A 55,418-nucleotide genomic window follows, 5' to 3' on the forward strand; every position below is an offset into this window, starting at 1 on the left:
TCCTGGCTGGGATGCCGGCGATGTCGGTGGCCGCGCAGGATCCGTCTCGCGCGGCGGCGATCGAGGTAGGTGACGGACACCAGCTGAGCGGTGAGTTCTCGATCGTCGGCAAGATCGAGGCGACCTCGCTCGGCTTCCGAACGGATGCGGTGGCGATGTCGGTCTCTGCCGGGCGAGAGCCCTTGCCCGCCGGGGTCCCCGTGACGGTTCTGATGTCCGAGCATCCCGACGGGGCCGAGATCGGCGCCGTCGTGCGGATCGAGGGCGCGGCGTTCGCGGCCGATCCCGGAGACCGTGCCGTGCTCGTCGTGCGTGCGGAGCGGGTCGGGCTGGTTCGAGCGCCGGACGGCATCGCGGCCGCATCCGCCTGGCTGCGCGCACGGCTCGGCGCGTCGACGGAAGGGCTGCCCGCACCCGGCGCGGGCCTCATCCCCGGCCTCGCGGTCGGAGACACCGGCGGCGTCGACGCCGAGCTGGAGCAGCAGATGCGCGCCGCATCCCTCACGCACCTCACCGCCGTGTCCGGTGCGAACTGTGCCATCGTGGTCGGGCTCGCCTTCCTCCTCGCGGCCCGGTGCGGTCTCGGTCGCGCGGGGCGCGTGGCCGCCGGACTGTCGGCGCTCGCGGGGTTCGTCGTGCTGGTGACGCCCGAGCCCAGCGTCGTCCGCGCGGCGACGATGTCCGCGATCGCGATGCTCGCGTTGCTGCTCGGACGGCGGGGGAGCGGACTCGCTCTCCTCGCCCTCGCCGTATGCGTGCTGTTGGCTGCCGATCCGTGGCTGGCTCTGTCGCTGGGGTTCGCGCTGTCGGTCGCGGCGACGGGTGCACTGCTCGTGCTGGCGCCGCCACTCGCCCGTGGGCTGGGCAGGTTCCTGCCGGCATCACTCGCTCTCGCGCTGGCCGTGCCTCTGTCGGCGCAGCTCGTGTGCAGCCCTCTCATCGTGCTCGTCAGCCCCGGTGTCGCCGTCTACGGGGTGCCGGCGAACCTTCTCGCAGCACCCGCCGCGCCGGTCGCCACCGTGCTCGGGTTGGCCGCGTGCCTCGCGGGTCCCGTGCCCGTACTGCAAGCGGGGCTGACCGCACTCACGTGGCTGCCGGCGGCGTGGATCGCCGGTATCGCGGGTGCCGTAGACGCGCTACCCGCGCGGACCATTCCGTGGACGGAGGGTCTGCACGGGCTCGTCGGCTTGGTCGTGGTGACGACCGCTGGCACGGTCCTCCTGCTCCCGCCGGGACGAACACGCATCGCTCGCCTCAGCCGCGCACTCTCGGCCGTGATGACCGCAGCCGTTGCGGCGGCACTGGCGGGGATCCTCCTGGTCGATTCCGTCGTCGTTCCGATGACGACGCCGCAGGACTGGAGTATCGCCATGTGCGACGTGGGTCAGGGCGACGCCGTCGTCGTCCGTTCGGCGGGTGCGGTCATGCTCGTCGACACCGGCCCGGAACCCGAGGCGCTCGCGTCCTGTCTCGAGAGGCTCGGGATCGGACGGATCGACCTGCTGGTGCTGACACACTTCGACGCCGACCATGTCGGCGGGCTCGATGGCGTGCCCGACGACGTGGGTCTCCTGCTCCACGGTCCGGCCGACGAGCGCGACACCGCACGAGTCCTCGCGGCCGGCGCGCGGGATGTCGTCGCCGCAGCGGCGGGGATGGGCGGCGCTCTGGGGGCCGCGCGGTGGCGGATCCTGTGGCCGTCTCCGAATGCCGTGACACCGGGCAACGACGCGAGCATCGTCGTGGAGGTCGAGGGCGGCGAGGTGCCGCGCACGCTCATGCTGGGGGACCTCGGTGCCGACGCGCAGCGGGCTCTGCGCGCGAGCGGAGAGCTGAGAGGGCCGTACGACGTCCTCAAGGTCGCGCATCACGGCTCGGCGGATCAGGATGCGGGGCTGCAGCGTCAGATCGCTCCGGCGCTCGCATTGATCGGCGTGGGTGCCGACAACGACTACGGGCACCCGCGGGCGGAGATTCTCGACATCCTGGCAGTTCAGGGCGTGACCGTGGCGCGCACGGATCTGGACGGGCTCATCCTGGTGGGGATGAGCGACGGGCGCACGACACTGTGGCGCGAGCGGGCGGAGGCGGCGTCGGCCGCCCTCGGTAGGCTGGGAGGATGGCAATCCGAAAGTCCACCCCGACGCGCAGTGCGATCCCGCAGCAGTCGTGGCGGACCCCGGAGCCGGCGCCGATCGTGCTGATCTCCGGCCCCGAGGAGGTCTGTGCGGAGCGCGCCACGGCCAGGCTCCGCGACTATCTGCGCGCCGAAGACCCGAGCCTCGAGATCTCCGACATCGACGCCTCCGACTACACGGCCGGAACGATTCTGGCCGTCAGCGCGCCGTCACTGTTCGGCGAGCCGCGACTCGTCCGCATCCGCAGTGTCGAGAAGTGCTCCGACGCGTTCCTCTCGGAAGCCCTGGCCTACCTCGAGAACCCGCAGGAGGGGGCGACGGTCGTGTTGCGTCACACCGGCGCGAGTGTCCGGGGCAAGAAGCTCCTCGAAGCGATCCGTGCCGGATCCGGCGGAGGAGTCGAGGTGGCATGCCCGGCGATCAAACGCGATTCCGACCGCTACGACTTCGCCGCGAGCGAGTTCCGCGAGGCCGGCCGGCGCATCGCGCCCGCTGCACTGCGCGCGCTCGTGGGGGCATTCTCCGACGACCTGACCGAGCTCGCCGCGGCTTGCCAGCAGCTGGTGAACGACGTCGAGGGTGACATCACCGAGCAGATCGTCGAGCGCTACTACGGCGGTCGCGTCGAGACCTCCGCCTTCACCGTGGCCGACACGGCGATCGCCGGCCGCTACGGCGAGGCGCTCCTCGCGCTGCGGCAGGCACTCGACTCTGGCGCCGACCCGGTTCCGATGGTCGCGGCGATCGCGATGAAGCTGCGCACGATGGCGCGCGTCGCCGGGACGCGCGAGCCGTCGCGACAGCTCGCGACCAGACTGGGCATGAAGGATTGGCAGGTCGACCGGGCTCGTCGCGACCTGTCGGGATGGACCCAGGACGCGCTCGGGCTGGCTATCCAGGCCACCGCCCGCGCCGACGCCGAGGTCAAGGGCGCCTCCCGCGATGCCGTGTTCGCGCTCGAACGCCTCGTCACGGTCATCGCCACGCGCGCTCCCTACGCGGCCTGAGTCCTGCCCTCGACAACGACGAAGGCCCGCCGCAACAGCGACGGGCCTTCGAGCAGGAGGCGGCTCAGAGAGCGGAGACCTGCTTCGCGATCGCGGACTTGCGGTTCGCGGCCTGGTTCTTGTGGATGACGCCCTTGCTGACGGCCTTGTCGAGCTTCTTGGTAGCCGTGACGAGCGCCTTCTCGGCGGCGGCCTTGTCGCCGCCGGCGACGGCCTCGCGGGTGCGACGCACCGCGGTCTTCAGCTCGCTCTTGACGGCCTTGTTGCGCTCGTGCGCCTTCTCGTTGGTCTTGTTGCGCTTGATCTGCGACTTGATGTTTGCCACGTGTCGTGAACTTTCGTTTCGGAGTCTGCTCGGAAGTTGCCGGTCAGCGGTAGAGGGGCGCTTCGCGGCGGTCGTGAAGAGCGGGAAAACCCTTCACGCGCAAGCCAAACACCGAGTCTACCAGACCGAGTCCTTCGCGCCCGCCTCGATCGTGGCGACGGCGAGTGCGATGACCGCGTCGAAGACGTCGGGACGCATCGCCGACACGAGGTGGCTCGTGCGGGGGATGACGATGAGTTCCGCGCGGGGCGCGATGCGCTGGAAGAGACGCTCGTTGACGCGCAGCTGATCGTACTGTCCGTTGACGAACCACAGCGGGACGCGGATGCGGGCGAGAGCCGTCAGCACGTCGAGCCGCGCGAGCTGCGCGAGCGCTCCGTCCTGGGCGTCGAGGGCATAACCGCCCGCTCCGAAGTCGGCGCGGGTGTGCTCAGGGAGCGTTCGGGAGAGCACGTACCGGGTCAGCCGCATCCCGCGATCGGGGAGCGCGTCGAAGCCGCGGGCCAACGTTCGGTAGGTGCGCAGTCCCCACCCGCGCGGCACCGCGGTGCAGGATGCGGCGATGAACCCGGCGATCGGCGGGGGATCGGCGCGCCCCGCGTACTCGATGCACAGGAGCCCGCCCATGGAGTGGCCGACCAGCAGAACGGGTCCGCTTTCGGCCGCGACGCGCACGGCACGATCGATCGTCGCGAACGCTTCGTCGAGGGTGAATGGCTCGGCCATGCGTGTGCCGTGACCGGGCAGGTCGATGGCGTTCACGCCGATGCCCGCGGCCGTCAGGCTCTCCCGCTGTGCGCGCCACATCGACGCCGACGTGCGGATCCCGTGCACCAGGACCACCTGCACCGTCATCGCTCCAGCCTAGGCTCGGGCGGGCGGCTGCTCCCCGTAGAATCGACGGAACATGTCACCGCGCGCCCTCAAGCCCCTGCAGCCGTCCGCGACTCCGCCCGAGCTGATCCGCAACTTCTGCATCATCGCCCACATCGACCACGGCAAGTCGACGCTGGCCGACCGGATGCTGCAGATCACCGGCGTCGTCGCCGACCGCGACATGCGCGCGCAGTACCTCGACCGTATGGACATCGAGCGCGAGCGCGGCATCACGATCAAGAGCCAGGCCGTGCGGATGCCGTGGTCGGATGCGAACGGCACGTACGCGCTCAACATGATCGACACCCCGGGTCACGTGGACTTCACCTACGAGGTGAGCCGATCGCTCGCCGCATGCGAGGGTGCAATCCTGCTGGTGGATGCGGCGCAGGGCATCGAGGCGCAGACGCTCGCCAACCTGTACCTCGCGCTCGAGAACGACCTCACGATCATCCCTGTCCTCAACAAGATCGACCTGCCGGCGGCGGATCCCGAGAAGTACGCCGCCGAGCTCGCGGGACTCATCGGCGGCGATCCCGAGGACGTGCTCCGCGTCAGTGGCAAGACGGGCATGGGCGTCGAGGCCCTGCTGGATCGGATCGTCGAGCGGATCCCCGCACCCGTGGGGGACCCCTCGGCTCCGGCGCGCGCGATGATCTTTGACTCGGTCTACGACGCCTACCGCGGCGTGGTGACGTACGTCCGGATGGTCGACGGCAAGCTCGAGCCGCGCGAGCGGATCCAGATGATGTCGACGAAGGCCACTCACGAACTGCTCGAGATCGGCGTCTCCAGCCCCGAACCGGTTCCCACCAAGGGCCTGGGCGTCGGCGAGGTCGGATACCTGATCACGGGTGTGAAGGACGTGCGGCAGTCGAAGGTCGGCGACACGATCACGAACCACCGCAAGCCCGCCACCGACGCTCTTCCCGGTTACACGGACCCCAAGCCCATGGTCTTCTCGGGCATCTACCCGATCGACGGCAGCGACTACGCCGAGCTGCGCGAGGCGCTCGACAAGCTCAAGCTGTCCGATGCGTCGTTGCAGTACGAGCCGGAGACCTCCGTCGCCCTCGGCTTCGGTTTCCGCTGCGGATTCCTGGGGCTCCTGCACCTCGAGATCATCACCGAGCGCCTCTCCCGCGAGTTCGGCCTCGACCTGATCACGACCGCGCCGTCGGTGACGTACGAGGTGATGACGGACACGGGTGAGACGGTCACGGTCACCAACCCGAGCGAGTACCCGGACGGCCGCGTGGCGGAGGTCTCCGAGCCCGTCGTCAAGGTCGGCATTCTGCTGCCCAAGGACTACGTCGGCACCGTCATGGAGCTGTGCCAGTCGCGGCGCGGAACGCTGCTGGGAATGGACTACCTCAGCGAAGACCGCGTGGAGCTGCGCTACAACATGCCGCTCGGCGAGATCGTCTTCGACTTCTTCGATCACCTCAAGAGCCGCACGCAGGGCTACGCGAGCCTGGACTACGAACCCGCCGGTTCGCAAACCGCCGACCTCGTGAAGGTCGACATCCTGCTGCAGGGGGAGAAGGTCGACGCGTTCAGCTCGATCGTGCACCGCGAGAAGGCGTACGCGTACGGCACGATGATGACCGAGCGGCTGCGCAAGCTCATCCCTCGTCAGCAGTTCGAGGTTCCGATCCAGGCTGCCATCGGCGCGCGGATCATCGCGCGCGAGAACATCCGCGCGATCCGCAAGGACGTGCTCGCCAAGTGCTACGGCGGTGACATCACGCGCAAGCGCAAGCTCCTCGAGAAGCAGAAAGAGGGCAAGAAGCGCATGAAGATGGTCGGACGCGTCGAGGTGCCCCAGGAGGCGTTCATCGCCGCGCTGTCGGGTGACGTCGAGACGAAGAAGTAGGGGATTCACATTCGGATCGTGCATCCAGGCCGGCTCGGTACGCTGGAGACCATGCGCCGTGGGACCTTCCGGGACGAGACCGTCGACTACGCCGCCGTCGGGGCGACGCAGGCTCCCGACCTCCTCCAGTACCCGCCGGAGAAGAGCATCCCGGCGCAGGAGTCGTGGAAGCTCGGCAGCGGTGAGGAACGATTCCGCTCTGCGGGCGACGCGCTGCTGTCGTGGCGGGCCCTTCGCGACGGCGGCATCTCGATCGCCGAGGTGCGCCCCGCATCCGACCCGAGCTACTCGGGTGTGTCGTTCGACGACGAGGGTCAGCCGATCGCGCCCAGCCGCCTCGATGCCGACCAGCGCTTCGATGCCGACGGAACGCCGTACGTGGCCGCCGGTTCGTCGGTGCACGTGCGCGGACGCGTCGGCGGCTACCGCGTCGACGCCGAGCTGCGCGTGATCTTCGTGGTCGAGGAGAAGCGTCGTATCGGGTTCGCGCTGGGCACGGTGCGTGACTCGGTGGTGAGCGGTGAGGAGTCGTTCATGATCGAGTGGCGTGGCGACGACGAGGTCTGGTTCACCGTGCGCGCGTTCGACCGCCCGGTGTCGCCGCTGTACCGTCTTCTCCCCGCCCTCGTCCGCCGCCGCCGCCGAGAGCTCTTCGGTCGGTACCTGCGCGCGATCTCGCCCATGTACACGACCCCCGCCTGATGGCCCCATCCGTTCTTCCCGACGGCGACCTCGCGCCCGCCGACGGAGCCCTTCCCGAGGGCACGGTGGTGGATCCCGGCACTGATTTCGGTGTCTACATCCACGTGCCCTATTGCCGTGTGCGCTGCGGTTACTGCGACTTCAATACCTATACGGCCGAGGAACTGCGCGGACACCGACGAGACGACTACCCGGACGACCTCGGCCGCGAGATCGCGTTGGCGACCCGGGTGCTGGCCGATGCACCGCGACCGGCGCAGACGGTGTTCTTCGGCGGCGGCACGCCGACGCTGCTGTCGTCGACGGCGCTGGGTGGGATGCTGCACGCCGTGCGCGAGGGGTTCGGCATCGCCGAGGGCGCCGAGATCACGGTCGAGGCCAACCCCGACTCGGTGACAGACGCGTCCCTCGCGGAACTGGCCCAGGCGGGCGTGACCCGCGTCTCGATCGGCATGCAATCGAGCGTCCCGCACGTGCTCGCCGCGCTCGACCGCACGCATGATCCCGCCAACGTGGCCGCAGCCGTCGCAGGGGCGCGGGCGGCGGGTCTCGATGTGAGCGTCGATCTGATCTACGGCGCGCCGGGGGAGTCTCTGTCCGACTGGCGTGCGTCGGTGGATGCGGCGCTGGCGCTGGAGCCGGATCATCTCTCCGCCTACGCGCTCATCATCGAGGACGGGACGAAGCTCGCCCGCCGCATCCGCTCCGGTGAGGTCCCCGCGCCCGATGACGACCTGCAGGCCGAGATGTACGAGCTCGTCGACGACGCGATGGCGGATGCGGGCTACGACTGGTACGAGGTATCCAATTGGGCGCGCGGCACAGACCACCGCTCACGCCACAACCTCGCCTACTGGCGCGGAACAGACTGGTGGGGGTTCGGTCCGGGCGCGCACAGCCACGTCGCCGGCGTGCGCTGGTGGAACGTGAAGCACCCGGCCGCGTACGCGCAGCGGCTCTCGCTGGGGTCGTCTCCGGCGGCGGCCAGGGAGGTCCCCGACCGAGAGGCCCGTACGCTCGAGCGCATCCTGCTGGAGTCCCGCATCCGTGAGGGGCTGCCGATCGAGGTCGTCCCGACCGACCGACGCAGCGCCGTGGCCGGGCTGATCGCCGACGGCCTGGTGGAGGGGGCGGCCGCACTGCGCGGTCGGATCGTGCTCACGCGTCGTGGCCGGCTCCTCGCCGACGCGGTGGTGCGGGCTCTGACCGACTGAGTCAGCGGGCCAGCGCCGCGAGCACCTGCGCGCGCGGCAGCGGCACGTCCTCGGTCTCGGTGTCGTAGCGGCGCACGAGCGCATCGTCGCGGAACGCCGGCCAGCCGGGATCGCCGGTTTCGGCGAAACGGATCCAGTCGGCGTGCATGCGCGTGGCCAACCCCTGCGGAGCCGCCGTCCCGGCCATCGTGATCGCGCCCTCGTCGCCCAGCGCGTCGAAGACGAAGCCGAGTTCGAGAGCGTGCGCGGCGCGAAGATCGCGCACCGGACTCGCCCAGGCGAATTCGTAGACGAAGGTGGGTGCGCGGCGCGCACGCGCGACCTCGATGGCCGGTTGTCGCACCGCCAGATCCGTCAGGACCTGTCCGATGATCTCTCCCGGAGAGGCGTCGGGAAATGCCGCTCGGTACGCGCGCCACACGCCGCGAGGGAGACGCTTCGCGAGCGCGAGAAGCGCGTAGGTGCCGCGCGAGAGCTTCGCGAAAGCGGCAGGTGTGTCCCAGAGTCGGTACTCGTCGGTGTTCGTGCCGATGATGACCGGGACGTCGGCGTCGACGAGCGCGCGGCGAGGGTTCTCCGGCAACGTCGTCGGATCGATGCTCGCGTTGAAGCCGGGGGCGGCCTTGATGAGTGTCGAGTTCGCCGTCAGCTCATCCCTGGCCGCGACGAGCCGCTGCGGCGAGATCTCGCGGAAGGCCTCCGCGGTGGCGGGGATGCCGAGCCGCCGGGCGATGTCGCGCGCGGGACGGGCGGCGCGCTCGGGCGTCGCAGCGTCGAGGGGTCCCGACTCGATGATGCCTCCCGCGAGGAGCGGGCGCAGGTCCTCGCGGGCCAGGAGCGCGGCGACCACGGCCCCGCCGGCGGACTCGCCGAAGATCGTGATCCGCGACGGATCGCCGCCGAAGCGCGCGATGTTGCGATGCGTCCACCGCAGCGCCTCGGCGGCATCGGCGAGCCCGATGTTGCGCGGCGCATCGGACAGGACCGAGAACCCCTCGGTCCCCAGCCGGTAGTTCGCCGAGACGAAGACGACGCCATCGCGCGCGAACGGGCTGCCGTCGTACGTGCTGATCGCCGCCGTGCCGCGCTCGAGCGCTCCACCGTGGAACCAGAGCATGACCGCGGCGCCGTCCGCGTTCTCGGGTCGCCACACGTTGACGGTCAGGATGTCGTCCCCGGGGATGATCGTCGAGGGGAGGAGCTTGCCGATCTCGCCCGGGTAGGGCGACTGAGGCGATGTGGGACCGAACGCCGTGCCCTCGCGCACACCGTCCCACGCCGCTGCCGGCTCGGGGAGGGCGAATCGCCGCGCGCCGACCGGCGGTTCGGCATAGGGGATGCCGAGGTAGCGCTCGATCCCCTCGGAGCGGGTCCCGGAAACGGCTCCGGTCTCGGTGTGGACGACAGGATGCGGCATAGGACCTCCTCTCGCGAGTCTACGGGTGCCTTCCGGAGACTCACGGCTCGAGCGCGCTAGAATTGGCACTCCCAGACCTCGAGTGCCAGGAGGGAGTGCGCATGGTCAGCGATCGGGGACTCGACGTGCTTCGAGCGATCGTCCAGGACTACGTCGAGACGCGTGAACCCGTCGGCAGCAAGTCGATCGTCGAACGTCACTCGTTCGGCGTGTCCGCGGCGACGATCCGCAACGACATGGCGCTGCTCGAGGACGAGGAGCTCATCACCGCACCGCACACCTCGTCCGGCCGGGTGCCGACCGACAAGGGCTACCGCGTCTTCGTGAACCACCTCGCCGAGCTGCGCCCGCTCACGAGCGCCCAGCGCTCGGCGATCACGGCGTTCCTCGGGGCCCCGGCGGACTTGGACGACATGCTCGGACGGACGGTCCGCGCTCTGACCCAGCTCACCGGGCAGGTCGCGCTCGTGCAGTACCCGTCGTTCGAGCGTGCGAGCATCACGCACGTCGAGCTCGTCCACCTCGGCGGTTCGCGTCTGGTCGTCGTGCTCGTCACCGACACCGGTCGGGTGTCGCAGCGACTGATGGCGGCGCCCGAGCCGCTCGAGGAGACGGATGTGGCGACGCTCCGCGCGCAGGTGTCGGTCCTCGTGACCGGGCGACCGGTGCGCGAGGGGACGCAGCGCGTCGCCCAGGCTCTCGCCGAGACGCTGACCGACAGCCGCGCCGATCGCGCCCTCGGGGCGCTCCTGCGTACGGTCGGCGAGGAGCTCGACGAGTTCCGCCAGGATCGGCTCGTGATGGCGGGAACGGCCAACCTCGCTCGTGCGGAGGGCGACTTCCGCGGCAGCATCTACCCGCTGTTGGAAGCGATCGAGGAGCAGGTCACCCTGCTCCGTCTGATGGGGGAGATGGTGGCCGACGCGCAGGGGCTCGCAGCATCCATCGGACGCGAGAACGAGGCGTTCGGACTCGTCGAGGCTTCCGTGGTGGCCAGTGATTACGACACGACCGGAGGGCAGGCGCGCGTGGGCGTGCTCGGCCCCACTCGGATGGACTACTCCAGCAACCTCGCGGCCGTCCGCGCCGTGGCTCACTACCTGAGCCGTCTGCTGGAAGAAGACGAACGCGCGCGCTGAGCGCGAGACGATTCCGCGTCACGCGGACGGGAAGGCTGAAGTGGCAGACCACTACGAAGTACTCGGGGTGCCCCGCGACGCATCGCAGGACGACATCAAGAAGGCGTACCGCAAGCTCGCGCGTCAGCTGCATCCCGATGTGAACCCCGGCGAGGATGCGGCGGAGCGGTTCAAGCTCGTCACGCACGCCTACGACGTGCTGAGCGACAGCGAGCAGCGTCGTCGGTACGACATGGGCGGCGACAGCGGTGGATTCGGCGGCGCCCAGGGCTTCGGCGGGTTCAGCGACATCTTCGACACATTCTTCGGCGGCGGAAGCGGGGCGGGGCGCGTGCGTCCGCGCTCGCGCACCGAGCGAGGCCAGGACGCCCTCGTGCGCGTGACGCTCGAGCTGCGGGAAGTGATCTTCGGGGCTCATCGCGACATCGAGGTGGACACCGCCGTGCTGTGCGAGACGTGCGAGGGCGGGTGTTGCCAGCCGGGTACGTCGCCCGTCACATGCGACATCTGTCACGGCAGCGGCCACGTGCAGCGCACGGTCCGCAGCCTTCTCGGCAACGTCGTCACGAATCAGCCGTGCGCCACGTGTCAGGGCTACGGCACGACGATCCCGTATCCCTGCGCGACCTGCCAGGGCCAGGGGCGGGTACGCGCGCGGCGCACCGTCTCGGTGGACATCCCGGCGGGCGTCGAGACGGGCCTTCGGCTGCAGCTTCCCGGCTCCGGCGAGGTGGGCCCCGCGGGCGGCCCCCATGGCGACCTGTACCTGGAGATCACGGTGGCCGCCGACGAGGTCTTCAGCCGCGACGGCGACGATCTGCTCGCAACCCTCGACGTCTCGATGCCCGACGCGATCCTCGGAACAACCACGCGGATCGAGGCGTTGGACGGGCCCGTCGACCTGGAGCTGCGCGCCGGGGTCCAGGCCGGCGACGTGCTGACGATCAAGGGACGCGGCATCACGCCGTTGCGCGGCAACCAGCGCGGCGACCTCAAGATCGGCGTCCACGTGGTCACCCCGACCCGTCTGGACCACAAGGAGCGGGCTCTCATCGAGGAGTTCGCCAAGAAGACCAAGGCGCCTGCTCCCCGCCTGTCCGAGTTCCAGCAGGGCCTGTTCGCCAAGCTCCGCGACCGCTTCCGCAACGGGTGATCCGGTGGCGCTGCACTTCCTCCTCGACGACGCCTCCGACGCGCAGCCCGGCCGCACGGTCATGCTGACCGGAGCCGAGGCGCACCACGCCGCCACGGTGCGGCGCGTGCGCGTCGGCGAGGAGGTCACGATCGGTGACGGACGAGGCGTCTGGGCGACCGGAACGTGCGTCAGCGTCGCGCCGCGCGAAGTGGCGGTCGAGATCGGTCGGCGCGAGGACGTCCCGGCCCCGGCGCCGCGCCTTGTCCTCGTCCAAGCGCTGGCGAAGGGCGACCGCGACGAGATGGCGGTGCAGGCGGCGACGGAGCTCGGCGTCGCCGAGGTCGTGCCGTGGCAGGCCGCCCGCAGCGTCTCGCGCTGGGATGCCGTCAAGGCGGTCAAGGGCCGCGCCCGCTGGACGCAGATCGTCCGCGAAGCGGCCAAGCAGGCGCACCGCGCGTGGGTGCCGGACGTGAGTGAGGTGCGCACGAGCGCGCAGATCGCACAGCGCGCCGCGGTCGCCCCGACGCTCGTGCTGGAGCCCGGCGCATCCGAATCGCTCAGCACCAGGATGCGGGAGCTGCGCGACGCGCCTGAGATCCTGCTGGTCGTGGGGCCCGAGGGCGGGATCGATGCTGCGGAGCTCGAGACGTTCGCCGCAGCGGGCGCGCACCCGGTCCGGCTCGGCGCCGGAGTGCTCCGCACCTCCACCGCGGGACCCGCCGCCCTGGCCGCCATCGAAGCTCTCCTGGGTCGGTGGTGAACGCGCGCGCATAGACTGGAGGAATGAGCGAGCCGACCGTGTTCACCCGCATCCTGCAGGGCGAGATCCCCGCGGAGATCCTCGCCGAGACCGAGCGCGTCTTCGTCATCCGTGACATCGCGCCGCAGGCTGCGGTCCATCTCCTGGTGATCCCGAAGACCCCTGAGTACCGCGATGTCGTGTCGCTCGCGGCGCACGCGCCCGATCTGCTCGCCGAGATGGTCGAGGTCGCAGGCAAGGCAGCTGCGGAGCACGCGGACGGCGACTTCCGCCTCGTCTTCAACTCCGGCGCCGGCGCCGGTCAGACCGTCTTCCACGTACATGCGCACGTTCTCGCCGGCAACCTGTCGGAGGGGAGTGTCGGTGCCTGACCAGCCCCAACCCGAAGCCGTCGAGAAGCTGATGGCAGACGGCATCGCCATGGTGCAGCTTCTCGGACCGCAGGACCGCCTCCTGCGCGTCGTCGAGCGCGAGCATCCGGATGTCGACGTGCACGTGCGCGGGAACGAGATCACCCTCTCCGGATCTGCCGCCGATGTCGCGGCGGCCAAGACGCTCGTGGAGGAGCTGCTGGTGATGACGCGCCGTGGGCAGGACCTGGGTCCCGCCGACGTCGCATCGTCACGCCGCATCCTCGACGCGGACGGCGGGATGCGCCCGTCCGAGGTCATGGGCGAGGCGATCCTGTCGTCACGCGGCAAGGTCATCCGCCCGAAGACGCTGGGGCAGAAGGCCTATGTCGACGCCATCGAGGACAACACGATCGTCTTCGGCATCGGTCCCGCCGGAACCGGCAAGACCTACCTGGCGATGGCCAAGGCCGTCCAGGCGCTGCAGCGCAAAGAGGTCAGCCGCATCATCCTCAGCCGTCCGGCGATCGAGGCGGGCGAGCGTCTCGGGTTCCTCCCCGGCTCGCTGACCGACAAGATCGATCCGTACCTGCGTCCGCTCTACGACGCCCTCAACGAGATGCTCGACCCCGAACTCGTCCCCAAGCTCATGGCCAGCGGGACCATCGAGGTGGCGCCGCTCGCCTACATGCGCGGGCGGACGCTCAACGACTCCTTCGTCGTTCTCGACGAGGCGCAGAACACCACCCCCGAGCAGATGAAGATGTTCCTCACCCGCCTCGGGTTCGGAACACGCATGGTCGTCACCGGCGATATCACGCAGATCGACCTGCCGCAGGGCGCCTCCGGCCTGCGCCTCGTGACGCGGGTGCTCAAGGACATCGACAACATCCACTTCTCGTACCTCACCAGCGACGACGTGGTGCGCCACACCCTCGTCGGCAAGATCGTCGACGCCTACACCGAGTTCGACGAGCGACGTCTCGCGTCCCGGCGCGAACGGGATGAGGCCAGCGAGCTCGCCAATCGCGCCCAGCGGCGCGGCGGTGCGCGAGACCACCTTCCGAAGCGAGGACGCTCATGACGATCGAGATCACCAACGAGTCCGGCATCGACGTCGACGAAACTGTGCTGCTGCGACTCATGGAGAACAACTTCTCCGAGCTGCACATCAGCCCGGATGCGGACGTGGCGATCCTCTTGGTCGACGAGGGCGCCATGGAGGCGCTTCACGTGCAGTGGATGGACGAGCCGGGGCCGACCGACGTGCTGAGCTTCCCGATGGACGAGCTGCGGCCCGGTTCCGAAGAGGCCCCGACGCCTCCCGGTCTCCTGGGCGACATCGTCCTGTGCCCGCAGGTCGCCGAGACCCAGGCACGCGAGGCGAAGCCGCCGCATCCGATGCAGGACGAGCTGATCATGCTCACCACGCACGGGCTGCTGCACCTGCTCGGCTTCGATCACGCCGAGCCGGATGACGCGGCCGAGATGTTCGGTCTGCAGCGCGATCTCATCGTCGCCTTCACCCTCGCCGAGCGGCGCAGGGCGCGAGGATGACCGCTGCTCTGCTGTTGACCGCGGCCGTTCTGCTCATCGCGTTCGGCGCTCTCATGGCCGCGATCGACGCGGCGTTCGGTGTCACCTCGCGTCAGGACCTCGTCGATCTCTCGGGGTCCGGGCGCAACGCCGTACCGCTCGGTCGCATCAGCGCCGACCCGGAGGCGCACGCCAACGCGGTGGCCTTCATCCGTGTGCTGGCGGAGACAGGTGCCGCGGTGCTCGTGACCGCCGCGTTCGACCAGCTGTTCGACAACGTCTGGTGGGCGATCCTCGCGGCCGTCGTGCTCATGACGGGCCTCTCTTTCGTGGCTGTCGGCGTCAGCCCCCGCTCGGTGGGCCGCCGTCACGCAGAGGGCCTGCTGCGTGGAGCCGCGCCCGTCATCCGGGGCGTGCGCATCCTTCTCGGCCCGCTCGCGCACGGCCTTGTTGCGTTGAGCAGCCGGGTGACTCCCGGCGGTGCGCGCGGAGCCTCGTTCGACACCGAGGAGCAGCTCCTCAGCATGGTCGACGAAGCGGCCATGCACGACCTCATCGAGGAGGACGACCGCGAGCTCATCCACTCGGTCTTCGAGTTCACGGGCACCTACGTGCGCGCGGTCATGGTGCCGCGCACCGACCTCGTCACACTCGCTGAGGATGACACGGCGCGAGAGGCGCTACGGATCTTCCTGGACACCGGCGTCTCCCGCATCCCCGTCCTCACCGCCGACGGCGAGGACGTCAGCGGCATCCTCTACCTCAAGGACCTCGTGCGCCGCGCCTTCCGCGACGAGCAGGACTGGGGTGCGCAGTCGGTGGCACAGCTGGCCCGCGTCCCGGTCTTCGTCCCCGAGTCGATGCGCGTCGAGCCGCTGCTGCAGCAGATGCAGCGCGACGCGGTGCACGTGTGCATGGTCGTCGACGAGTACGGCGGCATCGCGGGCCTCGTGACCCTCGAGGACGTCATCGAGGAGCTCGTGGGCGAGATCGCCGACGAGTACGACGCGCCGGCGACCGAGGTCGTCGAGCTCGGTCCCGATCGCTATCGTGTGAGCGCCCGTCTCGGTCTGGATGCGGTCGGCGAGCTGTTCGGCCTCGAGCTCGACGACGACGAGGTCGACTCCATCGGCGGGCTCCTGGGCAAGGTGCTGGGCCGGGTTCCGCAACCCGGCGCGAGTGTCACGTACGAAGGGCTCAACCTCACAGGCGGGGCCTCGCGAGGTCGCGGGCGCGGTCTCGCGACGGTCCTGGTCGAGCGCGCCCCGGAACCGCAGACGGACACCCGGACGGGCTCGATCCCCGTGCCGGTGAAGGGAGAACGATGACCGACGAGCACCGCAGCGGCTTCGTGACATTCGTGGGTCGCCCGAACGTCGGTAAGTCGACGCTCACTAACGCGCTCGTGGGCGAGAAGATCGCCATCACGAGCGAGAAGCCGCAGACGACGCGTCGCGCCATCCGCGGCATCGTCAACCGGCCCGCCGGTCAGCTCGTCGTCGTCGACACGCCCGGACTGCACCGCCCCCGCACCCTGCTCGGCCAGCGCCTGAACGATCTGGTCGAGGACGTGCTCGGCGACGTCGACGTGATCGCGTTCTGCGCGCCCGCGACCGAGAAGGTCGGGCCCGGCGACCGCCGCATCGCGGAGTCGCTGAACGGCTACCCCCGGGCACGGAAGGTCGCCGTGGTCACGAAGACGGATGCCGCATCCCGCGAGCAGATCACCGAACGGCTCATCGAGGTGGATTCTCTCCGCGAGGATTGGGACGCCGTCATCCCGCTCTCGGCGTTGACGGGGGAGCAGCTGGGGGTTCTCTCCGACGAGTTGCTCGCCCTCATGCCCACCGGTCCTGCGCTGTATGACGCGGACGTGGTGACGGATGAGACCACGGAGGACCGGATCGCCGAGATCATCCGCGAGGCCGCCCTGGGTGATGCGCGCGAGGAGCTCCCGCACTCCATCGCGGTGGTCGTTCAAGACATCGCCGAGCGCGAGGACTCCGATCTCACCGATGTGTTCGCCGACATCGTCGTCGAACGCGACAGCCAGAAGGCGATCATCATCGGACGCAAGGGTCAGCGTCTGCGTGACGTCGGCGCCGCCGCACGAGCCGGGATCGAGCAGCTCCTCGGGCGCCGGGTATACCTGTCGCTTCACGTGCGCGTCGCCAAGGAATGGCAGCGCGACCCGAAGCAGCTCGGTCGCCTGGGCTTCTGAGGCGCCGGGTGTAAGCTGTCCGCATGCGCGCGGCCGTGCTTCTCCTTAGTCGCCGCGACGAGACCTCGATCTAGGGCCCTTCTCGTCGCGGAGCTCGTCGACGGCCCGCATCATCCGACGAGGAAAGCAGCCATGGAGAACACTCAGAAGCCGTCCGGCATGCCGACGCACAAGTATCGTCCGTTCCACGAGCAGATCCGCGTGGACCTGCCCGATCGCACCTGGCCTGCGAAGCGCATCACCGAGGCTCCGCGCTGGTGCGCGGTCGACCTGCGCGACGGCAACCAGGCGCTCATCGACCCGATGAGCCCCGAGCGCAAGCGTGTCATGTTCGACCTGCTCGTGCGCATGGGCTACAAGGAGATCGAAGTCGGCTTCCCGAGCGCGAGCCAGACCGACTTCGACTTCGTGCGGGAGCTGATCGAGAAGAACCTCATCCCCGAAGACGTCACCATCCAGGTGCTGACGCAGGCGCGACAGCACCTGATCGAGCGCACCTACGAGGCGATCGCCGGCGCCAAGCAGGCGATCGTGCATCTGTACAACTCCACGAGCGTGCTGCAGCGCGAGGTCGTTTTCCGCACCGACAAGCAGGGCATCATCGACATCGCGCTCGAGGGCGCGCGGCTGTGCCGCGAGTACGAGAAGCGCATCCCCGAGACGGCGGTGTACTACGAGTACTCGCCCGAGAGCTACACGGGCACCGAGCTCGAGTTCGCGGCCGAGATCTGCAACGCCGTGCTCGAGATTCTGGAGCCGACGCCCGAGCGCAAGGTCATCATCAACCTGCCCGCCACGGTCGAGATGGCCACCCCGAACGTCTATGCCGACTCGATCGAGTGGATGGGGCGCAACCTCAACCACCGCGAGAACGTCATCATCTCGCTGCATCCGCACAACGACCGCGGTACGGCCGTCGCCGCGGCGGAGCTGGGCTACATGGCCGGTGCCGACCGCATCGAGGGCTGCCTGTTCGGCAATGGGGAGCGCACGGGCAACGTCGACCTGGTCGCCCTGGGCATCAACCTCTTCACGCAGGGCATCGACCCGCAGATCGACTTCAGCGACATCGATCAGATCAAGCGCACGGCCGAGTACTGCAACCAGCTGCCGGTTCCCGAGCGTAGCCCCTGGGCCGGCGACCTCGTCTTCACGGCTTTCAGCGGCTCGCACCAGGACGCCATCAAGAAGGGCTTCGAGGCGATGGCTGCCGAGGCCGCGTCGCGCGGTGTCTCGGTCGATGAGATCGAGTGGGCTGTGCCGTACCTCCCCATCGACCCGAAGGATCTGGGGCGCTCCTACGAAGCGGTCATCCGCGTGAACTCGCAGTCGGGCAAGGGCGGGGTGGCATACCTGCTCAAGACCGACCACGCGCTGGATCTGCCCCGCAAGCTCCAGATCGAGTTCTCGGGTGTCGTGCAGGCCAAGACCGACGCCGAGGGCGGAGAGGTCACGAGCGACCAGATCTGGTCGGTGTTCTCGGACGAGTACCTGCCGTCCGAGTCCGACGACGCACGGTGGGGCCGTTTCGAGCTGCTCGGCACGCGCACCTCGAGCGAGATGACCGGCGACGTCGAGCTGAACGTGCGGCTGCGCGACGGTGACACGGTCGAAGACGCTGTCGGCAACGGCAACGGACCTATCGCGGCCTTCCTCGAGGTGCTGCGTTCCCGCGGCTTCGACATCTCGCTGTACGACTACGTCGAGCACACGATGAGCGCAGGCGGCGACGCGCAGGCGGCGGCCTACGTCGAGCTGCAGGTCGACGGCGAGCGCCTGTGGGGCGTCGGCATCGACGGCGACATCTCGACGGCGAGCCTCAAGGCGGTCGTCTCGAGCGTGAACCGGGCGATCCGCACCCGCGAGCGCGAGCTGGTCGCCAGCGCCTGATCCCGCATCCCCACGACCGCGAGACTGCATTCCCCGCACGAGATCACGGGTAATACCCGTGATCTCGTGGAGAAAGTGCAGTCTCGCGGTGGTTACTCGGGCTCGGCGGCGGGGCGCACGATCGGGATCGCGGCGGTCTCCACCGCGACCTTGCGGCGGTACAGCATCCGCTGCTCCGGGAGAGACAGGTCGAAGATCACGGCGAGGATGCGGATGATGGTCGTCACCGCGATGCCGACGATCGCCGCGACGACGAGGTTGACGCCGAACGCGTCGAGCGTCGCGAGCACGACACAGCCGGCGGCAGCGGCCACGGCGTAGAGCGATCCCACGTGCATGATGGCCACCGGCAGGCCCATGATGACGTCACGAAGCACTCCGCCGCCCACAGCGGCACAGACGCCGACGAAGACGGCGGGCACGACCGGGAGCCCCAGGGCGAGGGCCTTGCTCGTGCCGAAGGCGCCGAAGAGCCCGATGACGAGAGCATCGAGCGAGACGATGACCCGGTTCAGACGCTGGAACAGGCCCGCCAGCAGCATGCCGATGAGGGATGCGGCCATGGCCGTGAGCAGGTACCAGTCGCTCTGCAGGGTGGCGGGAGCGACCCCGAGCAGGAGGTCGCGGATCAGACCCCCGCCCATACCGAACAGGATGCCGATGATGGCGACGCCGAGCAGGTCGAGGCGGCGCTGTCCGCGGAAGCCGGATGCGAAGAGCGCACCCTGGACTCCTCCGAGGGCGACGGCGGTGAGATCGGCCCAGAGAGGGATCACGAAGAGCGGCTCGGTCACGCATCCATTGTCTCTGCTCCGCGGGATAATCGAGTGTGCCCACCTATCGCGACGAAGTCGTGGTCCTGCGCACCCACAAGCTGGGTGAGGCGGATCGGATCGTCACCATGCTCGGGCGGCGCACCGGCAAGATCCGCGCCGTGGCAAAGGGCGTGCGCCGCACGTCGTCCCGGCTGGGCGCGAGGCTGGAACCGTTCATGGTCGCCGACGTTCAGCTGTACGCGGGTCGCTCGCTCGACATCGTCCAGCAGGCAGAGTCGCTGGGCACCTACGGTGCCGACATCGCCGGTGATTACGACAGCTACACCGCCGCAAGCGCGATGGCTGAGACGGCCGACCGGCTCGGCGACGCGGAGGCGTCCGCATCGCACTATCTGCTGCTGGTGGGCGGCCTACGCGCTCTCGCTCGCGCCGATCATGCGCCGCGCAGCATCCTCGATTCCTACCTCCTGCGCGCTCTCGCCCTCTCGGGGTGGGCACCCGGTCTCGACGACTGCGCCCGGTGCGGTGCGCCGGGCCCGCATAACGCGTTCGTCGCACAGGCCGGAGGCATGGTGTGCCCCGCCTGCGCGCCCGCGGGATCCGCGCGCGTCGACATCGAGACCACGGGCCATCTCCGTGCGCTGCTGACCGGTGACTGGGCCTGCGTGGACGCCGCGACCGAGCGCACGCACGCTTCCGCCTCCGGGCTCGTCGCCGCATACGCGCAGTGGCACCTCGAGCGCAGCATCCGATCCCTGTCCCATGTGGAAAGAGCCCGATGAGTCCGAAGCCCTACACGCACCGGGATGCGGTGCCGTATCGACCCGTCGATTGGACTGGTGAGTACCCGCCCGCCTACCAGCGCGGCACGGTTCCCCGTCACGTGGCGATCGTGATGGACGGCAACGGACGGTGGGCGAACGCCCGCGGACTCACGCGCGTCGAGGGGCACAAGGCGGGTGAGGCGGCGCTCCTGGATGTGGTCGCCGGCGCGATTCAGGCCGGCGTGACCCATCTGTCGGTCTACGCGTTCTCGACGGAGAACTGGAGTCGTTCGCCCGACGAGGTGCGATTCCTGATGGGCTTCAACCGCGACGTGCTGCACCGTCGCCGTGACCAGCTCAACGAGTGGGGCGTGCGGGTGCGGTGGGCCGGACGCAAACCGCGGCTGTGGGGCTCGGTGATCAAGGAGCTCCAGTACGCCGAAGAGCTCACGCGCGACAACACGGTGCTGACTCTGACCATGTGCGTGAACTACGGCGGTCGAGTCGAGCTGGTCGACGCGATGCGATCCATCGCGGACGATGTCGCCGCGGGGCGTCTGCGACCTTCGGCCGTCACGGAGAAGCTCGTGCAGCGTCGGCTCTACCAGCCGGATATGCCGGACGTGGACCTGTTCGTCCGCTCCAGCGGCGAGCAGCGGACCTCGAACTTCCTGCTGTGGGAGTCCGCCTACGCCGAGTTCGTGTTCCTCGACACCCTCTGGCCTGACTTCGGCCGCCGTGATCTGTGGCGGGCGATCGACCTGTACCTGGGCCGGGATCGCCGCTTCGGCGGGGCGGTCGACGCGCCGCGGGCGTGACGCGGGCTCAGCCGATGCCGAGCTCCGCGTCCGTCTTCGGATAGGAGCGCTGCAACCACGCGCCGAATCCCTTGCGGGCGAGGCAGGCGGTGTTGTCGGCGCAGGCGATCACCGGGTCCTCCTTCGCGTAGATGCGGTACGTGTCGACCTTGTGGGTGAGGACCTCGCCGCTGAGATTGACGGGCAGATTCTGCGACGGATACCCCACGAAGTATCTGATGGCGTCGGCCGGATAGCCGACACTCTGCGCCGCCGCCCGCACGATCGCTCCCGTCGCGCCGTGGTCGGGATGATCCCCCTGCGTCAAGGGAGAGTTCGCGGGGACATGGGTGAACAGCCGGGTGGGCGCCCAGGCCGTGATCGCCTCGGCGACGGTCTGCTGCAACACGGCCGCGCTGAGCGGCGGGCCGCCGTCGATGGGAGCCAGCGCAGGGATCGCGCCGGACTCGAGCTGCGGGATGCTCCCGTGGCCGGTGGCGACGAATCCGCCCGCGTCAAGACCGCCGTCAGGGAGGCGCAGGAACGCGACGCTGAGTTTGGGGTCGCCCTGCCGGCAGAAGATCGTGACATGCGCGCCGGACAGCGTGGTCACGCTGGTCTCGTCCCAGAATGCCTGCGCGCCGCGCATGGTGTTGTACGCCCGGAGGATACCGAGCTCGCGCGAACGCGAGTAGTTCGTTCCCTTGCCGGCGTCGCCGGCGGTGAGATAGAGCGTGCGGACGCATTCGCCGTTGCTCACGGCCTCTTGTAGCGACGGGTTCGCGAAGATCAGGTCGTCGTCCTGGTGCGCCCATACCGACATCAGGGTCGTGGTGTCACAGGGAAGCGCCAGCGGAGAGGTCGGTGCGGCAGGGGGCGGCGGCGGAACATCGGGTGTCTGCACCGGCGTGGGCAAGGGTGCCGGGTCCGGTGAGTGGACCAGCGTGGGTGACGAGCTGGGTGTCTGTTCGGCCGCGAACGGGAAGGACGGCGGCAGCTGCGGCAGGATCACGGCCGCCGCGGTGGTCGCGCCCACAGCGAGGATGGCGATGAGCGAGCTCACCCAGACGATGGTGCGGCGACGTCGTCGTGCGTGGCGCGCGTCACGCGCCGGGGTTCGGGTCCCCACGTGCTTTCCCCATGTTGCTCAGGTGCCGGCATACCCCCACGGCAGCCTTCAGCAGTCTCGCACAGCGGGCCTCTTTTGCGCGGTCATTCTTCACACCTTCTCAGCGTTTGTCGCTCCCGGTCGCCGGGGCATCGGAATAGTGCGGGCCGAGCCGCCGTTGCTCCTGTCATGACAGACCCGATTCGTATCGACGTGTGGAGTGACATCGCGTGCCCGTGGTGTTACATCGGTAAGCGCAATCTCGAGGCCGGATTGAAGGCCACCGCGGATGACGAGGACGCCCCGCGGGTGGAAGTGACCTTCCACTCGTACGAGCTCTCGCCCGACACGCCGGTCGATTTCCACGGCAACGAGGTCGACTTCCTGGCGGAGTACAAGGGGATGCCGCACGACCAGGTTCGGCAGATGCTCGATCGTGTCACCGGCGTCGCAGCCGAGGCGGGGCTGGACTACCACTTCGAGAGGCTCCAGCACACGAACACGGTGCTCGCGCATCAGCTGCTGCACTTCGCCAAGGAGCAGGGCCTGCAGCGGGAGATGACGGAGCGCCTGATGGCCGCCTACTTCGTGGAAGGACACCACGTGGGTCGGATCGACGACCTCGTGACGCTGGCGGCCGAGGTGGGTCTGGATGCGGATGCGGCGCGCGAGGCGCTGGAGAGCGACCGGTACCTCGAAGCCGTTGAGGCGGACAAGGCGCAGGCCACGGCGTACGGTATCAACGCCGTGCCGTTCTTCGTCATCGACGAACGCTACGGGGTGAGCGGAGCGCAGCCGCCCGAGGCATTCGCGCAGATCGCCCGCCAGGTGTGGGCGGAGCGACAGGGCGCCGAGACGGCCTGACTCAGGCGGGCAGGTTCCGCTCGATGACCTCGACGATCGCCGGATCGTCAGGCTTGACCGTCGGGCGGAACCGGTGCACGTCTCCGGCAGGGGTGAGCACGAACTTCTCGAAGTTCCAGAGGATCGGGCCGTGCTTGCCCTCTTCGTCCTTCGCGCGCTTCAGCGCCTTGTAGAGGGGAGCGGCGCCGGGACCATTGACCTTCACCTTGTCGTTCACGGGGAACGTCACCCCCCACGTCATCGAGCAGTACTCGAGGATCTCCTCGACGGACCCCGGTTCCTGACCCATGAACTGGTTGCAGGGGAACCCGAGGACGGTGAAGCCTCGCTCGCCGTACGTGCGCTGCAACTCCTCGAGCTGCTCATACTGCGGAGCCAGGCCGCAACGTGAGGCGACGTTGACGATCAGGAGGACGTTCTGTCCGTACTCGGCGAGGGTCTTCTGGGTGCCGTCGGCGGCGGTGAAGGGGATGCTGCGGAGGTCTTCGGCGGTGGTCGCGCTCATGAGCCTTACAGTACGCCGCCGCGCGCCCCGTCGGTCTGGGAGAATGATCTGGTGACCACGACAATCGCCCCCGCGCGCCCCCTGCGGCTCGGCCCCATCGAGGTCGAGGTGCCAGTGGTCCTCGCACCTATGGCGGGCATTACCAACACGGCGTTTCGTCGGTTGTGCCGTGAGTACGGCGCGGGACTCTACGTGAGCGAGATGATCACCTCGCGTGCTCTGGTAGAGCGCAACGACACGACCATGCGCCTTATCCGCCATCACGAATCCGAGACACCGCGCTCGGTGCAGCTCTACGGTGTCGACCCCGCGACCGTGGGAGCCGCCGCGCGGCTGCTCGCGGACGAAGACCGCGCCGATCACATCGATCTGAACTTCGGTTGTCCCGTTCCCAAGGTCACGCGCAAGGGCGGCGGAGCGGCGCTGCCGTGGAAGAGCGGGCTGTTCGGCGACATCGTGCGCGCAGCCGTACAGGGCGCGGGCGACATCCCCGTGACCGTGAAGATGCGCAAAGGCATCGACGACGATCACCTCACCTATCTCGATGCGGCCCGGATCGCGGAGGACGCGGGTGTCGCGGCGATCGCGTTGCACGCGCGCACCGCGTCGCAGTTCTACTCGGGAAACGCCGACTGGGACGCGATCGGAACGCTGAAGCAGACCATTACGAGCGTGCCGGTGCTGGGCAACGGCGACATCTGGTCGGCGGAGGACGCCGTGCGGATGGTCGAGCACACCGGCTGCGACGGCGTCGTGGTGGGGCGCGGCTGCCTCGGGCGTCCGTGGCTCTTCGGCGACCTGGCCCGCGCGTTCGGCGGCGGTGCTGGTACGCAGCCCGTCGATGCGACGCTCGGTTTCGTGGCGGACGCTTTCCGCCGTCACGCGGAGCTGCTCGTGGAGTTCTTCGAGGACGAGGACCGCGGATGCCGGGATATCCGCAAGCACGTGGCGTGGTACTTCAAGGGGTATCCCGTCGGAGGCGACATCCGCGCGCGCCTGGCGACGGCGTCGTCGCTCGAGGAGATCGACGACCTCCTCGGCACGCTGGAGCTCGACGCGCCGTACCCGGGTGAAGCGGCGGAGGGTCAGCGCGGCCGCGCGGGAACGCCGAAGCGCCCTGCGCTTCCCGAGGGATGGCTGGAGAGTCGAGAGCTGGCAACGGATGCTGCCGGCGCGCTGGCGGATGCGGAGCTCGACCACAGTGGCGGCTGAACGATCGGTGACGGGGACGCGCCCCGACGGCTATGAGGCGAGCGATGCCGAACGCTTCTTCGCGGAGCAGCATCGCTCGCAGCGCGACGATTTCGCCCGCGACCGCGCTCGAGTCCTCCACTCCGCCTCGCTGCGACGGCTGGCGGCCAAGACACAGGTGCTCTCTCCCGCGAGCCCGGCCGATTTCGCGCGCAACCGATTGACGCACTCGCTGGAGGTCGCCCAGGTGGGGCGCGAGCTGGCGACCGCCTTGCAGCTCGCACCGGATGTCGTGGACACGGCGTGCCTGAGCCACGACCTCGGTCATCCGCCTTTCGGGCACAACGGAGAGCGTGCGCTCAACGATTGGGCCGAGGACATCGGTGGTTTCGAGGGCAATGCCCAGACGCTGCGCATCCTGACCCGTCTCGAGTCGAAGGTGATCTCGGACGACGGCCACAGCTACGGGCTCAATCTGACGCGCGCCAGCCTCGACGCGACCTGCAAGTACCCGTGGACGATCGACAACCCCGTTCCCGATCCGGGTGGGCGACTGAAGTTCGGTGTCTACCCCGACGACGAACCCGTCTTCCGCTGGATGCGCCAGGGCGCGCCGGGACGGGTGCGCTGCATCGAGGCAGAGGTCATGGACCTCTCCGATGACATCGCCTACTCGGTGCACGACTTCGAGGACGCCGTCATCAACGGATATCTCGACCCCGGCCGCCTCTCGGACCCGCGTCAGCACACGGCGCTGCTGAGCGCCATCCAGACGTGGGTCGGCTACGACTTCACGCGCGACGAGCTCGAGGACGCCCTCTACCGCCTCACCAGCCTGCCGGAGTGGATCGCGTCCTTCGACGGCACGCGCGCGGCGCACGCGCGGCTGAAGAACCTCACCTCCGACCTGATCGGCCGTTTCGCGCGCGCCGCGACCGCGGCGACACGCGAGGCGTACGACGCGCCGGCGTTGACGCGGTACAACGGCCACGTCGTCGTCCCGCGCGTGGTCGAGGCCGAGATGGCGGTGCTCAAAGGCACGATCGGGGCGTTCGTCGTCACGATCGAGGGGCGCAAGGGGCTCTACCGCGAACAGCGTCGTCTGCTGAAGCGACTCGCGACGGCCCTCTGGGAGGCGCCGGAGCATCTTGACGCTCTGCACGCGGAGGATTTCGCCCGAGCGGACAGCGACAGTGCTCGCCGCCGCGTGATCGTCGATCAGGTGGCGAGTCTGACCGACCGTTTCGCACTCGGCTGGCACCACCGGCTGGTGGGGGAGATCGACACCGAGACGCTCGATGTCTGGATGCCGGGAGGGCGAACGATCGCTCGCTCCCTGTACGCCCTTCCCGAGCCCCTCGAGGGTCTCTGATGCCGGGGCGCATCGCGCAGGCCGACGTCGAGGAGGTGAAGGCCCGCACGAACATCGCCGACATCGTGGGGGAGCGCGTTGCGCTCAAGTCCGCGGGCGTCGGCTCACTCAAGGGGCTGTGCCCGTTCCACGACGAGAAGAGTCCCAGCTTCCACGTGCGACCGCAGGTGGGGTTCTATCACTGCTTCGGATGCGGCGAGTCCGGCGACGTGTACACGTTCCTGCGGCGGATGGACCACCTGACGTTCACGGAGGCCGTCGAGCGTCTCGCGGGACGCATCGGCTACACGCTTCACTACGAGGAGGGTGGCGCAGCGCCGGAGACGTCCGGACGCGCCCGTCTCTACGCGGCGAATGCTGCGGCGGCCGAGTTCTTCCGCGCGCAGCTGCTGACTCCCGAGGCCGAGGTCGGACGCCGTTTCCTCGGTGAGCGGGGATTCGATGCGGGCGCCGCCGCGCACTTCGGCGTCGGATTTGCGCCGCCGGGATGGTCCGGGATGCTCGACGCGCTGACGGCGAAGGGCTTCACCAAGGAGGAGTTGCTGACGGCGGGCCTCGTCTCCCAGGGGCAGCGCGGCGTCTACGACCGATTCCGCGGTCGGGTCGTCTGGCCCATCCGCGATGTCACCGGTGAGGTACTCGGCTTCGGTGCGCGACGCCTGCTCGAGGACGACAAAGGGCCGAAGTACCTCAACACGCCCGAGACGCCGATCTATCGCAAGTCGCAGGTGCTCTACGGCATCGACCTCGCGAAGCGCGACATGGCCCGCGGTGAGAAGCGTCGGGTCATCGTCGTCGAGGGCTACACCGACGTCATGGCGTGCCACCTGGCCGGGCTCACCACCGCGGTCGCTACCTGTGGCACGGCGTTCGGCGGCGATCATATGAAGGTGCTGCGCCGCATCATAGGCGACGACGCGGCCGCCGAGATCGTCTTCACCTTCGATCCGGATGCGGCCGGCCAGAAGGCGGCGGTGCGCGCATTCGCCGAGACGCGCACGGCGAACGTGCAGAGCTTCGTGGCCGTGGGGCCGGCGGATCTCGATCCGTGCGATCTGCGGTTGGCCCGCGGTGACGGCGCGGTGCGCGCCCTGATGGACACCAAGATTCCGATGTTCGAGTTCGTCATCGACCAGCGACTCGCCGGGCTCGACCTGCGTACGGTCGAGGGGCGGCTCGCGGGCCTGAACCTCGCTGCCCCGTTGCTGGCGGAGATCCGTGACGAGCCGCTTCGCCGGCGCTATGAGCACGTCCTCGCGCGGCGGCTCGGGGAGGATCTGAAGGACGTCCACCGTGAGGTGGCCCGACAGCGAGCGCGCGCTGCGGGCGCGCCGGAGCCCGCAGCCGCCCCGGCTGCGCAGCCCGACGCCCCACTCCCGCCGGCGGTGCGCGTCACGCTGGCCTCGTTGCCGCGTTCCGCCGATCTGGAGCGCGACGCGGTGATGGGCTTCTTGCAGTACGGGCACCGTCTCGATCCCGCAGAGTTGCGTGCGGCCCTCGACGAGACGTTCCAGCATCCGGCGCTCGAGGCGGTGCGATCGAGCATCGCCGCGGTTCCGGACCACTCTCGTCCGGGATGGGCGGCCGCGGCCGTCGACGCCGTGAGGGAGCCGTACCGCTCGCTGGCCGCCGAACTGCTGACGGGCGAGTTTCCGGCGCGCGACGAAGAGCACGCGGTGATCTCGGCCCGGGACCTGGCCCTGCGGATCCGGTTGCGTGGCATCGACCGGCAGAAGCAGGAGCTGGTGGGAGACATCCAGCGCCTCGCCCCCGATTCACCGGAGGGGCGAGAGGTGCGGTTGCGGCTGCGCGAATTGGATGCCGCGCGACTGCGGCTGACCCTCGATCAGTAGCGATTCGGACGCTCAACGTGCAGGATGACTCCATGGATCAGCCCGCGTTCAGCATCGATTGCAGCGACATCTCGCTCGCTCACGCCGGCAGCGAAGAGCGTGTAATCGATGGGATTTCCTTCCGCCTCGAGCGTGGAGCCGCCCTCATCCTCGTCGGTTCGACGGGTTCGGGAAAGTCGACGCTTGCGGCCGTGCTGGCCGGGCACGCCGACGAGGGCGTCCACGTCGTCGGCGGCGACGCGGTGGTCGAGGGGGTGTCCGTGCGGCATGGCGGCCGCCGCCGTCGCGCCCTCCCGGTCTTCGCGGGATACCTCGGGCAGCAGGACGGCGCCCAGCTGCCGCCCCGACTCACGGTCGCGGAGATCGTGGCGGAACCGGTGACCAGCCGTGCGCGGCGGGTGAATGCTCGTGCACTCGAGTTGCGGGTGGTGACGCTGCTCGACGAGCTCGGTCTGAGCATCGGGGCGGCGTCCAAGTTCCCGTACGAGCTGAGTTCGGGGATGCGCCAACGTGTCGCGATCGCTCGAGCACTCGTGCTCGATCCGCGTCTCGTTGTCGCCGACGAGCCGATGGCGAATCTCGATGTCGAAGGACGGGAGTTGGTGCGAACCGCCTTCGAGAACCGGCGTCGGGAGCGGGGGACGTCGCTGCTGCTCGTGGCCAACGAGGCCGAGACGCTCGCGAGCTTCGATGCCGATGTGCTCGTGATACAGGGCGGTCATGCGGTCGGATTCGGACACGGCGTGAAGAGGATTCAATGGACGCCCTCGTCGTCGGCGGATCGTCGCCTCGTGTCGTCGTGAGCCCGCGGAGTTTGCTACGATAGTCGGGTTGCCTTCGCAAGAGGGACAGCATTCCTCGGTAGCTCAATTGGCAGAGCAATCGGCTGTTAACCGATAGGTTCTTGGTTCGAGTCCAAGCCGGGGAGCGAGAGTACTGCGTTATCTACCGCAGCTCTCACCTGAGACCCGGGCTTCCACCCCGGGTCTTTTTTCATGCCCTGCTTCGCTTCTCGACAGCACCGTGCCCCGTGGCGCAACGAGGTGCCGCGTTCGTCCACAACCGGCTCGGCTCGGTCATAGCCGCTGGATAGGGTGAGGGGGAGGCGCTTCGGGGTGAGGCGTCCGACGCTGCCACCGGAAGGACGCACATGGATATCGCCGCACTCGGAGCAATGGGACTGTTGGCTATCGTCGGCGGAATCGTTCTCGTCGTCCTCCTGGTGATCGTCTTGATCCTGATCCGGGCGTGGTACCGCGTGGCGAAGGCGGACGAAGCACTCGTGATCGTCGGTAAGAAGCAGCGCACCACCAGCGGCGACTCGCGCATCACCGTGATCACCGGTGGCGGCGCGATCGTGAATCCGCTCACCCAGCGCGGCGAGATGATCTCGCTCCGCGCCCGCCAGATCAAGATGGAGCCGACCGCGCAGTCCTCCAACGGCGTCACCGTCAACGTCAGCGGTGTGGCGCTGGTGAAGATCGGTTCCGACCCCGAGTCTGTGCGGCGTGCAGCCGAGCGCTTCGCCTCGCAGGACAAGGCGATCGAGCAGTTCACGACCGAGCAGCTCGAGGGCGCACTGCGCGGGGTCGTGGCAACTCTGACCGTCGAAGAGCTCATGCGCGACCGGCAGCGTCTGTCGGACCAGATCGCCGAGGGCATCAAGAACGATCTGTCGTCACAGGGGCTCATCCTCGACTCGTTCCAGATCCAGGGCATCACCGACCAGAACGGCTACATCTCAGCCCTCGGCGCCACCGAGGTCGAGCGCGTCAAGCGTGAGGCCGAAGTCGCCAGGATCAATGCCGAGCGCGAGATCCGGGCACGTCAGATCGCCACGCAGGAGGCGAACCTGATCGAACAGACGGCGCTTGACAAGAACACCGCCGCGGCGCAGGCCGAGGTCGGTCGCGCGAACGCGGAGGCGGAGCAGGCGGAGGCGCTCGCCCGAGCCGAGCGCCAGCAGGCGGTTCTGCTGCAGGAGGCCGAGAACAAGCAGGCCCGACTCGATGCCGACATCAAGAAGGTGGCCGACGCCAACCTCTACGAGCGCGAGCGTGCGGCCGACGCCGACGCGTACGCGAAGGTCAAGGCCGCTCAGGCGCAGGCGCAGATCGCCGAGCAGGATGCGGCTGCCACGCGACTGCGTGCCGATGCCGACGCCGACGCCGTGCGGGCCGAGGGTGAAGCGCGTGCCGCGGCGATCGAGGCCGAGGCCGAGGCGCTCAGCCGCAACCAGCAGGCGCTGCTCGCGCAGCGCGCACTCGAAGCGCTTGTGCCGATGATGACCGAGTTCGCGAAGGGCTACGACAAGGTCGGCTCCATCACGGTTCTCGGTGGCGAAGGAGCCAGCAGCCATCTCGCGGCGGAGTCCGCGCAGGGCCTGCGCGCCACCTTTGACGCAGTGAAGGTCGCGACCGGCCTCGACCTCGCCGAGATCATCCAGGGCCGTGTCGTGGGTCAGGCGATGGGCGAGCAGCTTCAGGGCGCGACGCCGCAGGTCCAGCACACACCGCCCGCACCGCCGGCGGCCGGGCAGTCGGCAGAAGAAGCCTGAGCCTCAGCCCTCGAGGTCGTCGACGCCCGGGAGCCAGGACGCTCCCGGGCGTCCCCATCCGCGCTTGCGGGCGATCTTCTGCGTCGTCTTCCAGTCCGAGTCACTGAGGCGATCGACGTAGAGGACGCCGTCGAGGTGATCGAACTCGTGCTGCAGGATGCGGGCGCGCCAGCCGTCGACCTCGATGGACACCGGACGGCCTTCGAGGTCGGTTCCCGTCACGCGGACCCGCTCCGAGCGGCGCAGGGGGAAGCGTTCGCCAGGAAAGGAGAGGCAGCCTTCGGACTCTTCGTCCTCGTCCGGATCGCCGGGGATGAGAGGGGTCATCCACAATTCGGGGTTGATGATCTCGCCGCGCCACTCGGCGCCTTCGTCGTCCTGGTACGTGTAGGTGAAGATGCGCAGGCCCACACCGACCTGGGGTGCGGCCAGACCGACGCCGGGTGCCGCATCCATCGTTTCGTACATGTCGGCGACCAGGGTGCGGATCTCATCGGTCACCTCCTCGACGGGGGAGGCGGGGGAGTGGAGGACGGGATCGCCCATGATGCGAATCGGAAGGACAGCCACGTGTCTGAGCCTACCCAGCGCACACCGGAGGTTAGGGTCATAGGGTGCTCCCAGCGGAAGTGATCCTGAACGATGTCGCCAACGACCTCGTCGGCGTCTTCCGTGACCCGGGCATCCTCATCGGCATCCCGATCGCCTTGCTCGGCGCGGTGTTCATGTCGCTCGGCGCGCAGTACCAGCACCGTGGTGTGGTCAAGGTCGAACGGCTCGCGAACGCGTCGGGTGCGAGTGGGCTCAGCGGAGGACAGCTTCTGCAGCTCCTGCGGCGGCCGTCGTGGGTTGCCGGCACGGTGATGCTCGGCTTGGGGATCACCTGTCAGTTGACCGCGCTGGCCTTCGCGCCGCTGATCCTGGTGCAGCCGCTAGGGGCGGTGTCGCTCGTGATCACAACGCTGCTCAATGCGAGGATCTCGGGACATAAGCCGACCAAGGCGTCGGTGCGCTCGATCATCGCATGCGTGGGCGGCATCCTCATCTTCGTCACCATCGCGGCCTTCGTCGCGACGGAGCAGCCCATCTCGCAGTCGGAGCTTCTGACGATCCTCGGGCTGCTCGCGGTCGTCGTCGTCCTGACCGCCCTGGCATGGTGGCTGTGGATGCGCAAGCACGCGCGTCCGCTCTTCTACATCGTCGCCGCGGGGGTCCTCTACGCGTTCGTCGCCACCCTCGCGAAAGTCGTGATCAAGAACATCCAGGAAGGCGACTTCGGCTGGCTCTCGATCCTGTGCATCGTGGGGCTGCTGGTCGCCGTGACGCTCGGTGCCTACTTCGTGCAGACCGCGTACTCGGTGGGGCCGCCTGACCTGGTCATCGCGGGGCTCACCGTCATCGATCCGATCGTGGCGGTCGTCATCGGCCTCGTCATCCTCCAGGAGGCGGCCACCGCCGGCGTCTGGGCGATCGCGGGCTTCGTGGTCGCCGGTCTCATCGCGATCTACGGCGTGTTCTCTCTGACCCGCAACCACCCGCAGGTCATCAGCGACAGTCAGGAGCTGCCTCTGCAGCGAGGCAGCCGCGGAGACACTGCGCCGCCGCGATAAGCTTTCGGCACAGGGGGCGGTGGCCAAGCTGGTCAAGGCAGCGGGCTCATAACCCGACGATCGTGGGTTCAAGTCCCACCCGCCCTACGCGCCTCATCGAGGGTTCAGTTCGGTGACCCGCCCGGATGGGCCGCGTTCCCCGAACCGTGAAGGTGGCCGGTCTGCGGGTCGATCCAGTTTCCGGAGCCGGTCATTCTGTGCCAGCGCTTGTGGAACGCCAGGTCGGTGTGTTCGGCTTCCGCGACGACCGCTCCGCACAGATCGCAGATGTGCAGGATCACGACCTCCTCCGCTGCGGTCCTCACCGTGATCGATCCCGACGGGAATGTGACGCCCATGAGGTTCCCTTCGCTTCGTGACCGACCGGCAGGGTCGGGTTCGAGATTGTCATCACCCTAGAGGACGGGGCGTCGCCGATCGTCGGTGAGTTCCACGGACCGTCTGTATCGCGAACGTATCGAGAACTGCATACGACGCGGTGACGAGCGCATGGATTGACTCTGATTGTGCCGAACGCCTCACAACCCCGCGCTGATGCGGTCATGTCGGCCCCGGAGTTGCGCGTGGACGAGGACGCGATCCGAGCCAACACGCGGTACTTCACCCGTCTCACCTGCGACCGCGTGATGGCGGTGCTGAAAGCAGACGCGTTCGGGCACGGTCCCATCGCGTCCGCGGTGGTCGAGGAGGGTGCGACCTCGCTCGGGGTCGCATCGATCGACGAGGCGCTCGCCCTTCGACGCAGCAGCGTCGACGTCCCGATCCTGAGCTGGCTGAACGCGATGGATGCCGACTTCGCATCGGCTGTGTCGGAGCGTATCGACCTCGGCGTGGCCAGTGTCGAGGCGCTGCATGCCATCACACGCGCTGCGCGCCGCCTCGGCCGCCCGGCCCGTCTGCACCTGCACGTTGACTTGGGTATGAGTCGCGACGGTGCACCCGCATCCGAGTGGCGGAGCCTTTGCGAACTCGCTCGGATGGCTGAGCGCGAGGGGCATGTCCAGGTGATCGGCCTCATGGGTCATATGTCGTGCGCCGACCGTCCGGATGATCCGCAGAACGTCCGCGAGCGGGTTCTCTTCGGAGCCGCGATCCGCAGCGCTCGACACAGGGGCCTTGCGCCCACTGTCTCGCATCTCGCGGCGACGGCGGCCACGATCACAGGCGTCGGCGGCGACCACGATCTGCACCGCATCGGCGCGGGGCTGTACGGAATCGATCCCTCGCAGACGTCGCACGAGCTGCGTTTCGCTCTCTCGCTGCACGCACCGGTCGTGAGCGTGCGTCGGGTCGGTGCGCGGGTGAGCGTCGGCTACGGTGCCCGTTTCACCACCGACCGCCCCACGCACCTGGCTCTGCTCCCTCTGGGATATGCGGACGGATTGCCGCGCGCGGCCTCCCACCGGGCCGAGGTCTTCGTCCGGGGTCGCCGTCGTCCGATCGTCGGCCTGATCTCCATGGACATGGCGGTCATCGACACTGGCGACGACGTGCTGAGCCCGGGGGAGACCGTGACGTTCTTCGGCCCGGGGGACGCGGGAGAGCCCACCGTGTCGGACTGGGCGCGATGGTCGGACACCATCGAACACGAGATCGTCACGCGGATCGGTGCACGCGTGTCACGCGTGCACCGCCGCGCACACGTCGAAGGGAACCGTGAATGACCACACTCCGGCAACGAAGGGTCGCCGTCATCGGCGGCGGAGCGAACGACGAGCACGAGGTGTCGCTCGCGTCGGCTGCCGCGGTGGCGCGAGCGGCGCGAGAGCTGGGTGACGACGTCTGCGAGCTGACCATCGACCGGGGCGGGCAGTGGCGCGCCGCCGACGGATCGCTCACGCCGGCTGATGCCGTACGAGTTCTCGACGGCTGCGACGTCGTGTTCCCGGCCCTGCACGGGGTGAACGGCGAGGACGGTGCGATCGCCGGCCTCCTCACGATGCTGGGCATCCCGTTCGTGGGCTCAGCGGTGCGTGCCGGTGCGTTGGCGATGGACAAGTGGGCGATGAAGCTGGTCGCCGCTGCCCTCGGGGTGGCGACGGCGCCGGGGATCCTGATCGAGGCGGGTGATGCGGTCCCGGTCATTCCCCTTGCTGCGCCCTTCGTGGTGAAGCCGACCTCGGGAGGCTCGAGCAACGGGGTCTCGCTGGTCTCGGATGCGGCGGATCTGGCGGTGGCGATCGAACGGGCCCGCTGCGCCGGGGCCAGCGTGCTGGTGGAGCCTTTCATCACCGGACGGGAGGTGGATATTGCCGTCTTCCGCGGCCGATCGGGCGCATTGCGGGTCGGTGAACCGCTCGAGATCGCCGTCGCCGAGCGCGCCGTGTTCGACCATGCCGCGAAGTACGACGGCAGCGCACCGTTCATCATCCCCGCACGTGTGAGCTCGGACGAGTTGGAGGTGTTGGAGCGGGATGCGGTGCGTCTCTACGACGCACTCGGATGCGCGGGTGCCGCACGCTTCGATTTCTTCGTCACCGGGCGTGGTGTCGTGCTCAACGAGGTCAACACCACTCCGGGGCTGACCGAGCATTCGCAAGTGCCGCGCATGTTCGCCGCCGTCGGGCTCGGCTACACAGCCCTGATCGACCAGTTGCTCGACGCAGCTGTCGCACGGTGAGCGGGCGGCCGGTCGCCCCTATTCGCGAGACGTGCCCCGGTCACGCGGAGCGCGACGCGGGACCGGTCGCGATCAAGTGCTCGGTGTCGACGGACATCGCGAGCATCTGCGCGTCGTGGATGACCTTCTGGTCATACCCCGTGAGCCTCTCGGCATGCTGGCTCAGATGCTCGCGCCAGCTGCCGACGTCGAAGGCCTCCACGAGCACGCCGGGCTGTTCCCGATCCGCGTAGAGCGTCCAGCTCCGTGCCCCGGTGCGACGTCGGCTGTGCTCGACGAGTTCCATCCGAGTCAGGAACTCCGCCCGGTTGTCGTCGTCGACCCGATAGCGCACGAGGACCAGCGTCTGCGCGTTCTCATCGATGTCCGCATCCGAATCGAGCTGGGGCAGGGGGAGCTCACCGCGTCCGCGGGCGATGTGTCCCGTCGCGGCGAGAGGGAGGGCGAGCTGACTCAGCCCGACGAGCACGACGATGACACCCGCGCCGAGGCAGGCCGTGACCGAGCCGGTCCAACCGGCCACGGCGCCGGCGAGCGCGGAGCCCGCCGCCGTCGAACCGAACAGCACCATCTGATAGATCGAGAGTCCGCGCGTGCGCACCCAGGTGGGCAGGAAGGACTGCACGGCGCCGTTGAGCGTTGCGATCACCCCGATCCACCCGGCGCCGCCGACGGCGAGGATGACGACGCTCAGGACGGGCCACGGCGACAGGGCGGTCCCGACCATGCTGGCGCCGAACACGAGGGCGCACAGCAGCACGGTGCGGTTGACGCCGATCGCGTCCCGTAACCGGGGCATCGTGAAAGCGCCCACGATCGAACCCGCACCGACGCCGGCCAGCAGCACGCCGTAGCCCGTCGCATCCAGTCCCAGTCGCTCGGTCGCGAGCAGCGGGAGCAGCGCGTACAGCGCCGAGGCGGGAACGATGAAGAGCCCGAGGCGCAGATAGAGCGCACGGATGATCCCCGCATTGCGGACGTAGCGCACACCCGCTCGCGTGGCATCCAGAAAGGGCTCGAACCCGTGCGGTGACGGGCGATAACCTCGCCACGCCAGCAGAACCACGAGAAAGACGGCGAAGGATGCGGCGTTCAGCGCGAAGACGAACGCCACACCCAGGAGCGAGACCAGGGCGCCTGCGATGGCGGGACCGATCGCGCGGGCGACGTTCACCGAGATCGAGCTCAACGAAGCCGCGTTCGGGATGAAGGGCGTCGGGACGATCTCAGCGGAGATCGCGCCGTATGCGGGCAGCTGCACGGCGGACGCCGCTCCGAGCACGAGGGTCAGCGCGAGCATCAGATAGGGCGACATCTCACCGCTCATCGTGAGAACGACCAGCGCGCCCCCGATGACCACCTGTGTGGCCTGCACCCAGATCAGCAGGGTCCGTCGGTTCAGGAGTTCGCCGATGACGCCGGCGGGTATCCCGAGGAGGAGGACGGGCGCGGCACTCGCCGTCTGGACGAGGGCGATGAGCAGAGGGGAACTGTGCTGTTCGACGAGGAACCACTGCGCCCCGACCGTCTGCATCCAGCTGCCGATGTTGCTGATCAGGGCCGCGATCCACAGGGCACGGAAGGCGGGCACGGTGAGCGGCGCGAGCGCGCCGACGCGCGCGGTCGCCGCGGGGACGGTCGCCGGGTCGGATGCCTCGATCATGTCTCGCCTTTCCTGCGCCCAATGACAGCCGCGCCCTCCCAGCAAAGCGCGTCCTGCCGCCGCGCGGACAGGACAGCTGACGGAAGTCCGCTCGACACGCTCGGCGGCACGTCGACATCCAGAGAGTTACAGACTTGTGATTCTCGGGTGTGCCGGAGATAATGGCCGGGACAACCGCATATCCGCAGCTCGTTCGCCGAGTCAGGTCGTAGGGGAAGACGCACCTGATGATCGGAGAGAGAATGGCTGCACACATGGCGCGCGGAGTGGTCTTCATCCACTCGGCGCCACGAGCGTTGTGTCCCCACCTCGAGTGGGCGGTCGGGCGTGTCCTCGGGCGTGCCGTGAACTTCGAGTGGTCGGATCAGCCGGTGCTGCCCGGCAGCCGGCGCGCCGAGTTCTACTGGGAAGCTCCGAACGGCACCGGTGCGGCCCTCGCGAGCGCGATGCACGGGTGGGAGCATCTGCGCTTCGAAGTGTCCGAAGATCCGAGTGCGCGCAGCGACGGCGGTCGCTGGATGCACACGCCGGACCTCGGGGTGCATTTCGCGCAGACCGATACCGCGGGCAACGTGGTGATCGGAGAAGACCGCATCCGTTACGCGATGGAGATCGCCGCGGGGGATGCGGTGGAACTGCAGCGTGAGCTCACCGTCGCCCTGGGCGGAGCATGGGACGAAGAGCTGGAGCCGTTCCGTCAGGCAGGCGACGAAGCGCCGGTGGTGTGGTTGCACAAGGTCGGCTGACCAAGACCTCGGGCGGCGGGAGCGCTGCTACCGGATGCCGGTCGACCTCGTCCCGGCGCTGGGAAGGCGCACTGCCGCCCGATACGACGAAGGCCCGGAGAGCAACCGCTCTCCGGGCCTTTCGACGTGAGGATCAGACGTTCGAGAACGCGACGACGGCGTTGTGCCCGCCGAAGCCGAACGAGTTGCTGATCGCGAGCTGGTCGCCGGAGCCCAGCGGCTGAGCCGAACCCGACACGCGGAAGGGTACGGCCGGGTCCTGCTCGGTGATGTTGATCGTGGGCGGCGCCTGCCGCTCGCTGATCGCGAGGATCGTGAAGATCGCCTCGAGCGCACCGGTGCCGCCGAGAAGGTGCCCCGTGGACGCCTTCGTCGCCGACACGGGGATCTCGTCGATGCGGTCGCCGAAGACCGCCTTGAGGGCGGTGTACTCGTTGGGGTCGCCCACGGGCGTCGACGTGGCGTGCGCATTGATGTGGGTGACGTCGTCGACCGACGCATCGGCCATCGCGAGCGCAAGCTCCACCGCTCGCGCGGCGCCGGCGCCTTCAGGATCGTTGGCGGTGATGTGGTACGAGTCGGCCGTGACACCGCCGCCGGCGACGTACGCGTAGATCTTCGCACCGCGCGCCCGAGCGTGCTCCTCGGTCTCGAGGATGAGCGCCGCGGCGCCCTCGCCCATGACGAAGCCGTCGCGGTCGATGCTGGTCGGGCGCGATGCGGTGGCGGGGTCGTCGTTGCGCTTGGAGAGCGCCTGCATGGAAGCGAACGATGCGATCGTGATGGGGTGGATGGCAGATTCGGTTCCACCGGCGATGACGACGTCGGCGAGTCCGTCACGGAGGTGCTCGATCGCATTGACGATGGACTCCGTGCTGGAGGCACACGCGCTGGCCACGGTGCGCGCGAACGCGCGGGCGCCGAAGTGCAGCGACAGGTTGCCTGCCGCAGCGTTGGGCATGAGCATCGGAACCGTCATCGGCATGACGCGACGCGGGCCCTTCTCCCGCAGAGTGTCCCACGCATCAAGAAGGGTCCAGACGCCGCCGATGCCGGTGGCGAAGTCGACGCCCAGCCGCTCCGGGGCGACCTCGGGCGCGCCGGCATCCGCCCAGGCTTCTTTGGCCGCGATGAGGGCGAACTGCGAGGACGGGTCGAGACGCTTGGCGATCGGCCGCTCCAGCACCTCTTCCGGGCGGACCTTCGCCTCTGCGGCGAACGTCACCGGGAGGGAGTACTGCTCCACCCAGTCGTGCTCGAGAGTGCGGGTGCCGGACTCTCCGTTCAGCAGGGCGGACCAGCTCTCCGGGGCCGTTCCTCCGAGGGGGGAGGAGGCTCCGATGCCGGTGACGACGATGCGGGCGGTGCTCATGTTCGGTCTCCGAGTCGGGGTGGCGGTGGGGGCTGGACGCCCCCACCGCAGGGGGTCACGCCTGGTTCGAGGTGATGTAGGTGACGGCGTCGCCGACGGTCTTGAGGTTCTTGACCTCGTCGTCGGGGATCGTGACGCCGAACTTCTCCTCGGCGTTGACGACGATCGTCATCATCGAGATGGAGTCGATGTCGAGGTCATCGGTGAAGGACTTCTCGAGCGCGACCTCGTCGGCCGAGATGCCGGTCTCGTCGGTGATGAGCTCGGCGAGTCCGGCGAGGACCTCGTCAGTGGTGAAAGCCATGATGTCTCCTTGTTCGATATGGCTGGGGGCGTTGACCGCGAATCAGTCTAGAGGCGCGGAGTCTCGGCTCACGGGAGCACGACGACCTGTGCGCCGAACACGAGACCCGCACCGAAGCCGATCTGTAGCGCGAGGCCGCCGCTGAGTTCGGGGTGCTCTTCGAGCAGGCGGTGGGTGGCGAGCGGCACCGACGCCGCCGAGGTGTTGCCCGTGGTCTCGATGTCGCGGCCGATGAGGACCGTGTCGGGCAGGCCCAGCTGCTTGGCGAACTCGTCGATGATGCGCATGTTCGCCTGGTGCGGCACGAAGGCGGCGAGATCGGATGCGGTGACGCCGGCCTCCTCGAGGGCCTGGCGTGCGACCTTCACCATCTCCCAGACGGCCCACCGGAACACGGTGGGGCCTTCCTGTCGCAGCGTCGGCCAGGGGGAGGTGCCGTCTCGGAACTCGACGAGAGTGGCGTTCATGCCCACCGCATCCGCCTTCGAGCCGTCGGATCCCCAGATGGTGGGGCCGATCGCGGGGGTGTCGCTCGGGCCGATCACGACCGCGCCGGCGCCGTCACCGAGCAGGAACGAGATCGTCCGGTCGGTGGGGTCGACCACGTCGGAGAGCTTCTCGGCGCCGATCACGACGGCGTAGTGCGCGACGCCCGCGCGGATGAGCGCATCGGCCTGGGCGACGCCGTAGGTGAAGCCGGCGCACGCGGCGTTAGAGTCGTACGCCGCCGCAGGGTTCGCCCCGATCCGGTCGGCGACGACGGCCGACATCGACGGCGTCTGGCGGACGTTGCTGATCGTCGCGACGATGACGAGGTCGATCAGCTCGGGAGAGACACCGGATCGCTCGACCGCCTCCTTCGCGGCGATCGTCGCGAGGTCGGTGGCGCTCGTGGTGGCGTTGGCTCGCACGCGCGTCACGATGCCGGTGCGCTGGCGGATCCACTCGTCGCTCGAGTTGATCGGTTCGATGAGATCGTCGTTGGGAACGGCGTTCTCGCCGCGGGCGGCGCCGTAGGAGAGGATGCGCGTGTACTGCGGACCGGTGGTCTGGCGCAGGGTGGGGGCGGTCATGCGTTGTCCTCCGAGAGCAGTGCGACGGCCGCATCCAGGTCGTCCGGGGTCTTGACGGCGACGGCGGGAACACCGCGCAGCCCGCGCTTGGCGAGACCGGTGAGGGTGCCCGCGGGAGCGAATTCGATGAGGCCGGTGACGCCCGCCGCAGCGAAGGACGCCATGTCGAGGTCCCAGCGCACGGGCGAGGCGACCTGGCCGACCAGCAGGTCGAGAGCACGGGCTCCGTCGGTCACCTCGGAGCCGTCCTTGTTCGTCCAGAGGGTCAGCGTCGGGTCGGATACGGTGAGCTCCGCCGCCGCGGACGCGAGCGTCTCGACCGCCGGCTCCATGTAGCGCGTGTGGAACGCGCCCGCGACCTGCAGGGGGACGACGCGGGTGCCGCGGGGGGCCTCCGCCGCAAGCTCGCTGAGTGCGCCGAGTGCACCGGCGGCCACGATCTGACCGCCGCCGTTGTAGTTGGCGGGGGTGAGATCCAGCTCGGCAAGGCGGGCGAGGACGGCTTCTTCGTCGCCGCCGAGGACGGCGCTCATGCCGGTCTCGGCCTGCGCGGCCGCATCCGCCATCGCGCGCCCGCGCACTCCGACCAGGCGCAGAGCGGAGACGTCGTCGATGACACCGGATGCGGCAAGGGCTGCGACCTCGCCGACCGAGTGCCCGGCGATACCGGCGGGAAGGCCGGCTGCGCGCGCGACGAGCGCGTGCCACGAGATCAGGCTGGCGGCGACGATGAGCGGCTGGGCCACCTTGGTGTCGCGGATCGCATCGGCGTCCCACTCGGTTCCTGCTGCGGCCAGGTCGACCTGGGCCGCCTCGGAGAGCTCGTTGAGCCGGGCGGCCACGCCGTCCAACTCCAGCCAGGGCGAGAGGAATCCGGGGGTTTGGGAACCCTGCCCGGGGAAGAGACCGATGATCACCGTTCTATCCTGCCAATCTCCCCGACCGGGGTATGGATGTCATGCGACAAGAAACGAGGGTTCCTTTGCAGATACCCGCCAATTATCAGCGGGGACGGCGTGTCCCGGCGGCGCGGCGGCGCGTGTTGTCGGTTCCGATGGCACCGAGAACGAGAGCGGTCTGCAGGATGAGAGCCTCACGGGGGCCGGTCGCATCCCAGCCGATGACGTCCGAGACGCGCTTGAGCCGATACCGCACGGTGTTGGGGTGCACGAAGAGTTCGCGCGCCGTCGCCTCGAGCGAGCGTCCGTTGTCGAGGTAGCTCCAGAGCGTCGTGACGAGGTCGGAGCTGTGCGCCTTGAGGGGGCGGTATATGCGTTCGACCAGGGTGTGCTTGGCGAGGGGATCTCCTGCGAGCGCGCGCTCGGGCAGCAGATCGTCGGCCTCGACGGGACGGGGCGCGTTGCGCCAGGCCCGGGCGACCGCGAAGCCGGCGAGGGCGGCGCGGGCGCTCTGCCCCGCGTCGACGAGCGCCGGCACCGTGGGGCCGAGAACGAGGTGACCGGTGCCGAAGCCGGGCTCGAGCCGCCGCGCGATCTCGGGGAAGGGCAGTTCGGACTGCTCGTCCCCGCCCGCGCGATGGTCGGCGTCGGTGCGGCCGATCACGAGGACGAGTCGGGATCCCTGGACCCCGACGAGCACATCGACGCCGAGCTTGCGGGCCATGCGGCGAAGCTGGTCGACGTCGAACTGGGGCGGGGTTGTGCCGACGAGGACGGAGACCTCGCCGTGTCCATGCCATCCCAGAGCGGCGATGCGACTCGGCAGCTCCTCGTCGGCTTCACCGGTGAGGATGGAATCGACCACGAGCGCCTCGAGGCGGGCGTCCCAGAGCCCGCGTGCCTCCGCGGCGCGCGCGTAGACGTCGGCCGCCGTGAAGGCGAGCTCGCGCGAGTAGAGCAGGATCGCCTCGCGGAGGTCCTCACCACGACCGGCCACGCGCTCTTCGGTGACCTCGACGGTCACGCGGATGAGTTGCAGCGTCTGCTGCAGGCTCACCGAACGCAGCAGCTCGCGGGGAGCCGCGGCGAAGATGTCGGCCGCGATCCACGGCGTCGCCGTCGGATCGTCGTACCACTGGATGAACGACGTGATGCCGGCCTGGGCCACGAGGCCCACCGACGACCGCCTGGCCGGCGGCATGTCGGCGTACCAGGGCAGCGTGTCCTCGAGGCGCTTGAGAGTGACCGTGGCCAGATCCCCGGAGATGCGTCGCAACCAGGCGAGTGTCTCCGTCTTGTCCGACGACGACTCCGGGGATCGGCTCATTCTCAGCTCTCGCCGCCGGCGTTGCCGGAGGTTCCGGCGTTCACGTCGTGCAGACGGTACTTCTCGATCGCCTGGCCGATGACGGAGCGGTCGAGACGCCCCTCATCCACCAGGCCCTGCAGAGTGCGCACGACGATCGAAGGACCGTCGATCTTGAAGAAGCGACGCGCGGCCGCGCGGGTGTCCGAGAACCCGAAGCCGTCGGCGCCCAGAGTCAGGTAGCGACCCGGGACCCACTGGCGGATCTGGTCCTGCACGGCGTGCATGAAGTCGCTGACGCCCACGACCGGACCCTGCGCGTCGCGCAGCTTCTCGGTCAGGTACGCGGTGCGCGGCTCCGCATCCGGGTGGAGGAAGTTGTGCTCCTCGGCGGCGAGGCCGTCGTTGCGCAGCTCGGACCAGGAGGTGACCGACCACACGTCGGCGCTCACACCCCAGTCCTCGCTCAGCAGCTTCTGCGCCTCGAGCGCCCACGGCACACCCACGCCGGAGGCGAGGATCTGCGCGCGGTGTCCGTCGCCGGAGCCCTCCGAGATGCGGTGGATGCCGCGCACGATGCCGTCCACGTCGACACCCTCCGGCTCGGCGGGCTGCACGATCGGCTCGTTGTAGACCGTGATGTAGTACATGACGTTCGGGTCGGGGTGGTTGCCGCCGTACATGCGGTCGATGCCCGAGCGCACGATGTGGGCGATCTCGTACCCGTAGGCCGGGTCGTAGGAGACGGTTGCCGGGTTCGTCGATGCGAGCAGATGCGAGTGACCGTCGGCATGCTGCAGTCCCTCACCGGTCAGCGTCGTGCGCCCGGCGGTGGCGCCGATGATGAAGCCGCGGCCCATCTGGTCGCCAACGGCCCACTGGGCGTCGCCGGTGCGCTGGAAGCCGAACATCGAATAGAAGATGTAGACCGGGATGAGCGGCTGACCGTGCGTCGCATACGCGGTGCTCGTCGCGGTGAACGCCGCCATGGCGCCGGCCTCGTTGATGCCGACGTGCATGATCTGGCCCTGCGGGCTCTCCTTGTACGCCAGGAGCAGCTCGCGGTCGACCGAGGTGTAGTTCTGGCCGTTCGGGTTGTAGATCTTCGCGGTCGGGAAGTACGCGTCCATACCGAACGTGCGGGCCTCATCCGGGATGATCGGGACGATCCGCTCGCCGAATCCCTTGACGCGCAGGAGGTCCTTCAGAAGTCGGACGAAGGCCATGGTCGTCGCGATCTCCTGCGTGCCCGAACCCTTCTTGGGCAGGGCATACGCCTTGTCGTCCGGGAGCTCGAGGCCGACGTGCGTGGTGCGGCGCTCGGGCAGGAAGCCGCCGAGCTGGCGACGGCGCTCCACCATGTACCGAATCGTCTCGTCCTGTGCTCCGGGGTTGTAGTACGGAGGCTGGTACGGGTTCTCCTCGAGTTGCGCGTCGGACACGGGGATGTGCATCGCGTCGCGGAAGTGCTTCAGGTCGTCGAGGGTCATCTTCTTCATCTGGTGGGTCGCGTTGCGACCCTCGAAGTGCGGCCCCAGGCCGTAGCCCTTGATGGTGTGCGCGAGGATGACGGTCGGCTGGCCCTTGTGCTCGACGGCCGCCTTGAACGCCGCGTAGACCTTGCGGTAGTCGTGGCCGCCGCGCTTGAGGTTCCAGATCTGATCGTCCGTGTAGTCCTTGACCAGTGCTGCGGCGCGCTCGTCGCGACCGAAGAAGTTCTCGCGGATGTACGCGCCGTTCTCGGCCTTGTACGTCTGGAAGTCGCCGTCGGGGGTGACATTCATGAGGTTGAGCAGAGCGCCCTGGTCGTCGTTGGCGAGGAGCGAATCCCACTCGCGGCCCCAGATGACCTTGATGACGTTCCAGCCCGCACCGCGGAAGAAGCTCTCCAGCTCCTGGATGATCTTGCCGTTACCGCGGACGGGGCCGTCGAGGCGCTGCAGGTTGCAGTTGACGACGAAGGTCAGGTTGTCGAGACCCTCGTTCGCGGCGACCTGGAGCTGACCGCGGCTCTCGACCTCATCCATCTCGCCGTCGCCGAGGAACGCCCAGACATGCGAGTCGGACAGATCCTTCATGCCGCGGTTGGTGAGGTACTTGTTCGTCATCGCCTGGTAGATGGCGTTGATCGGCCCGAGGCCCATTGAGACGGTCGGGAACTGCCAGTACTCGGGCAGCAGGCGCGGGTGCGGGTACGAGGGAAGACCGAGCGGTGCTGCCGACTTCTCCTGGCGGAACCCGTCCAGCTGCTGCTCGCTCAGGCGTCCCTCGAGGAAGGAGCGTGCGTACATGCCGGGGGAGGCGTGGCCCTGGAAGAAGACCTGGTCGCCGCCGTGGGGGTCGTCGAGTCCGCGGAAGAAGTGGTTGAAGCCGACCTCGTAGAGCGCGGCCGAGGAGGCGTACGTCGAGATGTGACCGCCGACGCCGATACCCGGGCGCTGCGCGCGGTGCACGGTCATCGCCGCGTTCCAGCGGATCCATGCGCGGTAGCGGCGTTCGATCTCCTCGTCGCCGGGGAAGTCGGGCTCGTTCTCGGGGGCGATCGTGTTGATGTAGTCGGTGGTGGGAACCATCGGCACACCGAGGTGAAGCTCACGCGAGTCCTGGAGCAGGCTCAGCATGATCTCGCGACCGCGCCCGCGGCCCTTCGCCTGGACGAGCTGCTCCAGCGACTCGCGCCATTCCGCGGTCTCTTCCGGATCGCTGTCGAGGGGGCCCTGCGAGTACGGATCCTGTTGGTTGACAGTCACGAGACGCCTTTCATCACACGGCAGGTCTTGCCGGAAGGAACCATCGGGTTGGTGCGAGCCTTGTCGGCAGTGGACAAATGCACCATCGTCCAGCTTAGCGAGTGTGTAGACGCCCACGGGTGACATCGCGGCACGGGCCGCCCACGCTGCCGCCTAGACTGTTCGAGAAGGGCCTTTAGCTCAGCTGGTAGAGCGCCACGTTTACACCGTGGATGTCGTCGGTTCGATCCCGGCAGGGCCCACCGAGCGAGGGGCCCCGCGCGTCGCGAAGGCGACGTGTGGGGTAGCAAGGGGGAGGCCCACCGAGCGAGGGGCCCCGCGCGTCGGGAAGGCGATATCGCATCTCTCCACATCCTGACAGCGGCGTGATCCGCGGGCGTCGATGCTGGCACTATCGAGGCACAGTGAGAAGGGGGATCACGATGCCGTACGAGCGTGCGAGCGGCGGCGCGACAAGGCCCCGACGTGGGCACCTCGCTCTGGCGGGGGCCGTGCTGTCGCTCGCCATGACGATCACCGCGTGTTCATCGCCCGAGGTGGCACCCGTCGGGCCGGCAGATCTCTCGACGGCGGCGATCCCCGGGGTGGTCGAAACGTTCTTCGGTTATCTCACCGCTGGCGAATCGGGCGCTGCGGTCCGGATGACGGATCTCCCTTTCGACGAATTGGCGACGGACGCGCCGTTCATCGACGACGCCGCGTATCAATCCCTCTCGGACAGGCCGATGCTCAGGGAAGTCGGCGAGCCGCAGGTGTCTGACGACGGCAATCGCGCCGATGTCGACGTGACGTATTCGGTCGGCGAGAGCGAGCGCACGGAGAGCCTTGAGCTCGAGTTCGTGAAGGCGGCGAACGGCGTCCCCGACCACTGGGTGTTCCTCGTCGACACGACGCGTGCGGGATTCGACGCGGCCGATGCCTCCCTGTTGCCCGAAGGCACCCGCTACAGCGTGAACGGCGTCGATGTGACAGCAGCCTTCTCGAACCTCGCCGGTGCGTCGCCGCGCGTGATGGCCTTCGCGGGCACCTACCCGATCGAGGTCGCGGTCGCCGGGGAGGAACCGGCGACGGTCACGGTCACGATCGATGTCGACACTCTGTTCGGCGCGAGCGGGGCCGACGGGAAGTTCCGCGATCTGGCGTCCCAGCTCGGTATGACCCGCTGATTCCGGCCGGCTCGGCGGGCCGTTGGCAGACATCACGGAGCCTCTCGCGGATCAGGTCCACGTTCCGCCTGGGCTGGGGCACGTCTACCGGTCAGGCCGCGAAGGCGGCCGGGGTGGTGCCGAGCGTGCGGCGGAAGTGGCGGGTGAGATGCGCCTGATCGTGGAAGCCGCTGCGGGCCGCTGTGTCCGCCGGAGACACGCCGGCGAGCAGGAGACGCCGCGCACGGTCGATGCGGCGGCCGATGACGTATCGGTGCGGAGGAATGCCGTACGCGCCGGAGAAGACGCGCACGAGGTGGCTGGGGTGCGTGCCGAGCAGACGGGCCGCCTCGTCGATGGTGAACGCGTCTGTGAGGCGGTCGTCAAGAAGGGACCGCAGTCGACGAGCGAGCGGCGCATCAGCGCGTGTCACGATCTCGGTGCCCAGCTGCCGCTGGATCAGATCGCCGAGACGCAGCACCGTGCCTTCCGCGACGAGCGCGTCGCCGGGCGTGCGGAGCGAATGATGGATCTGTTCGAGCACGGCGCGCAGATGGGTCCCGGTGAGTGATGGGCGACGCGCAGACGACCCGATCAGCCCCGCGGGCAGCCAGGACTCCTCGAGGTAGAGCACGCGTTTGCGAAAGGCCGCCCCGCGGGTCTCGGACCGACCGTCGTGCGGGATGTGTGGTGGCAGGATCGTCACGCTCGACGCGTCCGCATGTTGACGTCGACCGTCCAGGTCGTAGACGACCGCACCCGTGTCGATCGACAGCACGGTCCAGGCGTTGTGCGTGTGCGCGGGATAGGCGTGCTCGGCGAACGTCGCGTGCAGGACCTCTTGGACGAGCGGCACGCCGGGACGCCACGCCCTCACCCGCTCCGTCATGCAAGAAACGTACAAGACCCGCCACCGTCGCGGCGCGACGATGAACCGGTGACTTCCGACGACTCCGCATCCATTCTTGTCCGCTTCGATACGAAGGTCGTCGTCGTGCTGCGCGAGGACCTCCTCGCGTGGCAGGAGCTGAACGTCACGGCCTTCCTGATGTCGGGTGTCGCGACGAGCGAACCCGGGCTGACCGGCGAGCCGTATCGAGACGGCGACGGGGTCGAGTACTTACCGATGCTCCGTCAACCTGTGGTGGTGATGTCCGCGGATGCGGCGACGTTGGCGGCGGTGAGGGAACGCGCGTCGCGGCGCGAGGTGCCGCTTGCGATCTACACAGCCGAGCTGTTCGCGTCCGGGCACGACGCGGCGAATCGTGCGGCGGTGGCCGCGGTGCCCACCGCCCAGCTCGACCTGGTCGGCGTCGCCATGCGTGGGCCGAAGAACGTCGTGGACCGCATCGTGAAGGGTGCGCGCATGCACGCCTGAAGTCCAGCGGCTCAGCAGCCGGGGCCTCGCGGATTCTGTGCGCAGGTCTTGTCTACGAGTGCGGTGCGTGCCTCGAGGACGCGTAGCGTCTGCGGCGCGGCGTTCGCTGTGACCGTTCCATTGACGACCCGCGTCGTGATGCCGAAATCGACCACAGCGGCGTAGTCCACGCTCACGGTGATGATGTACTCCCCGGGCGAGCCGTAGGTGTGGCTCGTCGGGGTCGGCGTGAATTGAGCCTGTCCGAGGGTGGTCCACGCGGCGCCGCCCGTCGACGACGTGCCGATCGTGCCGTCGCCGTAGTCGAATCGGAATCCGACCGGAGCGAAGCGCACCGTCACAGGGCGATTGAACAGTGTTCCCGGGACCGTGTGCTCGGATGCTCCCGCGATGACGTTCGTAGGCAGCCCCGCAACGCCGAGACCTGCCGGTTCCGCGGCGAAGGACGGTCGCTGCGGAGTGAATGCCACGAGGTCGGCCACGGTGACAGCGGGAATCTCCTCCGTCGGCTCATCTTGCGGAATGTGCTCGTAGAGGAGGTCCAGGCCGTACGGGTTCTTTGGCTCCGCAGGGGTTGCCCCACCGCCGTCGGTACCGCCCGTGGGAATCCACTCCGATCCGCCGCCAGTTCCCGGCTGGGTCTGCGACCCCTCCACGATGACCGAGGTGCCGTCTGTGCTGGCGCATCCGCCCAGCACTGACGGGGCTCCGGCGCATCCTGGATTCGACGTCGTTAGGAGCAAGCCCATGAGGAGCGAGGTCGCACTGAAGGTCGCACTTACGAGCATCGGCCAGCAATCTCACTAGGACGTATCTCAAGAAGCCTTGCGATCGCGAGGTCGACATCCACCGCGACCGACTGAATATCGGGACGGGACTCAGGGACGATTGAGGATCCATTTGAGTCACGAACGTCCACTTCAGAGACATCGAGACAAACGGCGATCGTCGCGACGTTGTCGCTCCTGCTTAACAGCTCAGCATTGGAGTAAGTGATCTTCCCCGAGATCATGCTGCCCTCAGCGTGCAGTTGCGAATAGCTTTCGCGTTCCGATGCGTTGAGTTCTCCAGCGGTCAGCTCGTACACCGGCTCGAAGGTGGCGGGATCGCTGAGGTCGACCTGATTCAGCGCATCGATGTACGCGCGGTAGGTCGCCTCTGCGGCGGCGAAGGCTTCAGCCTCAGAGGCGAAGCCCGTCGGGGTGGGGGTCGGTTCGGGCGAGGGCGTCGTGCAGCCGGACACGCTCAACGTGACGAACAGGCCGATCATGGCCGCAATCGAGACGTGACGCCGGGACATGTCGCCACGGTAGCGGCGGCCACCGAGTTCCGGCGGGGCTTATCCACAGCCGACTGGCTGCCTGCATCCGGCCGCCGTGGCTGCCGCCTGCGTCCCTCCCCGTCGGAGATTCGCGCCGATGTCGGAGGCTTCGGGTGGAAACCTCCGACGGAACGCAGAATCTCCGACGGGCGCGCGACGGATGCGCACCGCGCCGGCGGGCGCGCATCCCGCGGTGCGGCGAAGAGGGGAGGAGAGGTCAGCCCCAGCGGCGGACAGCCCACTTCTGCAAGACCGCGAGCAGGGAGTCGGTGAGTTTGCCGATGACCGCGAGCAGGATGATGGCGAGCACGATCTGATCGACACGGCCGTTGTTCTGGCCGCGCAGGAGCAGGAACCCGAGTCCCATGGATGCGCCGAGAAGCTCGGCCGCGACGAGGAAGAGCCATGCCTGCACGAGAGCGAGGCGCAGCCCGGAGAAGAGGGCGGGCAGAACCGCGGGCAGCTGCACCGTGAAGAACAGGCGCAGGCCGGTGTAGCCGAACGAGCGACCCATCTCGACCAGCTGCGCGTCGACGTGACGCAGCGCGAGCGAGACCGTCGTGAAGACCGGGAAGAACGCGCCGATGGCGATCAGGATGATCTTCGACTGTTCGCCCACCAAGAACCACACGATGAGCAACGGCACCCAGGCGAGGCTCGGCACGGCGCGGATGGCGCCGAGCGTGGGGGAGAGCAACGTATCCCAGAAGCGGGATAGCCCCACGAGCCCACCGAGCGAAACACCAAGCAAGGCACCGACGCTGAATCCGATGATCACGCGCTGCAGTGAGATGGCGATGAACTGCCACAACTCGCCGCGCTGGGCGAGATCCACGCCCGCGGCGATGACCGCCTCGGGGCTCGGAAGCTTGTATGCCGGCACGATGGGCGCCGCCGGGTTCGTGAGCAGGAACCACAGCGCGACGAGGACGACCGGCACCACCCACCCCAGAAGGGCGCGCACGCTGCGGCGCGACAGCGGTCCGGATGCGGATGCGGTCTGCGACGTGCGCGTAGGGGTGCCGGTCGTGCTCATCGTGGTGAGGTCCTCTCGGATGCGGGCGTCAGCCCTTGGCCTTCTCGGCGAACTCCGGCGCGAAGAGCGTGTCGAGGGCCTTGTCGACGTCGCCCTGCGAGGTCACGTCGCCCAGCGAGACCTGGATCGCGCCGATCGGGGCGAGCACGGTCGCCAGCGCGGAGCCGGGCACCGGATCGACATCGAGGCCCTCGCGCTCGTCGATGACCTTCTGAGCGACGGCGAGATCGATCGAGGCGGCATCGGCGAGGATCTGCGCCGTCTTCTCGGGGTTCTCCAGCGCCCACGCACGCGCACGCTCGTACGCGTCGACGACGACCTGCACGATCTCGGGGTGATCCTTGATGATCGACTCGGTGGCGTTCAGCACGCTGTACGAGTTGAAATCGAGGTTGCGGTAGAGCAGCTTCGCGCCGCTGGCCTCCGCGGACGCCATGATCGGGTCGAGGCCGGCCCATGCCTGCACGGATCCACCCTGGAGCGCAGCCCAGCCGTCGGCGTGGATGAGGTTCTGCACGGTGACGTCGTCGATCGACAGGCCCTCCGCCTCCAGAGCCTGCACGAGGAAGAAGTACGGGTCGGTGCCGAGAGCCGCGGCGACCGACTTGCCCTTCAGATCTGCCACCGAGGCGATGTCGGAGTCGGCGGGCACCACGAGCGCGGACCACTCGGGCTGTGCGACGACATCCACGATCTGCTGGGGCACATCGTTGGATCGGGCGAGGAGCGCGGCGGAGCCCGCCGTCGAACCGAAGTCGATGGCACCGGCACGCAGGGCCTCGTTGGCCTTCGACGAGCCCAGCGACTGCACCCACTCGACGTTGTAGCCGTCGGCCTCGAGCCAGCCCTGATCCTTGATGATGAGGCTGAGCGGGTTGTAGGTCGCCCAGTCGAGCTTGATGGTGACGTCGGATGCGGCGGCGTCGCTGCCCGCGGCAGCGGGAGCATCCTCACCGGCGACGCAGCCCGAAAGGGCGACGGCGGCGACGGCGAAGCCGGCGAAGGCACCGAGGAAACGGCGTGAGCGGGACATGAGAGCCTCTCGATTGCTGTGGAAAGGAAGGGTGCGGAGGGAAGGCGTCAGTGCGCGTGGCGATCGATACCCAGTGCGCCGAGCAGATCGGCCCGGAGCTCGGCGAGTTCGGCTGAGCCGCGGTCGCGCGGGCGGGTTCCGGGAACCGTCACCAGGCGCTGGATGCGAGCACCCGCCGAATCCGGCTCGACTCCGAGCACGATCACCCGATCGGCGACCTGCAGGGCCTCATCGACGTCGTGCGTGACCAGAAGCGTCGTCGTGGGCGCTTCGTCGAGGATCGAGAGCAGGAGATCCTGCATCTTGAGCCTCGTCAGCGCATCGAGAGCGCCGAACGGTTCGTCGAGCAGGAGGACGCCGGGGCGCCGCGCGAGCGCGCGGGCGAGCGAGGTGCGCTGCGCCATCCCGCCGGAGATCTCGCGGGGACGGTGGTTCGCGAAGGCAGTGAGTCCGATGAGCTCGAGCAGGGATCCGATCCGCTGAGAGCGCTCGTCGCGGGAGAGGCCGGGACCGAGCCCGAGGGCGATGTTCTCCGAGACCGATCTCCACGGCAGTAGCCGCGGCTCCTGGAAGCCGATCGCGACGCGGGCGTCGTGCGCAGCGACAGGCCGCCCGTCGATCGATACCGATCCTTCGCTCGCGCGATCAAGGCCGCCCGCGATGCGCAGCAGCGTCGACTTTCCCGAGCCGGAGGCGCCGAGAATGGCAACCAGCTCGCCCGGCTCGACCGTCAGGTCGATCCCGTCGAGCACGACGTGCGCGCCGAAGGTGCGCCCCAGGCCTTCGAACTGCAGTCGGGATGCGGGCGCAGCCGCATCCGGGTGGACGCGGCTCGTGGCGACGGCGGTGCTCATGACGGGCTCCTCGGGGCGGGCGGGGGTCGAGTCCCGAAACTAACGACCCTCGCGGGCCGGAGCACACCGGCCGACACGGGAGGTAACACGTCGTCACCGTCCCGCCGCCGCGGTGCCCGGTGCGCTGGCGTAGGTTGGAGGGGTGAACGCCGCCCACGCTGACCAGTTGCGCCTGTTGGACATCGCCGACATCGACGCCCGCCGTGCGCAGGCCGATCACGCCCGAAGAAATCCGCCGCAGGCCGCGCGGATCGGCGAACTCGTGAAGGCCAAGCAGCAGCTCGCTCAGGAGCTCGCCGCGCGCCAGAACATCGTCGACGACGTCACCGTGGAGCTGCGACGTGTGGAGGGCGATGTGGCACTGGTCGTCGCGCGACGTCAGCGCGATGAGGAATTGCTGCAGAAGACGGCGAGCGCCAAGGATGCCGTCGGTCTCGAGCGCGAGCTCGCGTCCCTCACCCGTCGTCAGGACGAGCTCGAAGAGGCGCAGCTTGAGCTCATGGAGCGCCTGGAAGCCGCGGAAGCGGCCGTCGCCGAGCAGCAGCAGCTCGTGGCCGCGAACAACGACGAGGGATCGCGCCTCTCGGCGGAGGCGAAAGAGACGGTCGAAGCCGCGTCGGCGCTCGAGCAGCAGCTCGGCCGCGATCGCGCTGCCGTCGCCGGTTCCGTTCCGGAGCAGCTCCTCGCACTGTACGAGAAGCTGGCGACCCGCTCGGCGGGGGCGGCACTGTTCCAGGCCCGTACCTGCGGCGGCTGCCACATGATGCTCTCCGGCACCGACCTCGCGGCTCTGAGGCAGGTCGCAGACGACGTTGTGGCGACATGCCCGGAGTGCGGCTGCATCCTCGTGCGCACCGCCGAGTCGGGGTTGTGAGCCGCCGCGGTCGGATGAGATGACCGGCCGCGAAAGTGCGCCGTCGCCTGCGTGGCGCATCGTCGCTGCGGACGGCGTCCGCGAGATGTGCGACGGTGCGGACGACGCGCCCGCACCGACCCGCTGGGTATGGGCCGACACCGGTGTGAGCTACCCCGCCATGCTCGCGGTGGGGGAGCGCGTGGCGAGGGCGTGGGATGTGCGGCTGGCACGCCGCATCCTGCGCCACAGTCCGCTGAGCGCTGCGAGTGTGCCGTGGACCGCAAGTGACCGGTGGGATCTCGCCGCGACCGCGCCCGACGGCGGTGAGACCCTGTTCGCGTTCGACGAGGTGCCCGCCTTCGGGCTCGACGAGGTCGAGGCCGAGTGGCGCGCCCAGCGGGGGGTCATCGCGGCGTCCCGCGATCCGGGGCGATTGACGCTGCTCATCAACGCGGAGTCCGCCGGCGCCCTGGTCGCCGCAGAGATGCACGCAGCAGGGCTGCCCTGGCATCGCGCGACACATGAGCGGATTCTCGTCGACACGCTCGGCCGTCGCCCCGTGGCGGGCGGTGCGCCCGACCGGATGCGCGAAGTGGGTGAACGAGTACGCGCCGCACTCGGTGACGCCTCGCTGTCGCTGGACTCTCCGCCGCGGGTGCTGCGCGCGCTGCATCGGGCCGGATTGACGGTGGGCTCGACGAGCAAGTGGGAGCTCGCTCACCTCGAGCATCCGGTGGTGGAGCCGCTTCTGGAGTACAAGAAGCTCGCGAGGCTCTACACGGCGAATGGCTGGGCGTGGCTGGACGAGTGGGTACGCGATGACCGCTTTCGGCCCGTGTACGTGCCGGCAGGCGTCGTGACCGGTCGATGGGCATCGAGCGGCGGGGGAGCGCTGCAGATTCCCCGTCAGCTGCGTCCGGCCGTGCGCCCCGATCCGGGCTGGGTCATCGTGGATGCAGATGTCGCGCAGCTCGAGCCGCGCGTGCTCGCGGCGATGTCGCGCGACACGCGGATGGCGGAGGGTGCGCGAGGACGGGATCTCTACGAGGGAATCGTGGCGACCGGCGCCGTCGCGACCCGCGAGGAGGCGAAGTACGCGGTTCTCGGGGCGATGTACGGTGCGACGACCGGTGACAGTGGACGCCTCGTACCGCGTCTGCGGAAGACCTTCCCGACCGCGATGGCGCTCGTCGACGATGCGGCGGTCGCCGGTGAGGACGGCCGCGGGGTGGCCACGTGGCTCGGACGCGGCACGCCCGACGCGGAGGCGCCGTGGCTTGCGCTGCAGTCGCGCGCCAGCGAGGCGGATGCGGAACAGGGAGTGCGCGAGGGCGCGCTGCGCGCTGCTCGCGAACGCGGCCGCTTCACGAGGAACTTCGTCGTGCAGGGCACAGCGGCGGAGTGGGCGTTGTGCTGGTTGGCGGAGATCCGGCGGCGTCTGGATGCGTTGCCAACGACATCAGGGGCTCCCGCATCCGCATCCGCACCTACGTTCGCGGACCGTGCCCATCTCGTGTTCTTCCTCCATGACGAGGTCATGGTGCACGCGCCGGAGGAGTTGGCGGATGCGGCCGCGCAGGCCGTGGCCGAGGCCGCCCACGCGGCAGGGCGCCTGCTGTTCGGCACCTTCCCGATCGACTTCCCGCTCGATATCGAGGTCATCCGCCGCGAGCCGGAGGATGCGGCCGACCCCCGGTAGACTCGGAGCGCGAATGGGTCGGCTGGACGGTCGCGTCGCGGGCAACCGCGCCGAGGAACGTCCGGGCTCCGTAGGGCAGGGCGGTGGGTAACACCCACCCGGAGCAATCCGCGAGACAGTGCCACAGAGAGCAGACCGCCCGGGTTTCGGCCCGGGTAAGGGTGAAAGGGTGGTGTAAGAGACCACCGGGGTCGTGGTGACACGACCCGCAAGGTAAACCTCGTCCGGAGCAAGGCCAGACAGGGGATGATGACGCGGCTCGCCGAGTCCCCGGGTAGGCCGCTGGAGCGGCACGGCAACGTGTCGCCGAGAGAGATGACCGTCCACGGGGCGAAAGCCCCCGGACAGAACCCGGCGTACAGGCCGGCCCATTCGCACCCGTCCCGGGTCGTCACACCGCCTGCGATTCGACGTAGATCCGGTCGCGGAGCTCGTCGAGTCGTCGGTTCACGGTGGCGACCTGATCGTCGGTGACGGCGTGGCCGTTGGCCGGGTGAATGACGAGGTCGTTGAAGCTGCCCATCCCGCCGAAGACGCCGCGCACGTCGCTCGGATCGCCGCCCGCGGCGATGCGGTCCGCCGCGCGTGACGCCCACTGGGCCCAGAACGTCTCGCCGACCGAGGCGAGCAGAGCGTGCAGATCTCGCAGCGACTGTTCCAACGGTGTATCGCCCATGCCGTCTCCTTCGAACCCGGTGCGTTTCGTCTCGCCTTCGGCTCGCTCAACGAGCGGGTGGGTTCGCATCCGGTCGTTGAGCGAGCGCAGCGAGTCGAAACGCGCCCCGCTCAGCGAAGACCCGGTCACTGACCGGTGACGGTCTCCTCCAGGTCCGGCTCGACGCCCAGCGAGAGCGCCGCGGCTCCGATGATGCCGGCGTTGTTGCGGTGCACAGCGGGGACGATCGGCGTGCGGAGCTCGAGCAGGTGCAGGAACTTGTCCGCGTGCTTGGACACGCCGCCACCGACGATGAACAGGTCGGGGCTGAACAGGAACTCGACGTGCGAGTAGTACCACTGCAGGCGTTCGGCCCACGCCTCCCAGCTCAGTTCGTCGCGCTCCATTGCAGAGTAGGCGGCGTACGCCTCGGCGTCCTTGCCGTGCTTCGCGCGCTGGAGGTGGCCGAGCTCGCTGTTGGGGATGAGGACGTTGTTGTAGATGACGGCCGAGCCGATGCCCGTACCGAGGGTCGTGAGGATCGTGAGCCCGTCGACGCCCTTCGCGGCGCCGAAACGCATCTCGGCGACGCCGGCCACATCGGCGTCGTTGGCGAAGTGGATGTCGCGGCCGAGGCCCTCCTCGAAGAACTCCTCGGCGGGGAAGTCGATCCACTTGTCCGAGACGTTCGCAGCCGAGAGCGTGCGACCGTTCTTCACGATCGC

General features: G+C 68.9%; 53 protein-coding genes, 3 tRNA genes and 1 other RNA gene (2 of these 57 only partly in view). 34 read left to right on the forward strand and 23 right to left on the reverse strand.

Going from position 1 to position 55,418, the window contains the following annotated elements; all coding sequences use genetic code 11:
• Nucleotides 1-2,204, forward strand: partial view of a ComEC/Rec2 family competence protein gene (locus ACYVJS_RS11625; RefSeq protein WP_460740092.1) — the 3' portion only. The gene continues 199 nt to the left of window position 1, outside the view; the window shows 2,204 of its 2,403 coding nt (coding positions 200-2,403); its start codon lies beyond the left edge, outside the window; the stop codon is at nt 2,202-2,204.
• A complete protein-coding gene (gene holA / locus ACYVJS_RS11630; protein WP_460740093.1) occupies nt 2,120-3,145 on the forward strand; it encodes a DNA polymerase III subunit delta in 1,026 nt (341 codons plus the stop codon). The genes ACYVJS_RS11625 and holA overlap by 85 nt, the downstream gene beginning before the upstream one ends.
• A 64-nt stretch (nt 3,146-3,209) precedes the next feature.
• Here the strand turns inward: holA and rpsT are convergent, their stop codons facing one another.
• Both rpsT and ACYVJS_RS11640 read right to left on the reverse strand, forming a co-directional pair.
• Nucleotides 3,210-3,470 carry a 30S ribosomal protein S20 gene (gene rpsT / locus ACYVJS_RS11635; RefSeq protein ID WP_137416832.1) on the reverse strand — a complete coding sequence of 87 codons (261 nt, stop codon included), beginning with the start codon at nt 3,468-3,470 and terminating at the stop codon, nt 3,210-3,212.
• Between the two features lie 117 nt (nt 3,471-3,587).
• Complete coding sequence (locus ACYVJS_RS11640) at nt 3,588-4,325, reverse strand: alpha/beta fold hydrolase (protein WP_460740094.1); 738 nt, start codon at nt 4,323-4,325, stop codon at nt 3,588-3,590.
• Between the two features lie 52 nt (nt 4,326-4,377).
• Here ACYVJS_RS11640 and lepA point away from each other — a divergent pair, with 52 nt between their 5' ends.
• The 3 genes from lepA to hemW are packed head-to-tail and all read left to right on the forward strand — an operon-like array spanning nt 4,378 to nt 8,138.
• Nucleotides 4,378-6,222, forward strand: coding sequence for a translation elongation factor 4 (gene lepA, locus ACYVJS_RS11645; protein WP_460740095.1), 1,845 nt, complete (start codon nt 4,378-4,380; stop codon nt 6,220-6,222).
• 51 nt (nt 6,223-6,273) lie between these two features.
• Nucleotides 6,274-6,924 (forward strand): DUF1990 family protein, encoded by a 651-nt coding sequence (locus tag ACYVJS_RS11650; RefSeq protein ID WP_243228001.1) that lies wholly within the window; start codon nt 6,274-6,276, stop codon nt 6,922-6,924.
• Nucleotides 6,924-8,138, forward strand: coding sequence for a radical SAM family heme chaperone HemW (gene hemW / locus ACYVJS_RS11655; protein ID WP_460740096.1), 1,215 nt, complete (start codon nt 6,924-6,926; stop codon nt 8,136-8,138). Before ACYVJS_RS11650 ends, hemW begins: the two co-directional genes overlap by 1 nt.
• Nucleotide 8,139: 1 nt before the next feature.
• Here the strand turns inward: hemW and ACYVJS_RS11660 are convergent, their stop codons facing one another.
• On the reverse strand, nt 8,140-9,555 hold the full coding sequence (locus ACYVJS_RS11660) for a carboxylesterase/lipase family protein (protein WP_460740097.1): 1,416 nt from the start codon (nt 9,553-9,555) through the stop codon (nt 8,140-8,142).
• Between the two features lie 101 nt (nt 9,556-9,656).
• Between ACYVJS_RS11660 and hrcA the strand changes: the two genes are divergently transcribed.
• From hrcA to leuA, 9 genes are all read left to right on the forward strand, one after another.
• Nucleotides 9,657-10,694, forward strand: coding sequence for a heat-inducible transcriptional repressor HrcA (gene hrcA / locus ACYVJS_RS11665; protein ID WP_460740098.1), 1,038 nt, complete (start codon nt 9,657-9,659; stop codon nt 10,692-10,694).
• 40 nt (nt 10,695-10,734) lie between these two features.
• Nucleotides 10,735-11,847, forward strand: coding sequence for a molecular chaperone DnaJ (gene dnaJ, locus ACYVJS_RS11670; protein ID WP_460740099.1), 1,113 nt, complete (start codon nt 10,735-10,737; stop codon nt 11,845-11,847).
• A gap of 4 nt (nt 11,848-11,851) precedes the next feature.
• Nucleotides 11,852-12,589, forward strand: a complete 738-nt coding sequence (locus ACYVJS_RS11675) for a 16S rRNA (uracil(1498)-N(3))-methyltransferase (protein ID WP_460740100.1) — start codon at nt 11,852-11,854, stop codon at nt 12,587-12,589.
• Nucleotides 12,590-12,612: 23 nt separating this feature from the next.
• Complete coding sequence (locus ACYVJS_RS11680; RefSeq protein ID WP_460740101.1) at nt 12,613-12,960, forward strand: HIT domain-containing protein; 348 nt, start codon at nt 12,613-12,615, stop codon at nt 12,958-12,960.
• A gap of 31 nt (nt 12,961-12,991) precedes the next feature.
• Nucleotides 12,992-14,023, forward strand: coding sequence for a PhoH family protein (locus ACYVJS_RS11685; protein ID WP_460740809.1), 1,032 nt, complete (start codon nt 12,992-12,994; stop codon nt 14,021-14,023).
• Nucleotides 14,020-14,496, forward strand: a complete 477-nt coding sequence (gene ybeY, locus ACYVJS_RS11690; protein WP_460740102.1) for an rRNA maturation RNase YbeY — start codon at nt 14,020-14,022, stop codon at nt 14,494-14,496. Before ACYVJS_RS11685 ends, ybeY begins: the two co-directional genes overlap by 4 nt.
• Entirely contained in the window at nt 14,493-15,803 is a 1,311-nt protein-coding gene (locus ACYVJS_RS11695; RefSeq protein WP_309731869.1) for a hemolysin family protein, read from the forward strand. Before ybeY ends, ACYVJS_RS11695 begins: the two co-directional genes overlap by 4 nt.
• Nucleotides 15,800-16,696, forward strand: a complete 897-nt coding sequence (era, locus tag ACYVJS_RS11700) for a GTPase Era (protein WP_460740103.1) — start codon at nt 15,800-15,802, stop codon at nt 16,694-16,696. Before ACYVJS_RS11695 ends, era begins: the two co-directional genes overlap by 4 nt.
• A 132-nt stretch (nt 16,697-16,828) precedes the next feature.
• The gene (leuA, locus tag ACYVJS_RS11705; protein ID WP_460740104.1) at nt 16,829-18,586 is read left to right on the forward strand and encodes a 2-isopropylmalate synthase; all 1,758 of its coding nucleotides are present in this window, start codon (nt 16,829-16,831) and stop codon (nt 18,584-18,586) included.
• 92 nt (nt 18,587-18,678) lie between these two features.
• Here leuA and ACYVJS_RS11710 read toward each other — a convergent pair whose 3' ends face one another.
• Nucleotides 18,679-19,380: a trimeric intracellular cation channel family protein gene (locus ACYVJS_RS11710; RefSeq protein ID WP_460740105.1), complete on the reverse strand. Its 702-nt coding sequence runs from the start codon at nt 19,378-19,380 to the stop codon at nt 18,679-18,681.
• A gap of 35 nt (nt 19,381-19,415) precedes the next feature.
• Between ACYVJS_RS11710 and recO the strand changes: the two genes are divergently transcribed.
• Nucleotides 19,416-20,144, forward strand: coding sequence for a DNA repair protein RecO (gene recO, locus ACYVJS_RS11715; protein WP_460740106.1), 729 nt, complete (start codon nt 19,416-19,418; stop codon nt 20,142-20,144).
• Nucleotides 20,141-20,944: an isoprenyl transferase gene (locus ACYVJS_RS11720; protein ID WP_460740107.1), complete on the forward strand. Its 804-nt coding sequence runs from the start codon at nt 20,141-20,143 to the stop codon at nt 20,942-20,944. Before recO ends, ACYVJS_RS11720 begins: the two co-directional genes overlap by 4 nt.
• Before the next feature lie 7 nt (nt 20,945-20,951).
• On the opposite strand, the gene ACYVJS_RS11725 is transcribed toward ACYVJS_RS11720, so the two are convergent.
• Nucleotides 20,952-22,052 carry a PIG-L family deacetylase gene (locus ACYVJS_RS11725; protein WP_460740108.1) on the reverse strand — a complete coding sequence of 367 codons (1,101 nt, stop codon included), beginning with the start codon at nt 22,050-22,052 and terminating at the stop codon, nt 20,952-20,954.
• A gap of 168 nt (nt 22,053-22,220) precedes the next feature.
• Here ACYVJS_RS11725 and ACYVJS_RS11730 point away from each other — a divergent pair, with 168 nt between their 5' ends.
• The gene (locus ACYVJS_RS11730) at nt 22,221-22,895 is read left to right on the forward strand and encodes a DsbA family oxidoreductase (RefSeq protein WP_460740109.1); all 675 of its coding nucleotides are present in this window, start codon (nt 22,221-22,223) and stop codon (nt 22,893-22,895) included.
• A gap of 1 nt (nt 22,896) precedes the next feature.
• On the opposite strand, the gene ACYVJS_RS11735 is transcribed toward ACYVJS_RS11730, so the two are convergent.
• A complete protein-coding gene (locus ACYVJS_RS11735; protein ID WP_460740110.1) occupies nt 22,897-23,400 on the reverse strand; it encodes a glutathione peroxidase in 504 nt (167 codons plus the stop codon).
• 51 nt (nt 23,401-23,451) lie between these two features.
• Between ACYVJS_RS11735 and dusB the strand changes: the two genes are divergently transcribed.
• The 6 genes from dusB to ACYVJS_RS11765 all read left to right on the forward strand — a co-directional run bounded on the left by dusB (nt 23,452) and on the right by ACYVJS_RS11765 (nt 30,373).
• Nucleotides 23,452-24,612, forward strand: a complete 1,161-nt coding sequence (gene dusB, locus ACYVJS_RS11740) for a tRNA dihydrouridine synthase DusB (protein ID WP_460740112.1) — start codon at nt 23,452-23,454, stop codon at nt 24,610-24,612.
• Nucleotides 24,584-25,963, forward strand: coding sequence for a deoxyguanosinetriphosphate triphosphohydrolase (locus ACYVJS_RS11745; RefSeq protein WP_460740810.1), 1,380 nt, complete (start codon nt 24,584-24,586; stop codon nt 25,961-25,963). The genes dusB and ACYVJS_RS11745 overlap by 29 nt, the downstream gene beginning before the upstream one ends.
• The gene (gene dnaG, locus ACYVJS_RS11750; protein ID WP_460740113.1) at nt 25,963-27,816 is read left to right on the forward strand and encodes a DNA primase; all 1,854 of its coding nucleotides are present in this window, start codon (nt 25,963-25,965) and stop codon (nt 27,814-27,816) included. The genes ACYVJS_RS11745 and dnaG overlap by 1 nt, the downstream gene beginning before the upstream one ends.
• A 32-nt stretch (nt 27,817-27,848) precedes the next feature.
• Nucleotides 27,849-28,619 carry an ATP-binding cassette domain-containing protein gene (locus ACYVJS_RS11755; RefSeq protein ID WP_460740114.1) on the forward strand — a complete coding sequence of 257 codons (771 nt, stop codon included), beginning with the start codon at nt 27,849-27,851 and terminating at the stop codon, nt 28,617-28,619.
• A 52-nt stretch (nt 28,620-28,671) separates the two neighbouring features.
• Nucleotides 28,672-28,744 (forward strand) — tRNA-Asn (locus tag ACYVJS_RS11760).
• Between the two features lie 222 nt (nt 28,745-28,966).
• Nucleotides 28,967-30,373: an SPFH domain-containing protein gene (locus tag ACYVJS_RS11765; protein ID WP_460740115.1), complete on the forward strand. Its 1,407-nt coding sequence runs from the start codon at nt 28,967-28,969 to the stop codon at nt 30,371-30,373.
• A 3-nt stretch (nt 30,374-30,376) separates the two neighbouring features.
• On the opposite strand, the gene def is transcribed toward ACYVJS_RS11765, so the two are convergent.
• Nucleotides 30,377-30,943, reverse strand: coding sequence for a peptide deformylase (gene def, locus ACYVJS_RS11770; protein WP_460740116.1), 567 nt, complete (start codon nt 30,941-30,943; stop codon nt 30,377-30,379).
• A 44-nt stretch (nt 30,944-30,987) separates the two neighbouring features.
• On the opposite strand from def, the gene ACYVJS_RS11775 reads away from it, so the two are divergent.
• Both ACYVJS_RS11775 and ACYVJS_RS11780 read left to right on the forward strand, forming a co-directional pair.
• Entirely contained in the window at nt 30,988-31,983 is a 996-nt protein-coding gene (locus ACYVJS_RS11775) for a DMT family transporter (protein WP_344230828.1), read from the forward strand.
• Between the two features lie 13 nt (nt 31,984-31,996).
• Nucleotides 31,997-32,070 (forward strand) — tRNA-Ile (locus ACYVJS_RS11780).
• A gap of 17 nt (nt 32,071-32,087) precedes the next feature.
• On the opposite strand, the gene ACYVJS_RS11785 is transcribed toward ACYVJS_RS11780, so the two are convergent.
• The gene (locus ACYVJS_RS11785; protein ID WP_460740117.1) at nt 32,088-32,321 is read right to left on the reverse strand and encodes a histidine ammonia-lyase; all 234 of its coding nucleotides are present in this window, start codon (nt 32,319-32,321) and stop codon (nt 32,088-32,090) included.
• A gap of 168 nt (nt 32,322-32,489) precedes the next feature.
• Here ACYVJS_RS11785 and alr point away from each other — a divergent pair, with 168 nt between their 5' ends.
• Both alr and ACYVJS_RS11795 read left to right on the forward strand, forming a co-directional pair.
• Complete coding sequence (alr, locus tag ACYVJS_RS11790; RefSeq protein ID WP_460740118.1) at nt 32,490-33,647, forward strand: alanine racemase; 1,158 nt, start codon at nt 32,490-32,492, stop codon at nt 33,645-33,647.
• On the forward strand, nt 33,644-34,603 hold the full coding sequence (locus ACYVJS_RS11795; RefSeq protein ID WP_460740119.1) for a D-alanine--D-alanine ligase family protein: 960 nt from the start codon (nt 33,644-33,646) through the stop codon (nt 34,601-34,603). The genes alr and ACYVJS_RS11795 overlap by 4 nt, the downstream gene beginning before the upstream one ends.
• A gap of 40 nt (nt 34,604-34,643) precedes the next feature.
• On the opposite strand, the gene ACYVJS_RS11800 is transcribed toward ACYVJS_RS11795, so the two are convergent.
• Complete coding sequence (locus ACYVJS_RS11800; RefSeq protein ID WP_460740120.1) at nt 34,644-36,266, reverse strand: MFS transporter; 1,623 nt, start codon at nt 36,264-36,266, stop codon at nt 34,644-34,646.
• A 242-nt stretch (nt 36,267-36,508) separates the two neighbouring features.
• On the opposite strand from ACYVJS_RS11800, the gene ACYVJS_RS11805 reads away from it, so the two are divergent.
• The gene (locus ACYVJS_RS11805) at nt 36,509-37,012 is read left to right on the forward strand and encodes a DUF3145 domain-containing protein (RefSeq protein WP_460740121.1); all 504 of its coding nucleotides are present in this window, start codon (nt 36,509-36,511) and stop codon (nt 37,010-37,012) included.
• 133 nt (nt 37,013-37,145) lie between these two features.
• Here ACYVJS_RS11805 and ACYVJS_RS11810 read toward each other — a convergent pair whose 3' ends face one another.
• The 6 genes from ACYVJS_RS11810 to aceE all read right to left on the reverse strand — a co-directional run bounded on the left by ACYVJS_RS11810 (nt 37,146) and on the right by aceE (nt 44,716).
• Nucleotides 37,146-38,384, reverse strand: a complete 1,239-nt coding sequence (locus tag ACYVJS_RS11810; RefSeq protein WP_460740122.1) for a beta-ketoacyl-[acyl-carrier-protein] synthase family protein — start codon at nt 38,382-38,384, stop codon at nt 37,146-37,148.
• A 55-nt stretch (nt 38,385-38,439) separates the two neighbouring features.
• Entirely contained in the window at nt 38,440-38,688 is a 249-nt protein-coding gene (locus ACYVJS_RS11815; RefSeq protein ID WP_019182110.1) for an acyl carrier protein, read from the reverse strand.
• 68 nt (nt 38,689-38,756) lie between these two features.
• Complete coding sequence (locus ACYVJS_RS11820) at nt 38,757-39,761, reverse strand: beta-ketoacyl-ACP synthase III (protein ID WP_460740123.1); 1,005 nt, start codon at nt 39,759-39,761, stop codon at nt 38,757-38,759.
• A complete protein-coding gene (locus ACYVJS_RS11825) occupies nt 39,758-40,678 on the reverse strand; it encodes an ACP S-malonyltransferase (RefSeq protein ID WP_460740124.1) in 921 nt (306 codons plus the stop codon). The genes ACYVJS_RS11820 and ACYVJS_RS11825 overlap by 4 nt, the downstream gene beginning before the upstream one ends.
• Nucleotides 40,679-40,763: 85 nt before the next feature.
• Complete coding sequence (locus ACYVJS_RS11830; protein WP_137416865.1) at nt 40,764-41,987, reverse strand: PucR family transcriptional regulator; 1,224 nt, start codon at nt 41,985-41,987, stop codon at nt 40,764-40,766.
• Between the two features lie 2 nt (nt 41,988-41,989).
• Nucleotides 41,990-44,716, reverse strand: coding sequence for a pyruvate dehydrogenase (acetyl-transferring), homodimeric type (aceE, locus tag ACYVJS_RS11835; RefSeq protein ID WP_460740125.1), 2,727 nt, complete (start codon nt 44,714-44,716; stop codon nt 41,990-41,992).
• A gap of 169 nt (nt 44,717-44,885) precedes the next feature.
• Between aceE and ACYVJS_RS11840 the strand changes: the two genes are divergently transcribed.
• Nucleotides 44,886-44,958: transfer RNA gene (locus ACYVJS_RS11840), tRNA-Val, on the forward strand.
• Between the two features lie 180 nt (nt 44,959-45,138).
• Nucleotides 45,139-45,882: a hypothetical protein gene (locus ACYVJS_RS11845; RefSeq protein WP_460740126.1), complete on the forward strand. Its 744-nt coding sequence runs from the start codon at nt 45,139-45,141 to the stop codon at nt 45,880-45,882.
• Between the two features lie 91 nt (nt 45,883-45,973).
• Here the strand turns inward: ACYVJS_RS11845 and ACYVJS_RS11850 are convergent, their stop codons facing one another.
• A complete protein-coding gene (locus tag ACYVJS_RS11850; protein ID WP_460740127.1) occupies nt 45,974-46,750 on the reverse strand; it encodes a helix-turn-helix transcriptional regulator in 777 nt (258 codons plus the stop codon).
• Between the two features lie 48 nt (nt 46,751-46,798).
• Between ACYVJS_RS11850 and ACYVJS_RS11855 the strand changes: the two genes are divergently transcribed.
• The gene (locus ACYVJS_RS11855; protein WP_460740128.1) at nt 46,799-47,239 is read left to right on the forward strand and encodes a DUF2000 family protein; all 441 of its coding nucleotides are present in this window, start codon (nt 46,799-46,801) and stop codon (nt 47,237-47,239) included.
• Between the two features lie 11 nt (nt 47,240-47,250).
• On the opposite strand, the gene ACYVJS_RS11860 is transcribed toward ACYVJS_RS11855, so the two are convergent.
• The 5 genes from ACYVJS_RS11860 to ACYVJS_RS11880 all read right to left on the reverse strand — a co-directional run bounded on the left by ACYVJS_RS11860 (nt 47,251) and on the right by ACYVJS_RS11880 (nt 51,483).
• A complete protein-coding gene (locus ACYVJS_RS11860) occupies nt 47,251-47,937 on the reverse strand; it encodes a hypothetical protein (RefSeq protein WP_460740129.1) in 687 nt (228 codons plus the stop codon).
• A gap of 80 nt (nt 47,938-48,017) precedes the next feature.
• Nucleotides 48,018-48,539, reverse strand: a complete 522-nt coding sequence (locus tag ACYVJS_RS11865) for a hypothetical protein (protein WP_460740130.1) — start codon at nt 48,537-48,539, stop codon at nt 48,018-48,020.
• A 238-nt stretch (nt 48,540-48,777) separates the two neighbouring features.
• Nucleotides 48,778-49,596: an ABC transporter permease gene (locus tag ACYVJS_RS11870; RefSeq protein ID WP_460740131.1), complete on the reverse strand. Its 819-nt coding sequence runs from the start codon at nt 49,594-49,596 to the stop codon at nt 48,778-48,780.
• 28 nt (nt 49,597-49,624) lie between these two features.
• Entirely contained in the window at nt 49,625-50,629 is a 1,005-nt protein-coding gene (locus ACYVJS_RS11875) for an aliphatic sulfonate ABC transporter substrate-binding protein (protein WP_460740132.1), read from the reverse strand.
• A 47-nt stretch (nt 50,630-50,676) separates the two neighbouring features.
• Nucleotides 50,677-51,483, reverse strand: a complete 807-nt coding sequence (locus ACYVJS_RS11880) for an ABC transporter ATP-binding protein (protein WP_460740133.1) — start codon at nt 51,481-51,483, stop codon at nt 50,677-50,679.
• A 142-nt stretch (nt 51,484-51,625) separates the two neighbouring features.
• Here ACYVJS_RS11880 and ACYVJS_RS11885 point away from each other — a divergent pair, with 142 nt between their 5' ends.
• The 3 genes from ACYVJS_RS11885 (at nt 51,626) to rnpB (ending at nt 54,413) form a co-directional block, all read left to right on the forward strand.
• Nucleotides 51,626-52,357: a zinc ribbon domain-containing protein gene (locus ACYVJS_RS11885; protein WP_460740134.1), complete on the forward strand. Its 732-nt coding sequence runs from the start codon at nt 51,626-51,628 to the stop codon at nt 52,355-52,357.
• Nucleotides 52,358-52,376: 19 nt separating this feature from the next.
• Entirely contained in the window at nt 52,377-54,038 is a 1,662-nt protein-coding gene (locus ACYVJS_RS11890; RefSeq protein ID WP_460740135.1) for a bifunctional 3'-5' exonuclease/DNA polymerase, read from the forward strand.
• A gap of 14 nt (nt 54,039-54,052) precedes the next feature.
• Nucleotides 54,053-54,413, forward strand: an RNA gene (gene rnpB, locus ACYVJS_RS11895) — RNase P RNA component class A.
• Between the two features lie 16 nt (nt 54,414-54,429).
• Here rnpB and ACYVJS_RS11900 read toward each other — a convergent pair.
• Both ACYVJS_RS11900 and ppgK read right to left on the reverse strand, forming a co-directional pair.
• A complete protein-coding gene (locus tag ACYVJS_RS11900) occupies nt 54,430-54,843 on the reverse strand; it encodes a DUF6966 domain-containing protein (protein ID WP_460740136.1) in 414 nt (137 codons plus the stop codon).
• Nucleotides 54,840-55,418, reverse strand: partial view of a polyphosphate--glucose phosphotransferase gene (ppgK, locus tag ACYVJS_RS11905; protein WP_344230791.1) — the 3' portion only. Its footprint extends 219 nt past the window's final position; only the last 579 of its 798 coding nucleotides appear in the window; its start codon lies off the right edge, out of view; the stop codon is at nt 54,840-54,842. The genes ACYVJS_RS11900 and ppgK overlap by 4 nt, the downstream gene beginning before the upstream one ends.

Source organism: Microbacterium neimengense, assembly GCF_054782995.1.

Excerpts from the sequence above, each read along its gene's own strand:
- holA (WP_460740093.1), top strand. The coding sequence starts at position 2,120 with ATGGCAATCCGAAAGTCCACCCCGACGCGCAGTGCGATCCCGCAGCAG.
- ACYVJS_RS11640 (WP_460740094.1), bottom strand. The coding sequence starts at position 4,325 with ATGACGGTGCAGGTGGTCCTGGTGCACGGGATCCGCACGTCGGCGTCG.
- lepA (WP_460740095.1), top strand. The coding sequence starts at position 4,378 with ATGTCACCGCGCGCCCTCAAGCCCCTGCAGCCGTCCGCGACTCCGCCC.
- ACYVJS_RS11650 (WP_243228001.1), top strand. The coding sequence starts at position 6,274 with ATGCGCCGTGGGACCTTCCGGGACGAGACCGTCGACTACGCCGCCGTC.
- hemW (WP_460740096.1), top strand. The coding sequence starts at position 6,924 with ATGGCCCCATCCGTTCTTCCCGACGGCGACCTCGCGCCCGCCGACGGA.
- ACYVJS_RS11660 (WP_460740097.1), bottom strand. The coding sequence starts at position 9,555 with ATGCCGCATCCTGTCGTCCACACCGAGACCGGAGCCGTTTCCGGGACC.
- hrcA (WP_460740098.1), top strand. The coding sequence starts at position 9,657 with ATGGTCAGCGATCGGGGACTCGACGTGCTTCGAGCGATCGTCCAGGAC.
- ACYVJS_RS11680 (WP_460740101.1), top strand. The coding sequence starts at position 12,613 with ATGAGCGAGCCGACCGTGTTCACCCGCATCCTGCAGGGCGAGATCCCC.
- ACYVJS_RS11685 (WP_460740809.1), top strand. The coding sequence starts at position 12,992 with ATGGCAGACGGCATCGCCATGGTGCAGCTTCTCGGACCGCAGGACCGC.
- ybeY (WP_460740102.1), top strand. The coding sequence starts at position 14,020 with ATGACGATCGAGATCACCAACGAGTCCGGCATCGACGTCGACGAAACT.
- ACYVJS_RS11695 (WP_309731869.1), top strand. The coding sequence starts at position 14,493 with ATGACCGCTGCTCTGCTGTTGACCGCGGCCGTTCTGCTCATCGCGTTC.
- era (WP_460740103.1), top strand. The coding sequence starts at position 15,800 with ATGACCGACGAGCACCGCAGCGGCTTCGTGACATTCGTGGGTCGCCCG.
- leuA (WP_460740104.1), top strand. The coding sequence starts at position 16,829 with ATGGAGAACACTCAGAAGCCGTCCGGCATGCCGACGCACAAGTATCGT.
- ACYVJS_RS11720 (WP_460740107.1), top strand. The coding sequence starts at position 20,141 with ATGAGTCCGAAGCCCTACACGCACCGGGATGCGGTGCCGTATCGACCC.
- ACYVJS_RS11730 (WP_460740109.1), top strand. The coding sequence starts at position 22,221 with ATGACAGACCCGATTCGTATCGACGTGTGGAGTGACATCGCGTGCCCG.
- ACYVJS_RS11735 (WP_460740110.1), bottom strand. The coding sequence starts at position 23,400 with ATGAGCGCGACCACCGCCGAAGACCTCCGCAGCATCCCCTTCACCGCC.
- ACYVJS_RS11745 (WP_460740810.1), top strand. The coding sequence starts at position 24,584 with ATGCGGAGCTCGACCACAGTGGCGGCTGAACGATCGGTGACGGGGACG.
- dnaG (WP_460740113.1), top strand. The coding sequence starts at position 25,963 with ATGCCGGGGCGCATCGCGCAGGCCGACGTCGAGGAGGTGAAGGCCCGC.
- ACYVJS_RS11755 (WP_460740114.1), top strand. The coding sequence starts at position 27,849 with ATGGATCAGCCCGCGTTCAGCATCGATTGCAGCGACATCTCGCTCGCT.
- ACYVJS_RS11765 (WP_460740115.1), top strand. The coding sequence starts at position 28,967 with ATGGATATCGCCGCACTCGGAGCAATGGGACTGTTGGCTATCGTCGGC.
- ACYVJS_RS11785 (WP_460740117.1), bottom strand. The coding sequence starts at position 32,321 with ATGGGCGTCACATTCCCGTCGGGATCGATCACGGTGAGGACCGCAGCG.
- ACYVJS_RS11795 (WP_460740119.1), top strand. The coding sequence starts at position 33,644 with ATGACCACACTCCGGCAACGAAGGGTCGCCGTCATCGGCGGCGGAGCG.
- ACYVJS_RS11800 (WP_460740120.1), bottom strand. The coding sequence starts at position 36,266 with ATGATCGAGGCATCCGACCCGGCGACCGTCCCCGCGGCGACCGCGCGC.
- ACYVJS_RS11805 (WP_460740121.1), top strand. The coding sequence starts at position 36,509 with ATGGCTGCACACATGGCGCGCGGAGTGGTCTTCATCCACTCGGCGCCA.
- ACYVJS_RS11810 (WP_460740122.1), bottom strand. The coding sequence starts at position 38,384 with ATGAGCACCGCCCGCATCGTCGTCACCGGCATCGGAGCCTCCTCCCCC.
- ACYVJS_RS11815 (WP_019182110.1), bottom strand. The coding sequence starts at position 38,688 with ATGGCTTTCACCACTGACGAGGTCCTCGCCGGACTCGCCGAGCTCATC.
- ACYVJS_RS11820 (WP_460740123.1), bottom strand. The coding sequence starts at position 39,761 with ATGACCGCCCCCACCCTGCGCCAGACCACCGGTCCGCAGTACACGCGC.
- ACYVJS_RS11830 (WP_137416865.1), bottom strand. The coding sequence starts at position 41,987 with ATGAGCCGATCCCCGGAGTCGTCGTCGGACAAGACGGAGACACTCGCC.
- ACYVJS_RS11845 (WP_460740126.1), top strand. The coding sequence starts at position 45,139 with ATGCCGTACGAGCGTGCGAGCGGCGGCGCGACAAGGCCCCGACGTGGG.
- ACYVJS_RS11850 (WP_460740127.1), bottom strand. The coding sequence starts at position 46,750 with ATGACGGAGCGGGTGAGGGCGTGGCGTCCCGGCGTGCCGCTCGTCCAA.
- ACYVJS_RS11865 (WP_460740130.1), bottom strand. The coding sequence starts at position 48,539 with ATGTCCCGGCGTCACGTCTCGATTGCGGCCATGATCGGCCTGTTCGTC.
- ACYVJS_RS11870 (WP_460740131.1), bottom strand. The coding sequence starts at position 49,596 with ATGAGCACGACCGGCACCCCTACGCGCACGTCGCAGACCGCATCCGCA.
- ACYVJS_RS11875 (WP_460740132.1), bottom strand. The coding sequence starts at position 50,629 with ATGTCCCGCTCACGCCGTTTCCTCGGTGCCTTCGCCGGCTTCGCCGTC.
- ACYVJS_RS11880 (WP_460740133.1), bottom strand. The coding sequence starts at position 51,483 with ATGAGCACCGCCGTCGCCACGAGCCGCGTCCACCCGGATGCGGCTGCG.
- ACYVJS_RS11890 (WP_460740135.1), top strand. The coding sequence starts at position 52,377 with ATGACCGGCCGCGAAAGTGCGCCGTCGCCTGCGTGGCGCATCGTCGCT.